This window comes from Amycolatopsis sp. NPDC054798 (assembly GCF_053611505.1).
Genome location: NZ_JBSHAM010000048.1, coordinates 1 through 56,538 on the forward strand (window position 1 = coordinate 1; position 56,538 = coordinate 56,538).

At 70.1% G+C, this 56,538-nt stretch carries 59 protein-coding genes (1 of these 59 only partly in view); 47 read left to right on the forward strand and 12 right to left on the reverse strand.

Features of this window, described 5'->3' with window-relative positions:
* Positions 1-364: 364 nt before the first annotated feature.
* The 7 genes from ACWGIC_RS26615 (at position 365) to ACWGIC_RS26645 (ending at position 7,517) form a co-directional block, all read left to right on the forward strand.
* Positions 365-1,420, forward strand: coding sequence for a UDP-N-acetylmuramate dehydrogenase (locus ACWGIC_RS26615; RefSeq protein ID WP_452078647.1), 1,056 nt, complete (start codon positions 365-367; stop codon positions 1,418-1,420).
* A gap of 176 nt (positions 1,421-1,596) precedes the next feature.
* Positions 1,597-2,784 (forward strand): L,D-transpeptidase, encoded by a 1,188-nt coding sequence (locus ACWGIC_RS26620; protein WP_452078648.1) that lies wholly within the window; start codon positions 1,597-1,599, stop codon positions 2,782-2,784.
* A 29-nt stretch (positions 2,785-2,813) separates the two neighbouring features.
* Complete coding sequence (locus tag ACWGIC_RS26625; RefSeq protein ID WP_452078649.1) at positions 2,814-3,635, forward strand: alpha/beta fold hydrolase; 822 nt, start codon at positions 2,814-2,816, stop codon at positions 3,633-3,635.
* A gap of 13 nt (positions 3,636-3,648) precedes the next feature.
* Positions 3,649-4,947: a D-inositol-3-phosphate glycosyltransferase gene (mshA, locus tag ACWGIC_RS26630; RefSeq protein ID WP_452078650.1), complete on the forward strand. Its 1,299-nt coding sequence runs from the start codon at positions 3,649-3,651 to the stop codon at positions 4,945-4,947.
* Positions 4,944-5,456 carry a YbjN domain-containing protein gene (locus ACWGIC_RS26635; RefSeq protein WP_452078651.1) on the forward strand — a complete coding sequence of 171 codons (513 nt, stop codon included), beginning with the start codon at positions 4,944-4,946 and terminating at the stop codon, positions 5,454-5,456. Before mshA ends, ACWGIC_RS26635 begins: the two co-directional genes overlap by 4 nt.
* A 66-nt stretch (positions 5,457-5,522) precedes the next feature.
* Positions 5,523-6,347 (forward strand): DUF4349 domain-containing protein, encoded by an 825-nt coding sequence (locus ACWGIC_RS26640; RefSeq protein ID WP_452078652.1) that lies wholly within the window; start codon positions 5,523-5,525, stop codon positions 6,345-6,347.
* Positions 6,348-6,767: 420 nt separating this feature from the next.
* A complete protein-coding gene (locus ACWGIC_RS26645; RefSeq protein WP_452078653.1) occupies positions 6,768-7,517 on the forward strand; it encodes a phosphoglyceromutase in 750 nt (249 codons plus the stop codon).
* 135 nt (positions 7,518-7,652) lie between these two features.
* Here ACWGIC_RS26645 and ACWGIC_RS26650 read toward each other — a convergent pair whose 3' ends face one another.
* Both ACWGIC_RS26650 and ACWGIC_RS26655 read right to left on the reverse strand, forming a co-directional pair.
* Positions 7,653-8,564 (reverse strand): hypothetical protein, encoded by a 912-nt coding sequence (locus ACWGIC_RS26650; protein WP_452078654.1) that lies wholly within the window; start codon positions 8,562-8,564, stop codon positions 7,653-7,655.
* Positions 8,561-9,187, reverse strand: coding sequence for a DNA-binding response regulator (locus tag ACWGIC_RS26655; protein ID WP_452078655.1), 627 nt, complete (start codon positions 9,185-9,187; stop codon positions 8,561-8,563). Before ACWGIC_RS26655 ends, ACWGIC_RS26650 begins: the two co-directional genes overlap by 4 nt.
* Positions 9,188-9,262: 75 nt before the next feature.
* On the opposite strand from ACWGIC_RS26655, the gene ACWGIC_RS26660 reads away from it, so the two are divergent.
* The 12 genes from ACWGIC_RS26660 (at position 9,263) to ACWGIC_RS26715 (ending at position 21,356) form a co-directional block, all read left to right on the forward strand.
* On the forward strand, positions 9,263-10,135 hold the full coding sequence (locus ACWGIC_RS26660) for an aldo/keto reductase (protein ID WP_452078656.1): 873 nt from the start codon (positions 9,263-9,265) through the stop codon (positions 10,133-10,135).
* A 150-nt stretch (positions 10,136-10,285) separates the two neighbouring features.
* A complete protein-coding gene (locus tag ACWGIC_RS26665; protein WP_452078657.1) occupies positions 10,286-11,524 on the forward strand; it encodes a sensor histidine kinase in 1,239 nt (412 codons plus the stop codon).
* Positions 11,521-12,210: a response regulator transcription factor gene (locus tag ACWGIC_RS26670; protein ID WP_009071942.1), complete on the forward strand. Its 690-nt coding sequence runs from the start codon at positions 11,521-11,523 to the stop codon at positions 12,208-12,210. The genes ACWGIC_RS26665 and ACWGIC_RS26670 overlap by 4 nt, the downstream gene beginning before the upstream one ends.
* A 219-nt stretch (positions 12,211-12,429) precedes the next feature.
* Positions 12,430-13,413, forward strand: a complete 984-nt coding sequence (locus ACWGIC_RS26675; RefSeq protein ID WP_452078658.1) for a Ppx/GppA phosphatase family protein — start codon at positions 12,430-12,432, stop codon at positions 13,411-13,413.
* 148 nt (positions 13,414-13,561) lie between these two features.
* On the forward strand, positions 13,562-15,295 hold the full coding sequence (locus ACWGIC_RS26680) for a hypothetical protein (protein WP_452078659.1): 1,734 nt from the start codon (positions 13,562-13,564) through the stop codon (positions 15,293-15,295).
* Positions 15,296-15,329: 34 nt separating this feature from the next.
* Complete coding sequence (locus tag ACWGIC_RS26685) at positions 15,330-16,133, forward strand: sugar phosphate isomerase/epimerase family protein (RefSeq protein WP_452078660.1); 804 nt, start codon at positions 15,330-15,332, stop codon at positions 16,131-16,133.
* 162 nt (positions 16,134-16,295) lie between these two features.
* Positions 16,296-17,126 carry a thioesterase family protein gene (locus ACWGIC_RS26690; RefSeq protein WP_452078661.1) on the forward strand — a complete coding sequence of 277 codons (831 nt, stop codon included), beginning with the start codon at positions 16,296-16,298 and terminating at the stop codon, positions 17,124-17,126.
* A 110-nt stretch (positions 17,127-17,236) separates the two neighbouring features.
* On the forward strand, positions 17,237-18,049 hold the full coding sequence (proC, locus tag ACWGIC_RS26695; protein ID WP_452078662.1) for a pyrroline-5-carboxylate reductase: 813 nt from the start codon (positions 17,237-17,239) through the stop codon (positions 18,047-18,049).
* 468 nt (positions 18,050-18,517) lie between these two features.
* Positions 18,518-18,733, forward strand: coding sequence for a helix-turn-helix domain-containing protein (locus tag ACWGIC_RS26700; protein ID WP_037353555.1), 216 nt, complete (start codon positions 18,518-18,520; stop codon positions 18,731-18,733).
* Positions 18,734-18,921: 188 nt separating this feature from the next.
* A complete protein-coding gene (locus ACWGIC_RS26705; RefSeq protein WP_007030867.1) occupies positions 18,922-19,023 on the forward strand; it encodes a 30S ribosomal protein bS22 in 102 nt (33 codons plus the stop codon).
* A gap of 261 nt (positions 19,024-19,284) precedes the next feature.
* Positions 19,285-20,331, forward strand: a complete 1,047-nt coding sequence (locus tag ACWGIC_RS26710; RefSeq protein WP_452078663.1) for an NAD-dependent epimerase/dehydratase family protein — start codon at positions 19,285-19,287, stop codon at positions 20,329-20,331.
* The gene (locus ACWGIC_RS26715) at positions 20,328-21,356 is read left to right on the forward strand and encodes a lysophospholipid acyltransferase family protein (RefSeq protein WP_452078664.1); all 1,029 of its coding nucleotides are present in this window, start codon (positions 20,328-20,330) and stop codon (positions 21,354-21,356) included. Before ACWGIC_RS26710 ends, ACWGIC_RS26715 begins: the two co-directional genes overlap by 4 nt.
* A 6-nt stretch (positions 21,357-21,362) precedes the next feature.
* On the opposite strand, the gene ACWGIC_RS26720 is transcribed toward ACWGIC_RS26715, so the two are convergent.
* Positions 21,363-21,974 carry a TetR/AcrR family transcriptional regulator gene (locus tag ACWGIC_RS26720; RefSeq protein WP_452078665.1) on the reverse strand — a complete coding sequence of 204 codons (612 nt, stop codon included), beginning with the start codon at positions 21,972-21,974 and terminating at the stop codon, positions 21,363-21,365.
* Positions 21,975-22,044: 70 nt separating this feature from the next.
* Here ACWGIC_RS26720 and ACWGIC_RS26725 point away from each other — a divergent pair, with 70 nt between their 5' ends.
* Entirely contained in the window at positions 22,045-22,452 is a 408-nt protein-coding gene (locus tag ACWGIC_RS26725) for a RidA family protein (RefSeq protein WP_452078666.1), read from the forward strand.
* Positions 22,453-22,459: 7 nt separating this feature from the next.
* Here the strand turns inward: ACWGIC_RS26725 and ACWGIC_RS26730 are convergent, their stop codons facing one another.
* The 3 genes from ACWGIC_RS26730 to ACWGIC_RS26740 all read right to left on the reverse strand — a co-directional run bounded on the left by ACWGIC_RS26730 (position 22,460) and on the right by ACWGIC_RS26740 (position 25,425).
* Positions 22,460-23,368 carry an HAD family hydrolase gene (locus ACWGIC_RS26730; RefSeq protein ID WP_452078710.1) on the reverse strand — a complete coding sequence of 303 codons (909 nt, stop codon included), beginning with the start codon at positions 23,366-23,368 and terminating at the stop codon, positions 22,460-22,462.
* A 160-nt stretch (positions 23,369-23,528) separates the two neighbouring features.
* Entirely contained in the window at positions 23,529-24,617 is a 1,089-nt protein-coding gene (locus ACWGIC_RS26735) for a DUF5667 domain-containing protein (protein WP_452078667.1), read from the reverse strand.
* Positions 24,618-24,714: 97 nt separating this feature from the next.
* The gene (locus ACWGIC_RS26740; RefSeq protein WP_452078668.1) at positions 24,715-25,425 is read right to left on the reverse strand and encodes a sigma-70 family RNA polymerase sigma factor; all 711 of its coding nucleotides are present in this window, start codon (positions 25,423-25,425) and stop codon (positions 24,715-24,717) included.
* Between the two features lie 281 nt (positions 25,426-25,706).
* On the opposite strand from ACWGIC_RS26740, the gene ACWGIC_RS26745 reads away from it, so the two are divergent.
* From ACWGIC_RS26745 to ACWGIC_RS26815, 15 genes are all read left to right on the forward strand, one after another.
* Positions 25,707-27,212, forward strand: a complete 1,506-nt coding sequence (locus tag ACWGIC_RS26745) for an AMP-binding protein (protein WP_452078669.1) — start codon at positions 25,707-25,709, stop codon at positions 27,210-27,212.
* Positions 27,213-27,234: 22 nt separating this feature from the next.
* A complete protein-coding gene (locus ACWGIC_RS26750) occupies positions 27,235-27,450 on the forward strand; it encodes a glutaredoxin family protein (protein WP_452078711.1) in 216 nt (71 codons plus the stop codon).
* Positions 27,451-27,507: 57 nt separating this feature from the next.
* Entirely contained in the window at positions 27,508-29,064 is a 1,557-nt protein-coding gene (locus tag ACWGIC_RS26755; RefSeq protein ID WP_452078670.1) for a molybdopterin-dependent oxidoreductase, read from the forward strand.
* 970 nt (positions 29,065-30,034) lie between these two features.
* Positions 30,035-30,841: a redox-sensing transcriptional repressor Rex gene (locus ACWGIC_RS26760; protein WP_452078712.1), complete on the forward strand. Its 807-nt coding sequence runs from the start codon at positions 30,035-30,037 to the stop codon at positions 30,839-30,841.
* A complete protein-coding gene (locus ACWGIC_RS26765) occupies positions 30,842-32,155 on the forward strand; it encodes a glutamyl-tRNA reductase (protein WP_452078671.1) in 1,314 nt (437 codons plus the stop codon).
* Positions 32,156-33,103, forward strand: a complete 948-nt coding sequence (hemC, locus tag ACWGIC_RS26770; protein ID WP_452078672.1) for a hydroxymethylbilane synthase — start codon at positions 32,156-32,158, stop codon at positions 33,101-33,103. It begins immediately after the preceding gene.
* A gap of 82 nt (positions 33,104-33,185) precedes the next feature.
* Positions 33,186-34,718 (forward strand): uroporphyrinogen-III synthase, encoded by a 1,533-nt coding sequence (locus ACWGIC_RS26775; RefSeq protein WP_452078673.1) that lies wholly within the window; start codon positions 33,186-33,188, stop codon positions 34,716-34,718.
* Between the two features lie 151 nt (positions 34,719-34,869).
* Entirely contained in the window at positions 34,870-35,841 is a 972-nt protein-coding gene (gene hemB, locus ACWGIC_RS26780; protein ID WP_452078674.1) for a porphobilinogen synthase, read from the forward strand.
* Between the two features lie 20 nt (positions 35,842-35,861).
* On the forward strand, positions 35,862-36,434 hold the full coding sequence (locus tag ACWGIC_RS26785; protein ID WP_452078675.1) for a hypothetical protein: 573 nt from the start codon (positions 35,862-35,864) through the stop codon (positions 36,432-36,434).
* Positions 36,434-36,919 carry a hypothetical protein gene (locus ACWGIC_RS26790; RefSeq protein WP_452078676.1) on the forward strand — a complete coding sequence of 162 codons (486 nt, stop codon included), beginning with the start codon at positions 36,434-36,436 and terminating at the stop codon, positions 36,917-36,919. The genes ACWGIC_RS26785 and ACWGIC_RS26790 overlap by 1 nt, the downstream gene beginning before the upstream one ends.
* Before the next feature lie 49 nt (positions 36,920-36,968).
* The gene (locus ACWGIC_RS26795; protein WP_452078677.1) at positions 36,969-37,307 is read left to right on the forward strand and encodes a hypothetical protein; all 339 of its coding nucleotides are present in this window, start codon (positions 36,969-36,971) and stop codon (positions 37,305-37,307) included.
* Between the two features lie 64 nt (positions 37,308-37,371).
* Positions 37,372-38,616: an efflux RND transporter periplasmic adaptor subunit gene (locus ACWGIC_RS26800; protein WP_452078678.1), complete on the forward strand. Its 1,245-nt coding sequence runs from the start codon at positions 37,372-37,374 to the stop codon at positions 38,614-38,616.
* Positions 38,613-39,311: an ABC transporter ATP-binding protein gene (locus ACWGIC_RS26805; protein WP_452078679.1), complete on the forward strand. Its 699-nt coding sequence runs from the start codon at positions 38,613-38,615 to the stop codon at positions 39,309-39,311. The genes ACWGIC_RS26800 and ACWGIC_RS26805 overlap by 4 nt, the downstream gene beginning before the upstream one ends.
* Positions 39,308-40,510 carry an ABC transporter permease gene (locus tag ACWGIC_RS26810; RefSeq protein WP_452078680.1) on the forward strand — a complete coding sequence of 401 codons (1,203 nt, stop codon included), beginning with the start codon at positions 39,308-39,310 and terminating at the stop codon, positions 40,508-40,510. The genes ACWGIC_RS26805 and ACWGIC_RS26810 overlap by 4 nt, the downstream gene beginning before the upstream one ends.
* Before the next feature lie 7 nt (positions 40,511-40,517).
* Complete coding sequence (locus ACWGIC_RS26815) at positions 40,518-41,042, forward strand: DUF5666 domain-containing protein (protein ID WP_452078681.1); 525 nt, start codon at positions 40,518-40,520, stop codon at positions 41,040-41,042.
* Here the strand turns inward: ACWGIC_RS26815 and ACWGIC_RS26820 are convergent.
* The gene (locus tag ACWGIC_RS26820) at positions 41,039-41,524 is read right to left on the reverse strand and encodes a TspO/MBR family protein (RefSeq protein ID WP_452078682.1); all 486 of its coding nucleotides are present in this window, start codon (positions 41,522-41,524) and stop codon (positions 41,039-41,041) included. The genes ACWGIC_RS26815 and ACWGIC_RS26820 overlap by 4 nt on opposite strands.
* Before the next feature lie 130 nt (positions 41,525-41,654).
* Here ACWGIC_RS26820 and hemL point away from each other — a divergent pair, with 130 nt between their 5' ends.
* The 7 genes from hemL (at position 41,655) to ACWGIC_RS26855 (ending at position 49,171) form a co-directional block, all read left to right on the forward strand.
* A complete protein-coding gene (gene hemL / locus ACWGIC_RS26825; protein ID WP_452078683.1) occupies positions 41,655-42,959 on the forward strand; it encodes a glutamate-1-semialdehyde 2,1-aminomutase in 1,305 nt (434 codons plus the stop codon).
* Positions 42,956-43,582: a histidine phosphatase family protein gene (locus ACWGIC_RS26830; protein ID WP_452078684.1), complete on the forward strand. Its 627-nt coding sequence runs from the start codon at positions 42,956-42,958 to the stop codon at positions 43,580-43,582. Before hemL ends, ACWGIC_RS26830 begins: the two co-directional genes overlap by 4 nt.
* Positions 43,579-44,160, forward strand: coding sequence for a TlpA family protein disulfide reductase (locus tag ACWGIC_RS26835; protein ID WP_452078685.1), 582 nt, complete (start codon positions 43,579-43,581; stop codon positions 44,158-44,160). Before ACWGIC_RS26830 ends, ACWGIC_RS26835 begins: the two co-directional genes overlap by 4 nt.
* 250 nt (positions 44,161-44,410) lie before the next feature.
* Positions 44,411-45,184, forward strand: a complete 774-nt coding sequence (locus ACWGIC_RS26840) for a cytochrome c biogenesis CcdA family protein (protein WP_452078686.1) — start codon at positions 44,411-44,413, stop codon at positions 45,182-45,184.
* On the forward strand, positions 45,181-46,785 hold the full coding sequence (gene resB / locus ACWGIC_RS26845; protein WP_452078687.1) for a cytochrome c biogenesis protein ResB: 1,605 nt from the start codon (positions 45,181-45,183) through the stop codon (positions 46,783-46,785). Before ACWGIC_RS26840 ends, resB begins: the two co-directional genes overlap by 4 nt.
* 3 nt (positions 46,786-46,788) lie before the next feature.
* Entirely contained in the window at positions 46,789-47,784 is a 996-nt protein-coding gene (gene ccsB / locus ACWGIC_RS26850) for a c-type cytochrome biogenesis protein CcsB (protein WP_452078688.1), read from the forward strand.
* An 85-nt stretch (positions 47,785-47,869) separates the two neighbouring features.
* Entirely contained in the window at positions 47,870-49,171 is a 1,302-nt protein-coding gene (locus tag ACWGIC_RS26855) for a nucleotide-binding protein (protein WP_452078689.1), read from the forward strand.
* A 176-nt stretch (positions 49,172-49,347) separates the two neighbouring features.
* Here the strand turns inward: ACWGIC_RS26855 and ACWGIC_RS26860 are convergent, their stop codons facing one another.
* Positions 49,348-49,527, reverse strand: coding sequence for a hypothetical protein (locus ACWGIC_RS26860; RefSeq protein WP_452078690.1), 180 nt, complete (start codon positions 49,525-49,527; stop codon positions 49,348-49,350).
* 176 nt (positions 49,528-49,703) lie between these two features.
* Positions 49,704-49,916 carry a BldC family transcriptional regulator gene (locus ACWGIC_RS26865; RefSeq protein WP_009072010.1) on the reverse strand — a complete coding sequence of 71 codons (213 nt, stop codon included), beginning with the start codon at positions 49,914-49,916 and terminating at the stop codon, positions 49,704-49,706.
* A gap of 362 nt (positions 49,917-50,278) precedes the next feature.
* Here ACWGIC_RS26865 and ACWGIC_RS26870 point away from each other — a divergent pair, with 362 nt between their 5' ends.
* The 3 genes from ACWGIC_RS26870 to ACWGIC_RS26880 are packed head-to-tail and all read left to right on the forward strand — an operon-like array spanning position 50,279 to position 52,127.
* Positions 50,279-50,752 (forward strand): Lrp/AsnC family transcriptional regulator, encoded by a 474-nt coding sequence (locus tag ACWGIC_RS26870; RefSeq protein ID WP_009072012.1) that lies wholly within the window; start codon positions 50,279-50,281, stop codon positions 50,750-50,752.
* A gap of 11 nt (positions 50,753-50,763) precedes the next feature.
* Positions 50,764-51,054 carry a DUF4229 domain-containing protein gene (locus ACWGIC_RS26875; RefSeq protein ID WP_037818858.1) on the forward strand — a complete coding sequence of 97 codons (291 nt, stop codon included), beginning with the start codon at positions 50,764-50,766 and terminating at the stop codon, positions 51,052-51,054.
* Entirely contained in the window at positions 51,051-52,127 is a 1,077-nt protein-coding gene (locus tag ACWGIC_RS26880) for a PLP-dependent cysteine synthase family protein (protein WP_452078691.1), read from the forward strand. Before ACWGIC_RS26875 ends, ACWGIC_RS26880 begins: the two co-directional genes overlap by 4 nt.
* Here ACWGIC_RS26880 and ACWGIC_RS26885 read toward each other — a convergent pair.
* Entirely contained in the window at positions 52,105-52,755 is a 651-nt protein-coding gene (locus ACWGIC_RS26885; RefSeq protein WP_452078692.1) for a TetR family transcriptional regulator, read from the reverse strand. The two genes, ACWGIC_RS26880 and ACWGIC_RS26885, sit on opposite strands and share 23 nt — an antisense overlap.
* 106 nt (positions 52,756-52,861) lie before the next feature.
* Here ACWGIC_RS26885 and ACWGIC_RS26890 point away from each other — a divergent pair, with 106 nt between their 5' ends.
* Entirely contained in the window at positions 52,862-54,301 is a 1,440-nt protein-coding gene (locus ACWGIC_RS26890; RefSeq protein ID WP_452078693.1) for an aldehyde dehydrogenase, read from the forward strand.
* Positions 54,302-54,380: 79 nt separating this feature from the next.
* Here the strand turns inward: ACWGIC_RS26890 and ACWGIC_RS26895 are convergent, their stop codons facing one another.
* Positions 54,381-55,049, reverse strand: coding sequence for an alpha/beta fold hydrolase (locus ACWGIC_RS26895; protein ID WP_452078694.1), 669 nt, complete (start codon positions 55,047-55,049; stop codon positions 54,381-54,383).
* An 87-nt stretch (positions 55,050-55,136) separates the two neighbouring features.
* Between ACWGIC_RS26895 and ACWGIC_RS26900 the strand changes: the two genes are divergently transcribed.
* Positions 55,137-55,913, forward strand: a complete 777-nt coding sequence (locus ACWGIC_RS26900) for an AraC family transcriptional regulator (RefSeq protein WP_452078695.1) — start codon at positions 55,137-55,139, stop codon at positions 55,911-55,913.
* Here the strand turns inward: ACWGIC_RS26900 and ACWGIC_RS26905 are convergent.
* Positions 55,910-56,538: the 3' portion of a 1,4-dihydroxy-2-naphthoate polyprenyltransferase gene (locus ACWGIC_RS26905; RefSeq protein WP_452078696.1), read on the reverse strand. 241 nt of this gene lie beyond the right edge of the window; only the last 629 of its 870 coding nucleotides appear in the window; its start codon lies beyond the right edge, outside the window — the gene reads right to left on this strand; its stop codon occupies positions 55,910-55,912. The genes ACWGIC_RS26900 and ACWGIC_RS26905 overlap by 4 nt on opposite strands.

The window sequence follows — 56,538 nt, forward strand, 5'->3', positions numbered from 1 at the left end:
AAACGCATCGGCCACATCACCCAAGCAGCCCTCGTCCTCACCCACCACGAACACCACGGACGCTACTGAGAAAACCTCAATGTGGCATTGGGTGCGTGGGACGCACCGAACGCCACATTGGGTGCATCTGACGCACCCAATGCCACATTGGGGGCAGTCGTGCGGTGAAGGGGGGCGGGCCGTGAAGGGCCCCTTGAGGGAATCTAAGTCCGTGAAGGAGTCCCTCACGGACGGCGGCGCGTCGTGAGGGGGACCCTGAAGGAATCAGCGTCTGTGAGGGTTCCCTCACGGACGGGTCGAGGGGCTGGGAGTGCGGGCGAGGGGTCGGGAGTGCGGGCGGGGCGGCGCAGTACCGTCAATCTCCGTGGACACCGCTGAAACGCCTGGTCTGGTTCGTCTCGCCGACTTCACGACCCTCCGCCTCGGTGGACCGGTGCGCCGGTTCGTCACCGCGACTACCGCTGCCGACCTTGTCGCTGCGGTGCGCGATGCGGACGAGTCCGGAGAGCCGGTTCTTCTGCTTGGCGGCGGATCGAACCTCGTCGTCGGCGACGAAGGCTTCGCGGGCACCCTCGTGCGGATCGCCAGCACCGGCTGGACTCGCGACGGCGACATCGTCGACGTGGCTGCCGGGCAGGAGTGGGACGCGTTCGTCGCGGCGCTGGTCGGCAACGGTCTCGGCGGGCTCGAATGCCTCTCCGGCATCCCGGGTTCGGTCGGTGCGACGCCGATCCAGAACGTCGGCGCGTACGGCGGCGAGGTGGCTGAGTCGATCGTCTCCGTCGAGTTGTACGACCGGGCCGCCAAGGAGGTGCGCACGGTCAAGGCCGACGAACTCGGCTTCGCCTATCGCACCAGCGTTCTCAAGGGCACGGACCGTGGGGTTGTGCTGAGTGTGCGGTTCCGGATCGACCCGAGTGGGCAGTCCGCGCCTGTTCGGTACGCGGAGCTGGCGCGCACGCTGGGTGTCGAAATCGGCGCGAAAGTCCCCGTCGCGCAGGCGCGCGAAGCGGTGCTCGGGTTGCGGCGCGGCAAGGGCATGGTGCTCGACCCCGCCGATCACGACACCTGGAGCGCGGGCTCGTTCTTCACCAACCCGATCGTTCCCGAACAAGAAGCGTCCGCGGTGCTCACCAGGATCGCGGAGTCGACCGAGGGCAAGATCCCGCAGTACCCGGCCGACGGCGGGGTGAAGCTGTCCGCCGCGTGGCTCATCGAGCGGGCCGGTTTCGGCAAGGGTTACCCCGGGCCTGGCGGCCGGGTTTCGTTGTCCGCCAAGCACACTCTCGCGCTTACCAACCGTGGTGGGGCCAGTACCCAAGACCTGCTCGCGCTGGCCCGCGAGGTCCGCGACGGCGTCGAAGCCCGGTTCGGCGTGCGGCTGCGTCCCGAACCGCTGTTGATCAACTGTTCGCTCTGACGCGCACGGGGTAACCCGGGTGAGCCAGCCGACAGCAAACCGGCAGCAACCGGACAGCGGGGTGAAACGTCTTGCGGGCAGGAGAGGAATTTCCGGTTCGCAGGTAACGTCGAATCGCTCACCGGCGCTGATGTGCGTGGGAGATGCCGGTGCGGGGGACAAGTGGAGGTAAGACCGTGATCGAGCGCCGTACGGTGTTCAAGGCCGTTCTCGCGACCGGCGCGGCGGCGCTGGCCGCCGCGTGCTCGGGCGGAAGCAACGACGGCACCGCGGTGCCGCAGGGCGGAAGCGGCGACAACGGCGGCAAGCCGGTCGCCCCGGTGGCGAAGCTCACCGCGACCCCGGCCGTCGGGGCCAAGGACGTGAGCGTGCGCGAGCCGGTGGTGGTGAAGGTCACCGAAGGCAAGCTGACCGAGGTCAAGCTGACCAACGAGGGCGGCGACGAGATCAAGGGCGAAATCGCGCCCGACGGCCTGTCCTGGACCAGTTCCGAACCGCTCGGCTACGGCAAGACCTACAACTACGCGGCCAAGGCGACCGGCACCGACCAGCGGCCCGCTGAGCTGAAGGGGTCGTTCGCGACGCTCAGCCCGGCCAAGACCGTGCGGGCCACGCTGAACCCCGGCGACAACGCCGAGGTCGGTGTCGCGATGCCGATCAGCGTGAAGTTCAACGGGGCCGCTCCGAAGGACCGGGCCGCGGTCGAGAAGGCGCTGAAGGTCAAGACCAGCACGGACGTCCAGGGCTCGTGGGCCTGGCTGTCGGCGAACCAGGTGGACTGGCGGCCCAAGGAGTACTGGCCGGCCAACACGACCGTCGAGGTCGAGGCGAACCTGTACGGCATCGACCTCGGCGGGGGCGTCTACGTGAAATCGGACGTCAGCACCAAGTTCAAGATCGGCCGCAACCAGGTGGTCAAGATCCACACGCCGGACCATGTGATGAAGGTCTACCGCGGCGGTGCGGAGAGCGCGAGCTACCCGTGCTCCAACGGGCTCGACTCGGACGTCGAACGCAACACCCCGAACGGCACCTTCATCATCATGTCGAAGGAGCCGCACGCGGTGTTCGACAACGCCCGCTACGGCTACACCAACGTCAACAAGAAGTGGGCCTGCCGGTTCTCCAACCACGGCGAGTTCATCCACGAAAACCAGGACAACGCGGCCGCGATCGGCAAGACGAACAACTCGCACGGCTGCGTCAACCTGCTCGAGGCGGACGCCAAGAAGTTCTTCGACTCGGCGATGATCGGCGACCCGGTCGAGGTCACCGGCTCGAGGCTGGGCAGCCCGACCAACTCCGACGTCAAGGACTGGTTCTACGACTGGCCGACCTGGAAGTCACTCTCGGCCGCGAAGTGACCTAAGAACCGTCTGCTACGAAGTAGGACGTGAACACCGAAGTAACCGGGGCCGGCGGCGTGCGGATCGCACTGCGCGTCGAGGGCCTGGACAACGCGCGTCCGATCGTCTTCGTGCACGGCTGGGCCCAGTCCGCCGCGGCCTGGTCCGCTCAGCTGGCCGACCCGTCGCTGAGCGGGCGGTTCCGGCTCGTCGCGATGGACCTGCGCGGGCACGGCGGCTCCGACGTCCCCGCGGCCGGTTACGACGATCCGGCGCAGTGGGCGGGCGACCTCGCCGCGGTGCTCGACTTCGCCGGTCCGGACGCGATCGTCGTCGGCTGGTCCTACGGCGGGCTGGTGATCACGGATTACCTGCGCGAGCACGGCACCGCACGGCTCGGCGGCATTGTGCTGGTGGGTGCGATCACCGAGATCGGCCGCAAACGCGAGGGCGGCGCGACCGGGCCGATCATGCGGGCCGCGCTGCCCGCGGCGCTCTCGGACGACGCAGAGGTGGCCATTCCCGCGTTGGTCGAGTTCACCCGGGCCCAGACCAGCCCAAAGGTGCCTGGTGCGTACGCGCAGGCGATGCTCGGCAGTTCGCTTTCGGTGCCGCCCGCGGTGCGCGGCGCGCTGTTCCGGCGGGACATCGGCAGTGGTGAGGTGCTTGCCGCGGTCGACAAACCGACGCTCGTGGTGCACGGCTCGGCGGACGGCGTCGTGGATCCTTCGGCGGCAGAGTATTCGGCCGGGAAGATTCCGGGGGCAGTCCTGCGTTGGTTCGTTGAGGCCGGGCATCTGCCGTTCGTCGAGGAGCCGGAGGACTTCAACTCCGTGCTGCGGCGGTTCGCCGGGGACGCAGCCGAGTAGCAGGAGTGACCAGGTGACCCTCAAGGGATTCATCGCTGAGCCGCGCCGGATCGCGGTCTTGTCCGTGCACACCTCCCCGCTCGAGCAACCGGGCACCGGCGACGCCGGGGGGATGAACGTGTACGTCAGCCAGACCGCGCAGGAGATGGCGCGGCGCGGCATCGAGGTCGAGGTCTTCACCAGGGCGACCTCGTCGGAACAGCCGCCGCTGGCCGAACTGGCTCCCGGCGTCACCGTGCGGCACGTGCCCGCCGGGCCGTTCGAACCGCTGGCGCGCGACGAACTGCCCGCGCAGCTGTGCGCCTTCACCTCGGGCGTGCTGCGCGCGGAAGCGTTTCACGAGCCGGGCTACTACGACCTGATCCATTCGCACTACTGGCTGTCCGGTCAGGTCGGCTGGCTTGCCAGGGACCGCTGGGGCGTGCCGCTCGTGCACACCGCGCACACGCTGGCCAAGGTCAAGAACGCACTGCTCGCCGAAGGCGACAAGCCGGAGCCGCGGACGCGCGTGATGGGCGAGGAGCAGGTGGTCGCCGAGGCGGATTGTCTCGTCGCGAACACCCAGGTCGAAGCCCGGCAGCTGGTCGATCTCTACGGGGCTGCCGCGTCCGCGGTGCACGCTGTGCCGCCGGGGGTCGACCTCGAACGGTTCACGCCCGGTTCGCAGCTGGACGCGCGGCGCGAGCTGAACCTGTCCCCGGACGCTGTCGTGCTTGCCTTTGCCGGACGGATCCAGCCGCTCAAGGCACCGGACGTCTTGCTGCACGCGGCGGCGGAAATGTTGCAGCGGCGGCCGGAATTAGCGTCGCGGCTGGTGGTTTTGGTGGTCGGCGGACCGTCCGGGACCGGGTTGGAACAGCCGCAGGCGTTGCGCGAACTGGCGGTGTCGCTGGGCATCGCCGAACAGGTGCGCTTCCTTCCGCCGCAGACCGGGCTGAAGCTGCGCACGGTGTTCCGCGCGGCCGATGTCGTCGCGGTGCCGAGCTACAACGAATCCTTCGGTTTGGTCGCGCTCGAAGCGCAGGCGTGCGGTACGCCGGTGGTGGCGGCCGAGGTCGGCGGGCTGCCGGTCGCGGTGCCGCACGGGGTGTCCGGGCTGCTGGTTCCGTCGCACGGCGCGGCGGAATGGGCCGACGCCCTTGCCGCGGTGGCGCTGCGGCCGGACCGGCGCGCCGAACTCGCGGCCAACGCGGTACAGCACGCGCAGCGGTTTTCCTGGCGGCGCACCACTGATTCCTTGCTGGACATCTATGCTCAAGCGACCAGAGCGTTCCGGCAGGCGCTGGAACTGCGGGCGGAGGTGGCAGTGTGAGCCTTGACGCGACTATCAAGTCCACTTTGGACTCAAGTGGGCTCAAGTACGACCGTCGCGGCGAAGGCCGTTATTTCGTGACGTTGCCGGGAACCAAGAAGCTGCAGACCAACTGCTGGCTCGTGGACGGCGACCACGCGTTCTCGGTGGAGGCGTTCGTCTGCCGCCGTCCGGACGAGCGGCACGAGGACGTGTACCGATTCCTGTTGCAGCGCAACGCCCGGCTCTACGGCGTGCACTACACAGTGGACAGTCTTGGCGACATCTACCTGGTCGGCCGCTTCGGCAAGGAGACGGTGACCGAGGCCGAACTGGACAAGATCCTCGGCCAGGTGCTCGAGGCCGCCGACGGCGATTTCAACATCCTGCTGGAAATCGGGTTCGCGACGTCGATCAAGCGCGAATGGGACTGGCGGGTCTCGCGCGGCGAATCGCTGGCGAACCTCCAGGCGTTCAAGCACCTCGCGGAGCCGGCCGGCGGCCACGAACCGGGGTTGACCGAGTCGTAACCGATTCCGTGCAACGGGTCCGCCCCGCCGCTTCGTCTCACCGCCAACGACTGGAGGGAGACGGGGATGCGGACCCGATGGAGATGCGTGCTCGCGGGTGCCGCGCTGGTGCTGCTGGCCGGATGCAGCGGCAACAGCGCGGACTCGGCGAGGTCGGCGGTCGCGCCCGCGCAGCAGGAGGGGGCAGCGCCGAGGCAGGGCAACGCGCAAGCGTCAGTGCCCGAGCCGGGCGCGACTGATCGCAAGCTGGCGCGCAGCGCGCGGCTGGAGCTGACCACGCCGAAGACCGATGACGTCGTGTCGCGCGCCAAGGCGATCGCGACCGGTGCGGGCGGCTATCCCGGGCAGGAGAGCGCGACGGACGATTCCGCGTCGCTGACCTTGTCGGTGCCCGCGGACAAACTCGACGGCGTGCTCGACCAGCTCGGCGGGCTCGGCCAGGTGAAGCGGCGGGAAATCAGCGCACAGGACGTCACCGCGCAGGTGGTCGACGTGGACGCGCGGCTGGCCACCCAGCGGGCGAGCGTCGAGCGGATCCGCGCGCTGCTGGCGAAGGCGCAGTCGGTGTCCGAGATCGCGTCCGTCGAAAGCGAGCTGACCAGCAGGCAGGCCACGCTGGAGTCGCTGGAGCGGCAGCAGGCGTCGCTGGCCGGCCGGGTCGCGATGGCGACCGTGTCGCTGTCGGTGACGAAGCAGGAGGCCGCGGCGGCGGAAACCGGCGGTTTCCTCGCCGGGCTGTCCGGGGGCTGGGACGCCTTCGTCACCTTCTGCGGCGGGCTCGTGCGGGTGCTCGGCGCGCTGCTGCCGTTCGCGATCGCGTTCGGGATCCCGGCGGGCGCGGTCTTCTGGTGGCTGCGGCGGCGGCGCAAAACGGCCAGGCCAGCGGAGTGAGGGGCTGGCGGAACGGCTCGAGGGAGGGGGGAGTCGCGATCTCGAGCCGTCCCGCTGCAGGTCCCGCCTGCTGGACCCGGTGACGAGGGGGATGCCAACGGGGCCGGCGGGCCGCGGCTCGGCAGGGGGGAGACGAGCCGCGGTCACTGCCCGTGATCAGCCGGGAGTGCGTGGAATCCGGCTGAGCGGGACATGCCCAACCTGTCAGATGTCGACCAGTAATCACAAGACTACTGGTTACCCCATTCGAGTGAAATTTGCTGACGGGGATAACAGTGTGCAGCACCTTGCACTCTTTGGCCGGGTTGTCGGCAACCCGGCTGCGGGTCGGGTGAAACTGTTACTCCCGGGTAACGCACTCTGGGTAGAGGGGTGGACGCACTACTGGCAGCGCTGGCGCGTTCTGGCAGGCTGATGGCCATGGCCGAACTTGGGACCCTGGTGCTGCTGCGGCACGGACAGAGCACGTGGAACGCGGAAAACCTGTTCACCGGCTGGGTGGACGTGCCCCTTTCGGAGACCGGCGAGCGCGAAGCCCGCCAGGGCGGGCAGCTGCTCGCCGAGTCGGGGCTGCTGCCGGACGTGGTGCACACGTCGCTGCTGCGCCGCGCGATCAGCACGGCGAACATCGCCCTCGACGCCGCCGACCGGCACTGGATCCCGGTCAAGCGCGACTGGCGGCTCAACGAGCGGCACTACGGCGCGCTGCAGGGCAAGAACAAGAAGCAGACGCTCGACGAGTTCGGCGAGGAGCAGTTCATGCTCTGGCGCCGTTCGTACGACACGCCGCCTCCGGCCATCGACCCCAAGGACGAGTTCAGCCAGTCCGGCGACGCGCGCTACGCCGACCTCGGCGACCAGGCCCCGCTCACGGAATGTCTGAAGGACGTCGTGGCCCGGCTGCTGCCGTACTGGGAGTCGGCGATCGTCCCCGACCTGCGGGCCGGCCGCACGGTGCTCGTGGCCGCGCACGGCAACTCGCTGCGCGCGCTGGTCAAGCACCTCGACGGGATCTCCGACGACGCCATCGCCGCGCTGAACATCCCGACCGGCATCCCTCTGCGCTACGACCTGACCGCCGACCTCAAGCCGGTCAAGGCGGGCGGCGAATACCTGGACCCGGAGGCGGCGAAGGAAGCCGCCGCCGCGGTGGCGAACCAGGGCCGCTGAGCCCTCCGCTGCTGGCTCGGCTCGTGAGTGTTTGCGCCGGTTCTAACCGGCACAAACACTCACGACGTGGCGGCGCGAGGGGGCAGTGGTTGGGTTGTCGTGAGTGGCGGCGCCGGTTCTAACCGGCATCGCCGCTCACGACCCCCCAGCGGTAATCGCCTTCATCCCGGACACCTTCCATTCGGTGCCCTGCCGGACGAGGTCGAGGTGCACCGGCAGCCGGTTTTCGCCCGGGTTCTGGCCGCCGCTCGTCGTCAGCAGCGCGGCCAGCAGCGCCGAAGCGCGGGTGCCGTCCGGGCTGATTTCGGTCAGCGCGGCGGTCGACTCCGGGCCGTACGTCGACTTCTTCCCGGTCTTGCGGATGCTGTCCACGGTCTCCTGGCGGCTCGACTTGAACTGCGACAGCAGCGGCTCGGCGGCCACGTTCTCCCAGGCCGCGTAGTTCCCGTCGATGTTCTGCGGGTCGACGGTCATCAGGACCCCGCCGTCCCGGCGAGCCGCCTCGACGGCGGAATCCCTAGTCGCGGCAAGGCCTTTCGCCGGGGCGGAGGCCGACGTCAGCGGACCGCGCGGGTCGAAGTTCAGGTCCTGCAGCTGCCAATGCCCGTTCGCCCGGACCGCGGTGACCAGCATCAGCGCGCCCGCCTGATTCGTCGCTCCGTCGGGGCGTTTGCTGTGCTGCGTGGCCGCGATCAGCATCCGAGCGTGGTCCGGGGTCAGCTCGGCCAGCCCGGTTTCCATCACCTGCGTCTGCGTGGTCACCGACTCGGTCCGGACCTCGGCGAACGTCTTGTCGAACTGCTCGCGGGCCGCGCCGGTGAGGTACTCCTGCTCGGTTTTCGCGACCTCGTCCGGTTTCGCGGTGTCGTAGCTGAACGCGGTCTCCACGGCCTTTTTGACGCCGGACACCGCGTCGCTGGTCGCTTTGGCGTCCACATAGGCCACGTTCGCGGGTGCGGGCGGCGGCGCGGGCGGAGCGGGCTGTCCGGACACAGCTCCGCTGCAACCGGCGGTGAGCAAGGCCGCGGCGAGAACAGCGCGCCTCACAGCAGGCCCGCCTCCCGCGCGAGAGCACCCGCTTGGAACCGCGACGTCGCACCCAGTACATCCATCAATTCGGCCACCCGCCGACGGTACGTCCGCAGCCCGACGCCCATCGCCCGGGCCGCCTTTTCGTCCGTGGAGCCGGAAGACAGCAGGTCCAGCAGCTGCGGCGTGTACTGCCGCAGTTCGGCGAACCGCGCCTCGTACGCCTCCAGCGCGGTCGACGAGCGCCAGGCGGCCTCGTACAGCGACGAGATGCCGCGCACCAGGTCCGGTTTGGTCACGACGCTGTAGCCGGGACCGGCGGCGAGGATGGCGATGCGGCCGTCGAGCAGGATCGTCTCGTTGATCTCGTGGTCGCTGATCCGGATTTCCGCGCCGAGCCGGTGCAGCGTCCGCAGGTGCTCGGAGCTGTCCGGGTCGAGCAGCACGCGCGAGAGGTAGAGCTTGCGGACCCGCAGCTTCCGCCGTTTCGGCAGCTCCTGCGCGAATTTCTGCATCGCCGACCAGGTGCGCGGGTCGTTCGCGGCGCAGGCGAATTCGTCCGCGCCGGCGAGCAGGTGCCCGGCGCGTTCGACCAGTTCGTACTCGTCGCGCACGTTCGCGACGTCCTCGGCTCGGGGCACGTCGTCCAGTGTTCCCGCGGTGGCAGCTTGCTGCCAAACCCGCCGCCGGGACCGGCTGGAAAGCACGCTGAGGACATGACCGGAACGACCCTTCCCGCCGCTGCCGCGGGCACCTGGCAGCTCGGCTCCCGCACCGTCAACCGGCTCGGCTTCGGCTCGATGCGGCTCGGCGGTTCGCTCGACCCGGCCGCGCCGATCGACGCCGGCCGCGCGATTTCGGTGCTGCGCCGGGCCGTTGAGCTGGGGGTGAACCACTTCGACACCGCGGCGTTCTACTTCGGAGCCGCCTGGTCGGCCAACGCCTTGATCAAGACCGCGCTCGCGCCGTACGGCGACGATCTCGTGCTGACCACGAAGGTCGGCCCGTCGCGCGACGAATCCGGCCAGTTCCGGCCGTTCGCCCGCCCCGGCGAACTGCGCGGCCAGGTCGAGCAGAATCTGCGCGAACTCGGCCGCGACCGCCTCGACGTCGTCAACCTGCGCATCGGCACCGGTCTCGACCGCGGCACCGGCTCGCTCGCCGAGCACTTCGGCGCACTGGCCGAGCTGCGCACCGAAGGGCTGATCGGCGAGCTGGGGATTTCCAACGTCGGCGTCGAACACCTCGCCGAGGCGCAGGCGATCGCGCCGGTGGTGTGCGTGCAGAACCAGTACGGCCTCTCCGCCCGCCGCGAGGACGACGAATTGCTGCGGCTGTGCGGCGAGCAGGGCGTCGCGTTCGTGCCCTTTTTCGCCGTCGCGAGTGGACAGTCCGACGAGCGGGTCGCCGAGGTCGCGCGCCGCCATGACGTTTCGGACGCTCAGGTGCGGCTGGCGTGGACTCTCGCGCAGGGTCCGCACGTGCTGGCGATCCCGGGCACGAGTGACCCGGCGCACCTGGAGCAGAACGTCGCCGCGGCGGCGCTCAAGCTGACCGATACGGACCTCAAGACCCTCGACGGACACTGAATCCGCAGCGTGTCGTTTTGGCCGGAACATCTCGATCGGGTGAACGGGGCCTGACCCCGAGGCGAATATGTCCCCCTCAGGTGTCACTCGCCTCACGACAGGGCTTCCAGGACTAGGCCGGAAGGCTACCGGGATGCTTACGATTCCCCCGTGACCACGCCTGTTGTCCTGCTGACGGCCATCGGCGCTCTTGTCGTCGGCGCGGTCGCCGGTTTCCTCGCGGCCCGGGTGCGAGCCCGGCGCGAGGCGGCCCGGCCCACCGGCCCGACCGTCGCGGAGCTCCTCGAACGGCTGATCCGCTCTTCCAACAACGGCGTCATCGTGCTCAACCGGTTCGGCGACCTCGTGCTGCACAACCCGCGGGCGTACGAACTCGGCCTGGTGCGCGTCAACCAGGCCGATCCGCGGGCGCGCAAGGCCGCCGAGCAGGTGGTCGAGACCGACGAGCCGATGGAGGTCGACCTCTCGCCGCTGGAGAACCGCGGCCGCCGCCAGCCCGAGGCGGTGCTCGGGGAGGTCCGGCCGCTCGGCGACGGGTTCACCGTCGTCGAGGCCGTCGACCACTCCGAGGCGATCCGGCTGGAGGCGGTCCGCCGCGACTTCGTCGCCAACGTCAGCCACGAGCTGAAGACCCCGGTCGGCGCGATCGCGCTGCTCACCGAGGCCGTGCTGGACGCCGCCGAGGACGTCGAGGAGGTCCGCCGCTTCGGCGGCAAGATCCTGCGCGAATCCACCCGGCTCGGCCAGCTCGTCACCGAGCTGATCGCGCTGTCCCGCCTCCAGGGAGCCGAACGGCTGCCCGACCTGAACGTGGTCGAGGTCGACGCCGTCGTGCGCGAGGCGCTCGGGCGCACCACGCTGTCCGCGGAATCCGCCGACATCACCATCACCACCGACGCGGCGAGCGGCCTGCTCATCGAGGGCGACCGGACGCTGCTGGTCACCGCGCTGTCGAACCTGCTGGAGAACGCTGTCGCGTACTCGTCGGCGGGCAGCCCGGTGTCGATCTCGCGGCGGCTCGCCGACGGCATGGTCGAGATCGCGGTGACCGACCGCGGCATCGGCATCGCCGAGGACGAACAGCAGCGCGTGTTCGAGCGCTTCTACCGCGCGGACAAGGCGCGTTCGCGCGCCACCGGCGGCACCGGCCTCGGACTGGCGATCGTGAAACACGTCGCGGCCAACCACGGCGGTTCGGTCGGCCTGTGGAGCCGTCCCGGCACCGGGTCGACGTTCACCCTGCGCATCCCCGCGCACGTGCGCACCGAACCCGCTGACACCGCACGCAAGGCCGCTCCCGCGCGGCCGGACAAGACCCCCGAGCGGACACCCCGGCTCGTGGCAACCGGGCAGGAAGTCTCCAGCCCAGACCATGGAGGAAACCTGTGACGAGGGTTCTCATAGTCGAGGACGAAGAGTCCTTCGCCGACCCGCTCGCTTTCTTGCTGCGCAAGGAAGGCTTCACCGCCGCGGTGGCGGTTACCGGCCAGCAGGCGCTCGAGGAGTTCGACCGCAACGGCGCCGACATCGTGCTGCTCGACCTGATGCTGCCCGGAATGAGCGGCACCGACGTCTGCAAGCAGCTGCGGCAGCGCTCCGCGGTGCCGGTGATCATGGTGACCGCGCGCGACAGCGAGATCGACAAGGTCGTCGGGCTGGAACTCGGCGCCGACGACTACGTGACCAAGCCGTACTCCGCGCGCGAGCTGATCGCGCGGGTGCGCGCGGTGCTGCGCCGCGGCGGAGAACCGGGCAGCGACGGCGAACTCGCGCCGCTGGTGCTGTCGGCCGGACCGGTGCGAATGGACGTCGAACGGCACGTGGTGACCGTGGACGGCGGCGAGGTTTCGTTGCCGCTCAAGGAATTCGACCTCCTGGAGTACCTGCTGCGCAACGTCGGCCGGGTGCTCACCCGCGGCCAGCTGATCGACCGGGTGTGGGGCGCGGACTACGTCGGCGACACGAAGACGCTGGACGTCCACGTGAAGCGGCTTCGTTCGAAGATCGAACCCGACCCGGGTTCGCCGCGGCACCTGGTGACCGTGCGCGGGCTCGGCTACAAGTTCGAAACCTGAGCGGTCTCCCCGGCGGATTGAGGGGTCCGCCGGGTTGTCGGGGCACCGATCCGTGAAGGGCTCCTTGAGGGAATCAGATTCCCTCAAGGAGCCCTTCACGGCTTTTGTCCGGGTTTCAGCGCATACCGTGCCGGATCGCGCACGCTGAGTTGATGTAGATCCGAGTGGAGTTGGTTACAGTTTCGAGACCTGGCACTGGGACCGGTACGCTGAATCCTCGTGCGCCTAGGGGTACTCGACGTCGGTTCCAACACCGTCCACTTGCTCGTGGTCGACGCCCACCGTGGCGCCCACCCGACCCCGATGCACTCCGAAAAAACGATGCTGCGGCTGGCCGAACAGCTCACCGCGTCCGGTGAACTGAGCCGCCCGGGCGAGGACGGCCTGGTCCGGGCGGTCGAATCGGCCAAGGCCGCGGCCGCGCGGCTCGGTTGCGAGGACGTCATGGCGTTCGCGACGTCCGCGGTGCGCGAGGCGAAGAACTCGGCGAAGGTGCTGGCCAGGGTGACCGCCGAGACCGGCGTCAACCTGCGCGTGCTGTCCGGCGAGGACGAGGCGCGGCTCACCTTTCTCGCGGTGCGCCGCTGGTACGGCTGGTCGGCGGGGAAACTGCTGGTGCTGGACATCGGCGGCGGTTCGTTCGAGGTCGCGATGGGCCGGGACGAGGAGCCCGAACTCGCCGAGTCGCTCCCGCTCGGAGCCGGCCGCACCACCCGCACCCGCTTCCGCCACGATCCGCCCACCCGCTCCGAGGTCGTCGCGACCTCCGCCTGGCTCGAGGACCAGCTCGCCGGGCTCGCGAAAAAGGTCGCCGGGCAGGGATTGCCGGACCGGGTCGTGGCCACCTCCAAGACGTTCCGCTCGCTCGCCCGGCTGACCGGGGCGGCCCCCTCGGCGGCGGGTCCCCGAGTGCGCCGTACGCTCACTGACACTGCCCTTCGCCAGCTCATCGCCTTCATTTCGCGGATGACCGCCGCGGATCTGGCCCAGCTGGAAGGCGTCAGCGGGAGCCGGTCGCACCAGCTCGTGGCGGGTGCGCTGGTGGCGCAGGCCGCGATGCGGGCGCTCTCCCTGACCGAACTGGAGATTTGCCCCTGGGCGCTGCGAGAGGGTGTCATCCTGCGGCGGTTGGACCACGCCAACGGGTCGGACGAAACTGGAACCGCGATCTCCGGCGTTTCGGCGAGCGGGGAGGACCGGTGACAGCAGCGGACTGGACTTGGCCGACGAAGACCAGGCACGGTGAAGAGGTGACGGACATGCACTGCACGGTGTCGATTGCGCGCGGCTCCGGAGGCAGGTGTGCCCGAGTGACCACAACCAACCCCGAGCGCGCTTTGGACAGCACGGTATGACGGACCAGACCGGCGGCGACCAGCCCCAGAAGACCGTGGCCGAACTGCTCGCCCAGCACGGGCAGCAGGTCGACGGCGCACGGCGACGCAGGCGCAGGGCGGCCGATGACGAGGACGAGGCCGCCCCGCGGCGCTCGGGCCTCACCGACACCGGACCGCAGGCGATCATCGACCGGGTGGCCGCCGAGGGCGGAACCCCGCCGCCCCCTTCGCGTCCCCCGGGCGGCGGCCGCCGCCGTCCGGACGCGGCCCCGCGTCCCGCTCCGCAGGAGCCGGGCCCGTACCCGCGTCCCGGACAGCAGCCTTCGGGGCAGTACCCCGCTCCGCAGGAAGCCGGGCCGCCGCCGATGAACGGCCAGCCCTCCGGGCAGTACCCGGCTCCGCAGGCGAACGGCCAGCAGGACTCGGCTTACGTGCGTCCCCCGGCTCCGCCGCAGGAGTCCGGGCAGTACCCGCGTCCGGCCAACGGCCAGCAGGACTCGGCCTACGTGCGCCCGCCCGCGCCGCCGCAGGAGTCGGGCCAGTTCGCCCGTCCCGCGCCGCCCGCGGCCGGTCCGCAGGGCACCGGCTACCTGCGTCCCGCCGCGCCGCAGGACTCCGGTTACGTGCGTCCGCCCGCGCCGCCGCAGGAATCCGGGCAGATGCCGGTGCCGCCGCGCGCCCGCCCGCCGCGTCCGCCCGCCGCCGACGAGGAGACCCGCGGCGCAGTGCCGCCGGTCCGCCGTCGTCCGGCCCCGCAGACCCCGCCGCCGCCTCCGCCTGCGCCTGACGGCGGCCTGGCCGCCCGGCTCGACGGCCTCGACGGCGACACCCCGGAACCGCCCGCGACGCCGATGGCGAGCGGCGCGTTCCCGGCTCCCGGCGCTCCGGCAGCTCCCAACCGGCCGCGGCGGGCTCCGGCTCGTCGCCCGGCTCCGAAGCAGGAACCGCACACCGAGCAGTTCGACGCGATCGACGGCCCGCCCGCCGAGGGCGTCGTCGCCGAGGACGCGCCGCCCGCGGGTCTCTCCGGCTGGCGGCAGCGCCGGCAGGCAGAGCAGCTGGAGGACACCGAGGTCGGCATGATGCCGGCCGTGCCGCCCGCTGGCGCGGAGCCGGAACCGGCCGAGGGATACGCCGAGGACGACTACGTCGACGACGGCTACGAGGACGAGTACCCGCCCGCCGCCGCGGATTACGACGCGGGCCCGCCGACCCAGGGCTACCCGGCTCCGATGCCGTTCGCGCCCGGCGGCAAGGACCCGGTCGACGACGAACTGGCCGAGTACGAGCGCGAGTTCGCCGAGCCGTCGGGCTACCCCGAGGGCCAGCCGGACTTCGAGGGCGACGACAGCTACGGGTACGAGCAGGCCGAGGGCTACGAGCACGCCGACGGCTACGTCGAAGGCGACGAGTACGACGACTACCCCGAGGAAGCCGTCGCCGAGGACGTGCCGGAGGCCGAAGCCGAGCCGGAACCCGCGGTGTCCGCGGGCAAGCAGTGGCTGACGCTCGCCGGACAGCTGGCGCTGGGCGTCGTCGGCGGGGCCGCGGTGTGGCTCGGCTTCAACTGGCTGTGGGTCAACCTCGCGCCCGCCGCGCTCGTGGGCGCGTTGCTGGTGATCGTCGCGCTGGTGTGGATCGTGCGGAAGATCCGCCGCGCCGAGGATCTGCAGACGACGCTGCTGGCGATTCTCGTCGGGCTGGTGGTGACGGTGTCGCCCGCGGCGCTGTTGCTGGTGGCCAAGTAGCCCGCCGCCAAGGACCCTGGGGCAGGATGGGCGCGTGAGTGAGAGCGCGCCCGTCCCCGTGGGTCTGAGCACTGCCTCGGTGTGGCCGCTGCGCGCGGGCGCGGCGTTCGAACTGGCCGCCGATCTCGGCTACGACGGCGTCGAGGTCATGGTGTGGGCCGATCCGATCAGCCAGGACGTCGCGGCGATCCGGCGCTGGTCGCGGCGCACCGGGATGCCGGTGCTGTCGGTGCATTCGCCGTCGCTGCTGATCACGCAGCGGATCTGGTCGCCGGACCCCGAGGTGCGGCTGCGCCGGTCCGTGGACGCCGCGCTGGAACTCGGCGCGCGCACGGTCGTGGTGCATCCGCCGTTTCGCTGGCAGCGCCGCTACGGCGACGCGTTCGGCGATCTGGTCGACGAACTGGAGGACGCCAGCGGCGTCGACGTCGCGGTGGAGAACATGTTCAAGGTCCGTCCGCCGGGCGGTTCGCGCGACGCGCGAGTGTCGGCGTTCCGGCCTTCGATCGACCCCACCGACGTCGGATTCCGGCACTACACCCTGGATCTGTCGCATTCGGCCGCGGCGCGGATGGACGCGCTCGCGCTCGCCGACCGGATGGGCGCGGGGCTGAGCCACGTCCATCTGGCGGACGGCACCGGCATCCCGAAGGACGAACACCTGATTCCCGGGCACGGCGGGCAGCCGTGCGCAGAACTGCTGGAAAAACTGGTCAGCGACGGCTTCTCCGGGCAGGTCGTGCTGGAGGTCAACACCCGGCACGCGACCGGGGCGGCGGCGCGGGCCCGGGCACTGGCGGAGGCACTGCTGTTCGCCCGGCTGCACCTCGGGCAGTGATCCGCGGGTGATCTTGCTCGGCTGTCCGGGCGGTCCCTGCCCGGCTCCGCTGGCAAAGGCGGCCGGGCACCGTAAAGTGCCGGGCGTGACCTCGCTGCCATCGCCGTCTCCAGTTTTCGCCGGACCCGGTCCCACGCGCCGTATCGCCGTGGCCGGTCGTCCGTGAGCGCGGCCGACGACACCGCGACCGCCTTCGACTCGGCCATCGCAGTCCGGTCGCTCGGGGACGGCACGTTCACCGCGACGTTGCGCTCGGAATGGGCGATCGCCGCCCATCCGCACGGCGGGTTTCTGGTGGCATTACTGGCAAAAACCGCCGCCGCGGCGTTGCACGAACGCGGCGACGCGACGGTCGAACCGCTCGCGGTGAGCACCGAATTCCTGCACGCGCCCGCCCTCGGCCCGGTGTTGCTGCGCGCCGATGTGCGCAAGGTCGGCCGTCGCGTTTCGGTGATCGCGGTTTCGCTCGAACAGCGCGGCCGCGCTTGCGTCGAGGCGAGGGTCACGGTCGGCCGGTTGCCGATGCGCCGTTCCGAATGGACCGACCTGCCGCAGATGCCGGCCGAACCGCCGTCCACCGCGCTGCAGCTCGGCAAGGACACGCCGGAAGGCCCGTTCCACCTGTCCGCGGCCTGCGACGTGCGACTGGACCCGGCCACGGCGGGATTCCTGTCCGGACGCGCGGGCGACCCGCCCCGGCTGCGGATGTGGGCGCGCCCGCGCGCCGGCCAGCCCGACGTGTACTTCTCGCTACTGGCAGGCGACCTCAATCCGCCGGTGGTGGCGAACCTCGGCAGGTACGGCTGGGCCCCGACGGTCCAGATGACCTCGCTCGTACGGACCCGTCCGGCCCCGGGCTGGCTGCGGATCGTCGTCGAGGCGCGGTCGGTGCACGAGCCATGGTTCGACTCGGACGCGACGGTCGTGGACGCACAGGGCCGTCTCGTCGCGCAGGTGCGGCAGCTGGCGCTCGCCCCGGCACTGGGCGGCTGAGGGGCGTTTGGCACGCTGAAGCGCATGAGCGCAGCTTGCAAGCGAATCATAGTTATTCATGGCGTCGCCTCCATGGAAAACAGCGCGAAGCTCCTCACGGAGGCGACGGCATGAGTGTGATCGCGGTTCTGGGTGCGGGAAAGATCGGCGAAGCCCTGCTGTCGGGCCTGCTCAACGGCGGCCACGAACCAGGCGACCTGCTCTTCACCGAACGGTACGAGGAGCGGGCGCGCGAGCTGGAGACGCGTTATCCGGGGATGCACGCGGCGACCGTCGCGGACGCGGCCCGGCGCGCGGACATCCTCGTGGTCGCGGTGAAGCCGCAGGACATCGAGCCGGTGCTGGACGAGCTGGCCCCGCTGCTCGGGACGTCGTCGCTGGTCGTTTCCCTGTGCGCGGGCCTGCCGACCGCGCTGTACGAACGCCGTCTCGCCGACGGGGTCCCGGTCGTCCGCGTGATGCCGAACACTCCGATGCTGGTCGGCGAGGCGATGAGTGCGATCTCACCCGGAAAGCACGCGACGCCCGCGCATCTGGCGACGGTCAAGGAGCTGCTGTCGCACGTCGGCAAGGTCGTCGAGGTGCCGGAACGGCAGCAGGACGCCGTCACCGCACTGTCCGGCTCCGGTCCGGCGTACTTCTTCTACCTGGTCGAGGCCATGATCGACGCGGGCATCCTGCTCGGGCTGCCGCGTGCGCTCGCCGGGCAGCTGATCATCCAGTCGGCGGTCGGCGCGGCGAAGATGCTCGCCGAGGGCCAGGACCACCCGGTGCTGCTGCGCGAGGCGGTGACGTCCCCGGCGGGGACGACCATCAACGCGATCCGCGAGCTGGAGAAGCATGGGGTGCGTGCGGCGTTGCTCGACGCGATCGAGGCTGCCCGCGACCGGTCGGAGGAGCTGGGCCGCGCTCACGAGAACTGACCCGGCTGCTCTCGCCCCGCCCAGACCGCCCCAATGCCACATTGGGTGCATCTAGCGCACCCAATGTGGCATTGGGTGCATCCCATATGGCGTTCGGTGCGTCTGGCGCACCCGATGTGGCGTTGGGGGAGGGTTCGCGGTCGCGATGCCCGCTGGGCAATGCGGAGCGCTGTCCGGACGGAGAGAAAAGCCCGCGTATCGGTCGATGCTGCCCTCTGTTGACGCGCCCGCTGTGGCGTTCGGCGCAAGCCCCGCCCCCGATGCCGCAGTGGAAGCGGTTGGCCGATCCCGGCAAACCGGACAGTGCTGGGCCGTCCGGGCTAAGCGAAGCCCCAGGTGAGGGCCCATCCTGGTGACAGGCGTCGCACGAGTCCCACCTGTCCCGCTACCCTCGGAAGAGCACGTGCGTGTCGATACCACAGGTGGGGAAGCCTCGTGGCGCGACACGTGTCGAAGGACGCGGTAAACATGTCGCCGAACAAGAAGGAGGATTTGCCCGCGGTAGGGCAGGTCCAGTTTTTGACAGTCGCCGAAGTGGCCACGCTGATGCGGGTCTCGAAGATGACCGTGTACCGCCTGGTGCATTCGGGCGAACTTCCCGCGGTCAGAGTCGGGAAGTCCTTCCGGGTGCCGGAAAAAGCGGTGCACGAGTATCTGCAGGGTGCTTACTTCGACGTGGGCTGACCGGTCCGCCGCTCCGCCGCGCAATGCTGGCGGAGCGGGGTCCGCACGGTCGCCGGGCATGCGTCAGACCATGCCCGCCGACCGGCCCGCGCCGGGACGCTAGTAACCTGGTAAACCGCTCGTGCCTGTGCGCTCCACCCGTTGGACGCTGCGCCGGGCAGCGTGACCGACGACCAAGAGGAGCGCCCATGGGTTCCGTGATCAAGAAGCGCCGCAAGCGCATGTCGAAGAAGAAGCACCGCAAGCTGCTGCGCCGTACGCGCGTGCAGCGGCGCAAGGCCGGCAAGTGAGCCGTCCGCGCGGCTAGTGTTTCGTGGCCCGTCCAGTCTCTGGACGGGCCACACTCATGTTCGGACCCTCCTACGCCCGATCGAGTGAGGCGCGCATCGCAATCCGGACGTCCCTCGTAAATACGAGGTAAGCCCTGGTCAGCAGGGTGTCCGTGGCCGGTAACATGGCAGGCGCATCAGCGCGATGCTTCCAGCGAGTGCAGGTTCGCGCACCCCGAGTGATCACTCCGTCTTGCACACTGCTGCCGATCAGGGAGTTCCATGGCCTCGAACATCGTGCTCGTCACCGGGGTCGCCGGCGACCTTGGCGGGAAGCTGCTCGCCCGGCTCGGCGCCCACCCGGATCTCGAGCGGGTGATCGGCGTCGACACCGCCCCGCCCGCCAAGGACGTCCAGCAGCGGATGGGCCGTGCCGAGTTCGTCCGCGCCGACATCCGCAATCCGCTGATCGCGAAGGTGATCAGCAGCGCCGAGGTGGACACCGTCGTGCACACCTCGTGCACCGCGCATCCGGCCGGGCCGAGCCGCCGGGCGGCGGTCAAGGAAGTCAACGTCATCGGCACGATGCGGCTGCTCGCGGCATGCCAGCGCGCGCCGAAGGTGCGCAAGCTCGTGGTGAAGTCCAGTGCCGCGGTGTACGGCGCGGGCGCGCGTTCGCAGGCGGTGTTCACCGAGGATTCGGAGCTGATCCCGCCGTCTTCGAGCGGCTACGCGAAGGACGCGGTCGAGATGGAGGGCTACGTGCGCGGCCTCGCCCGCCGCCGCCCGGACCTGACCGTCACGCTCCTGCGGTTCGCGAACATCATCGGCCCCGAGGTCGACACCGTGCTGGCCCGGTACTTCTCGCTGCCGGTCGTGCCGACCGTTTTCGGGTACGACTCCCGGCTGCAGCTCCTGCACGGTTCAGACGCGCTGTCAGTGCTGGAAATGGCGACGGTGGAAGACCGGCCGGGCGTGTTCAACGTCGCCTCCGAGGGCGTGCTCACGCTGTCGCAGGCGATCCGCCGGGCCGGCCGGGTCGGGCTGCCGATGCCGCGCGGCGTCATGCCGTCGGTCGGGAAGCTGCTGCGCGGAGCCCGGGTGGTCGATTTCTCCGCCGACCAGGTGCGGCTGCTGAACTTCGGCCGCGCGGTCGACATCACGAAGCTCAAGAAGGAATTCGGGTACACGCCCCGCTGGACCACCCGCGAGGCGTTCGACGATTACGTGGCGGGCCGCGGCCTGCGCCCGGTGCTCGACGGCGGCGCGCTGGCCGGGCTGGCCGGCAAGGTGCTCGAGGCCGCCGCCACCGGGCAGGCGCGCCGATGAACCACGCGACGAGGGCCGGAAGTGAGGCGAATCCCGTGAATGGTGCTGAGGCACAGGTCATCCCGCTGCATGGTCCCGGCCGGGAGAAACCGGCCGGGATCCCGGAGCAGGCGCAGGAGCGGGTGGACGCGCCGGTCGTCGAGTTCCCGGCGCAGCCGTCCGGTCCGGTGCGCGAGCCCGAGGCCGATCCGCTGTCGGAACCGGTGCGGAACGCGCTGACCTTCCTGCGCCACCGGCTCACCGGCGACTACGCGGTGGACGAGTTCGGATTCGACGCCGAGCTCACCGAAACGCTCGTGCTGCCGCCGCTGCGCGCGCTGTACGAGAAGTGGTTCCGCGTCGACACCTTCGGCGTCGAGAACCTGCCGAAGGCGGGCGGCGCGCTGCTGGTGTCCAACCATTCCGGCACCTTGCCGCTCGACGCGCTGATGACCGCGGTCGCGGTGCACGACGAGACCGGCGGACGGCACCTGCGCGGCCTCGGCGCGGACCTGGTGTTCAAGCTGCCGCTGGTGGGGTCGTTCGCGCGCAAGTCCGGGCAGACGCTCGCCTGCTCCGCCGACGCCGAACGCCTGCTGACCAACGGCGAACTGGTCGGGGTGTGGCCGGAAGGGTTCAAGGGAGTCGGGAAGCCGTTCTCCGCGCGGTACAAGCTGCAGCGCTTCGGCCGCGGCGGTTTCGTGTCCGCGGCGATGCGCGCGGGCGTGCCGATCATTCCGGTGTCGGTGGTCGGGGCCGAGGAGACGTATCCGAAGATCGGCGAACTCAAGGTGCTGGCGCGGCTGTTCGGGTTGCCGTATTTCCCGGTCACGCCGTTCTTCCCGCTGCTGGGCCCGCTCGGCGCGGTGCCGCTGCCGACGAAGTGGACCATCGAGTTCGGCGAGCCCATCCGCACCGACGACTACGGCCCGGACGCGGTCGACGATCCGATGCTGGTGTTCACCCTCACCGACCAGGTGCGAGAGTCGATCCAGCACGCGCTGTACCGCCGGCTTTCCCAGCGGCGCAACGTTTTCCGCGGCTGAGCGGGTTCATTCGGCGAGATGCCAGCCGCGGCGTACTGAGCGTTCGCAGCGCCGCGGCTCGTCGCCGACGCTGACGAAAAGCGCGGTCAGCAGGGGCGCGCCGTGGTCCAGCGTGCTGCGTGGCAAGGGACCGTTGGCGACCAGCGAGACCAGGCCGTGCGCGATCGCCCAGCTTTGCGTGGCGAGATCGAGGGCGTCGAGGCCTTCGCGGTAACGCCCGGTGTCGCGGCCTCGGGCGGCGGCTTGCACCAGGTATTCGAGGGTGTCGTCGGCGGCTTGGGCGTCTTCCAGCTCGAAGTTGGCGTCGAACATCACGCGGTACAGGTCGGGATGGTCGAGCGCGTTGCCGAGGTAGGCGGAGATGAGCGCGGCGTGGTCGCGCACCGGATCGGCGGACGGGCGGACCTCGGCCATCCGATGCGCCAGCCGGGTGAAACCCTCCTGGCGCAAGGCTTTCCACAGCCCGTCCATGCCGGCGAAGTGGGTGTAGACGGCCATCGTCGACACCCCGGCCCCGGCGACGAGCGAGCGCAGGGTGATCGGTTCGCGGGTGCGGAGCATCTGCGCTGCCCGTTCGAGCAGCAAGGTGCGCACTGCCGGATCTTTCGCCCTCGCCATGGCGGCATTCTATAGCATTGCAATGCTATGTTTTAAGGATCGAGGATCTTGCCCGGTTTCAGGAGGAAACATGGCCGTCACCCTGGTCAACCCGGACGCGCTGCCGCAGGTCGGCCTCTACCGCCAGGTCGCCGTCGCGACCGGCTCCCGGACGGTATACGTCGCCGGGCAGGTGGCGCGGACCGCTGACGGCGGGCACGTCGGGGAGGGGGATCTGGCCGCGCAGGTCGAGCAGGCCTACCTGAATGTCGCGGCGGCGCTGGCTGAGGTGGGTGCCACGTTCGCCGACGTCACCCGGCTGACGGTGTACTTCGTCGAATGGTCGCCGGAGAAAATGGGCGAGTTCGTCGAGGGCGTGCAGCGGGCGGAGAAGAAGCTGGGCATCGACATCCAGGCCCCGTTGACCGGGATCGGCGTGGCGTTCCTTGCGGAGCCGGACCTGCTGGTGGAGGTCGAGGCCACCGCAGTGCTGGACTGACCCGGTTTCAGCGGCGGCGGTACGCCATCCCCGCCGCCACCGCTCCCGCGACCGCGCCCGCGCCGAGCACCGACGGGACGCCGATGCGGGCGGCTTTACGGCCGGTGCGGAAGTCGCGGATCTCCCAGCCGCGCGCGCGAGCGACGTCGCGCAGGCCGCTGTCCGGGTTCACCGCCACCGCGGTGCCGACGACCGACAGCATCGGGACGTCGTTCTGCGAATCCGAATAAGCCGTGCAGCGCTTGAGGTTTAGGCCTTCCCGCGACGCGAGCGCGCGGACCGCGTGTGCCTTCGCGCGGCCGTGCAGCATGTCGCCGACCAGGCGTCCGGTGTAGACCCCGTCCTTGGTTTCCGCGACGGTGCCGAGCGCGCCGGTGAGGCCGAGCCGGCGCGAGATGATCGCGGCGAGTTCGATCGGCGTCGCCGTGACGAGCCACACGCGCTGGCCCGCGTCGAGGTGCATCTGCGCGAGCGCGCGGGTGCCGGACCAGATCTTGTCCGCCATCAGCTCGTCGTAGATTTCCTCGCTCATCGTGGTGAGCTCCTCGACCGTGCGACCGGCCACAAAGGACAGCGCGCGTTCGCGGTGGGTCTTGATGTCGGCCTTGTTCTCGCGGCCGCCGACGCGGAACTTGATCTGGTCCCACACGAAACCGGCGAGGTCGGCGGAGGTGAAGAACTTGCGCGCGGCCAGCCCTCGCGCGAAATAGAAGATCGACGCGCCCATCATCATCGTGTTGTCCACGTCGAAGAAGGCGCCCGCGGTGAGGTCCGGCGGGGCGGGCGGAACCGTCGTCGCCAGCTGCGCCGAGGAAGCCGCGGCCTCCGCCGACGCTTCTCCGGCGAGCGTGGCGAGCCGCTCCAGTTCCTGACTCTTATCCTTGCCACGCCAAGCTGACACGCACACCGCCTCCAGGTTCGGGCACGTCCCGGCGGACGACGCCGACCGGGTCCTGCAGCACAGGGTAGCGACCGCGCGACTCACCCGTTGGAGATGTGGCCGGGACCTCGGATAGGGGTTGCCCGGTTCTCCTGATCATGGCGCGGGGGAGTGGCGAAAGTCGCGTCGGCGAGCGTCAGCCGATGACGATCGGCGGGAGTCCCGGCAGCAGCGGCGGGATCGAGACGACCGGCGGCGGCGCCGGCCGGGTCGGGATCCGGGGCGGGGTGGGCGCGGTGATCGGCGGCGGGACGTTCGGCGGGGTCGCGGTGTGCGGCGCCTCCGTGGACGTCGGCGTCGGGGTCGGCAGGTTCGGGCTGCTGAGGGTCGGCGAGGACACCGAACGCACCGGCAGCGGCGAGTCCGACGGCGGGACGGTCGACTCCGGAGCCGGAGGCGGGCTGCTCGGCGTGGAACCGCCGGGGGACAGCGGTTGCTGCGTGCACGCGCCGGGTGCGGGGAGCAGGCCCAGTTCGTCGGTGGTGCCGGTGGTGATCTGGTAGCAGCTCAGCCGCGAGCCGAGCGCGCTCGTCCGCTGCCGCACCCGGTCGAGGAGGCCGCGAGCCCGCTGGAAGTCCACTCGGGCGGACGCCGGGACGTCGGTCTGTTCCGATTCCAGCTGCCGCGACTGGCTCTGCGCCCACGACTCCAGCGCCGTCAGCCGCGTGCGGTTGCCGCTCGTGGTCGCCAGCTCGGTGAGTTCGGCCACGCCCTCGCGGACGTCGCTGCTGAAATCATGCAGCGCGGTTTGGTACGCCGACGGGGCGGCGTCGTTCATCCGGCCCAGTTCGGCAACCCGGTTCGCGGCGAACTTCAGGTGTTTCTCGGCTTTGGCTTCGTCGCCGAAGGTCAAGCCGAGCGACGTGACTTCGCCCGCTCGCTTGACGCTGTACAGCGCGTCTCCGGGCAAGGCGTCCCGCGAAAGCAGCAGCGTGAGCCCGCCGAGGCCGAGGATCAGCGCGATCCCGGCGGCGGCGAGGTCGGCCATCCGCGGCCGCCACCGCCGGCGCGGGAGAGGTTCGCCGATGCGGCCTTCGATCTCGGCGCGGATGCGGGCCCGGGTGGCGGGGTCGGGGTCGCCGGCCCGGCCCAGTTCGTGCAGGGCTCCGACGACGGCCAGCTCCTCGGCGAACTCGTCCGGCCGCTGTCCGGGGGAAGCATTGATCGCGTCGTCGAACCGCTCGCTCTCGGTCCGACCACGCGAAAACCACCCGGGCACGCCCACGGTGCTGCTCCGTCTCCACCCAACGCCCGGCCCTGACCGCCGGTCTGGGTGAGAAACGATTAAGAAGCCGAAAAAGTTACGGTTGATCGTTGAACGATCAACGCAGGCCGGTGGGCAGCAGCTGCGCGAGCCGCCGGACGGCGCGGTGCTGGAGCGCCTTCACCGCGCCTTCGTTGCGGTCCATGATCTGGGCGGTCTCAGCGACCGACAGCCCCTGCAGGAACCGCAGCACGATGCATTCGCGCTGGTCGTCGCCAAGCTCGGCGACACAGCGAAGCAGCTCCGCGCGGGTCGCGCCCGCGATCGCCTGCTGTTCGGGCCCGGCCTGCGCGACCGGGCCGACCGGTCCGCCGGGCACGCCGCCCGGTTCGGCGACCTCGTCGGTGACGACCTCGAGCCGGAACCGGCTCGACTTCACGTGGTCGAGGATCAGGTTGCGGGCGATGGTGACGAACCACGCGCCGACGTCGCGGCCCTGGTAGCTCACCGAGGTGATCCGGCGCAGCGCGCGCAGGAAGGTCTCGCTGGTGACGTCCTCGGCCAGGTCGCGGTCGCCGAGGCGGAAGAGCGCGTAGCGGTAGACGACGTCGACGTACCGGTCATACAGCTGACCGAACGCCGAGGAGTCGCCGGCCTGCGCGGCCCGCACCAGTTCCCACGCCTCGGCCTTGGCGACCTCGGCGGCGTCCGGTTCGGGATCGGCCTTGGGCAGCGGCACAGCGGCCGCGGACGAGCCGAACACGCGGTCGGCGAACATCGCGACCGGACCGCGGTGCGCGGCGGCGGACAGGGTGATCGAACGGGTCATCGAGCGGCACCTCCGACTGTCCCTGGTGCTGCCGGGTGTGGTCCCGAGGGCGTGCAGGCGTGCCGCGGCGCGTGATCCACACCCTCGTGGAGCGGCAGGTTCGGCACGACGACTCCCTTGCTCGGGTCACCCGGTAGTGATCAACGCCACCCGGCGACGCAGTGCAGCATACGTGTTGTTACCGCGAAGTAGGTAGTGTCCCGGTCAGGCAGAGGTGCGACGATCGCGCGGCATCCCCATTACGGGTGACAAGATGACGAATCCGCAACGGAACGAGAGGGGTGGGGGTGGACCGGATCAGCACCGCCCACGGCGTCGCCGGCCTGCTCGCCGCTGCGGCCAGCCGCTGGCCGGAACGCACGGCGATCACCGAGACGGGCACGGGCAGCACGCTGACCTGGCGACAGCTCGACGAAGCGGCGCACGCGCAAGCACGCCGGCTGGTGTCCTCCGGCGTCGCGCCGGGCGACCCCGTGGTGCTGCGGCTCCCGACGTCGGCTGACTTCGCGGTCGCCCTGTTCGCCGTGCTGCGCGCGGGCGGAATCGCCGTGCCGTTGTCGCCGCAAGCCCCCGTGCCCGAACTGGAGCGGCTGCTGGAGCACTGCGGCGCGAAACGCGTGGTGCAGCGCGACGACGCCGAGCTGCCCGAAGGCGTCACCGGCCTGCCGCCGCGCGGCGACGAGGCGGGCGAGCCGGTCGATCTCGGCCGCTCCGGCGAGGACATCGCGGTCATTTCGTACACCTCCGGCACGACCGGCCCGCCGCGCGGAGTACTGCTGTCGCACCGGGCGCTGCTGGCGAACCTCGATCAACTGTCCCAAGTGGACGGAGTGACCGAGCACGACGACCGGGTGCTGGTGTCGATCCCGCTCTTCCATGTCTACGGCCTCGGCCCTGGCCTGCTCATGGCGACCGCGGTCGGCGCGACGCTCGTGCTGTCCGAACGCTTCGAAGCCCGGCGGACGTTGCAGGACTGCGCCGAACATCGCGTCACGGCGATCACCGGCGTGCCCGCGATGTACAACGAATTCGCCTCACTCGAACCCGAAGAACTGGCCGCCGGGCTGGCGACGGTGAAACGGCTGACCTCCGGAGCCGCGCCGTTGCATCCGAAGGTGCTCGCGGCGATCCGCGAGGCCGCCGGGCTGGACGTGTACGAGGGCTACGGGCTCACCGAATGCGCGCCGGTGGTGACGTCGACGCTGGTCACCGGCTATCCGAAGCCCGGATCGGTCGGGCGGCCGCTGCCCGGGATCGAGCTGCGGCTGGTGGAGTCCGACGGATCTGCCGACGACCTGCCGCTCGACCCGGAGGAGCCGGACGACGTCTTCGAGGCTGGCGGCAGTACCGGGCTGGTGTCGGTGCGCGGGGCGAACCTGTTCTCCGGGTACTGGCCGGACGGCGCGCACGGACCGGACGCCGAGGGCTGGTTCCGTACCGGCGACGTCGGTTATCTCGATTCCGACGGCGATCTGCACCTGGTCGACCGGGCCAACGATTTGATCATCGTCAACGGCTTCAACGTCTTTCCGCATGAAGTCGAGGAAGTGATCTCGCAGCTGCCCGGGGTGGTCGAGGCCGCCGTCGTGGGCGTGGTGGACGAACGCAGCGGCGAGGCGGTGAAGGCAGTCGTGGTGCCTGCTGAAGGCGCCGCGTTGTCGGAGCAGCAGGTGGTGGACCAGTGCACCGCGCATTTGGCGGGGTACAAGGTTCCGCACACCGTCGAGTTCGCTGAGACGCTGCCGCATTCGGCTACCGGGAAGCTGCGACGGCTGAAGCTACGCTGACTCTGTGCACAAAGTGACCGTGATGAGCCGCGAAGGGTGCCACCTGTGCGACGTCGCCGAGGCGGACGTCGCGCGGATCTGCGGCGAGCTGGGCGTGCCGTGGGAGACCGCGGACGTCGACAGCGACCCGGAATGGCAGGCCGAGTACGGCGACCAGGTGCCGGTGATCCTGATCGACGGGGTCGAGCACGGGTACTGGCGCGTCGAGGAAGACCGGCTGCGCGCGGCACTGCGGTAAGCAACCCGTAAGCGCTTGAACGGGCCCGTTGGGGCCGGACCCGCCGAAGATGGTGGGGTGAGTGCGTTGAAAGAAGCTTCGCCGGCCGTCCGGCCGCGCCTGTCGCTGGGGATCGCGACGTTCATCGGGCTGGTTTCGCTGGCTGTCGCGCTGGGCGTGGGACATCTGGTCGCCGGGTTCGTCGGGTACAACGCGTCGCCGTTCGTCGCGGTCGCGGACTTCGTCATCGCGCACAGTCCGCACGCCGTCGTGGTGTGGGCGGAGCAGACGATCGGGACCGCCGACAAAACCGTGCTCAAGATCGGTCTGGCCGTGGTGCTGCTGGGGTTCGCGATGCTCGCCGGACAGCTTTCGCGGAGCCGTCCGTTGCCGGGCCAGTTGCTGGTGATCGTGGTCGGCGCGTTCGGGATCTACGCGGTGTTCGAGCGCACGGACGTCGGACAGCTCGCGTTGCTGTCTCCGGTGCTGGCGCTGGGCGCTGCGTTGCTGGTGTTCAGCTGGCTGCACAAACGCGCGCTGCCGCCGGAAACCGAACTGCGGCAAGGACTCAGCCGTCGCCAGGTCCTCCAGCGCGGCGCGGGAATCGCGGCCGGCACCGGGGTGGCGGCGGTCGTCGGCGAGGTCGTGTCCACCACCGGAAGCGCGGCTGGCTCGCGAGCGTCGATCGGGCCGCTGGTGGCCGCCCGGAAGGCTCCGCCGCTGCCGCCGGACGCGGATTTCCACAAGCTCGGCTCTCCGCCGTTCATCACGCCGAACGGGAGCTTCTACCGGATCGACACCGCGTTCGTCGTGCCGCAGGTGCGGGCCGAGGACTGGACTCTGAAGATCCACGGCATGGTCGACCGCGAGGTGAGCTTCTCCTACGCGGACATCCGGAACCGGCCGCTGGTGGAACGGACCGTGACGCTCACCTGTGTCTCCAACGAGGTCGGCGGCGAGCTGATCTCCACCGCCAACTTCATCGGCGTCGACCTGGTCGATCTGCTGGACGCGGCAGGCGTGCAGACGGGCGCGCAGCAGATGTACGCGACCAGCGTCGACGGATTCACCTGCGGCACTCCGGCGAACGTGGCGCTGGACCCGGCGCGCGGCGCGATGCTCGCGATCGGCATGAACGGCGAAGCCCTGCCGGTAGAGCACGGGTTCCCGGCGCGGATCGTGATCCCCGGGCTGTACGGGTACGTCTCGGCGACGAAATGGGTCACCGACCTGGAGTTCACGACCTGGGACGCGCGGCAGGCGTACTGGCTGCGGCGCGGATGGGCGGAACAGGCCCCGATCAAGACCGAATCCCGGATCGACGCACCGACCGGCGGCGCATCCGTGCGCGCGGGCCGGCTCCGGGTGACGGGGACGGCGTGGGCGCAGCACGTCGGGATCGCGAAGGTAGAAGTGCGGGTGGACCAGGGCCCGTGGACCCCGGCGACGCTCTCGGCCGAGGTCAACAAGGACACCTGGCGGATGTGGTGGGCCGAGGTGCCGGTGGCGGCGGGCAGCCACACGGTCACGGTCCGGGCGACCGATCAGTCCGGCTACACGCAGACCGACCGCCCCGCGGACCCGGTCCCGGACGGCGCGACCGGGTGGCACACGGTGCCGTTCACCGCGGCCTGAACGCAGTCGCTCTTCTCCGGGCCGGGGACCCCGGACAAGAGCGACGTTGTGCTTCTGGTCATGCGGGTGACCAGTGACTTTGTGCATGCGTTCACAAGTGGACTACCGTAGTAACCCGTCCCCGCGAGGACCGGCATCGAACCGGACGGAAGCCGTGGGGTCAAGGGTTGGTTTTCCACTGCCGGCAAGGCAGATGGGGGACAGCGCGGGCACGAAGCCGGATTGAGGAGAAGTCAGCGTGGTGACACAGCGGGGTGGGCGCAGCGGTGCCGAACCGCCGGCCACGCCTCCCCGCGACGAGTCCGACGCCGCCGAGTCCGCCCCGCCGGCCGCGCGCCGTGCTGGCGGACGGCACGCCGCGGGCAGCCGCCGTCGAGCCACCGTGAGCGAGAACGGCTTGGCACGCAACGGGAATTCGGCGGACGCCAGTCACGCGAGCGGCTCGGAGAACGGACGGGCGGCTGGCCACGATCAGGTCGCTGGCGGTGGCGAGCACGCTGCTGGGAACGGGCGTGGGAGTCAGGCGGCTGAGCGGGATCGAGTCGCTGGTGGCGAACACGCCGCTGGGAATGGCCGGGCGACATCCGGCCGCGCTAGCCGGGCGGCTGGGCAGGGCCAGGTCGCCGGTGGCGAACACGCCGCTGGGAACGGCCGTGGGGGCCAGGCGGCTGGGCAGGACCGAGTCGCCGGTGGCGAACACGCCGCTGGGAACGGCCGGGCAGCGTCCGGCCGGGCAAGCCGGGCAGCCGAACAAGACCAGGTCGCCGCCACCGGCGAACACGCCGCAGCCGACGGTCGCGCCGAAGGAAACAGCCGCGCAGCCTCCGGCAACGGCCGCCCCACCCGGGCGGCCGCCCGGGCCGCCGCGCAAGCCGAAACCCCCGCTGAGGACGACCCTAAACCCCGCACCCGCCGCGCCGCCCGGGCCTCCCGCCCCGCGCCGGACGCCGACAACGCCCCGACCGCCGAGATGCCCGCCGTCTCCGACACCGAAGACACCGCGGTCCGCGCAAAGCAGATCCCCGAGGCCGCTGTCGCCCGGCTGGCCGTCTACCTGCGGATTCTGTCCGGATTGGCCGAACAGGGCGCGACCACCGTCTCCAGCGAGGAACTCTCCGCCGCGGCGGGCGTGAACTCCGCCAAACTCCGCAAAGACCTCTCCTACCTGGGCTCCTACGGCACCCGCGGCGTCGGCTACGAGGTGCAGGTGCTCGTCAGCCAGATCGAGCGCATCCTCGGCCTCACCCGCCAGCACCGGGTCGCCGTGGTCGGCATCGGCAACCTCGGCCACGCGCTCGCCAACTACGGCGGCTTCCCCGGCCGCGGGTTCCCCGTCGAAGCGCTCTTCGACCTCGACCCCGATTTGATCGGCGTTCCCGTAGGGGGTCTGCCGGTCTCGCACATGGACGACATTCCTCGCGTTTGCTCCGAACGGGAGATTTCCGTGGGGATCATCGCCACACCTCCTACCGCCGCGCAGTCGGTGTGCGACAGGCTGGTGGCAGGCGGCGTCCAGTGCATCCTCAACTTCGCGCCGGTAGTGCTCCAGGTGCCGGCACACGTCGAGGTCCGCAAGGTCGACCTGGCTGTCGAGCTGCAGATCCTCTCGTTCCACGTGGCTCGCCGCGCGGACAGCGCGGCCAGTGTTGGTGCCGCCGGGGAAAACCAGGGAAATACCGGGTTACCCGGCACCGGCCGGTCCGCCGACAATGGCAGCACGGGCGGCGGACGAAACGGCGCCGGAACGGACGGCGGTCTCGGAATGGTGGTGCGCTGAATGAGCGTGTTGGCGGTCGGGCTCTCCCATCGCAGTGCGGATCTCGGCACGCTCGAGCGTGCGGCGATCCCCGCGGACGAGCTGACCAAGGTCCTGCACGACCTGCAACAGGCCGAGCACATCAGCGAGGTCATGCTCGTCTCGACGTGCAACCGCATCGAGGTCTACGCCGTGGTGGAGACGTTCCACGGCGGCGTCAACGACGTCTCGGAGGTGCTCTCCCGCAAGGCCGGGATGGAGCCCACCGAGCTGTACGACAGCCTGTACGTGCACTACGCGGGCGCGGCCGTCGAGCATCTGTTCTCGGTCACCTCGGGCCTCGACTCGATGGTGGTCGGCGAGACGCAGATCCTCGGCCAGATCCGGTCCGCGTACGCGACCGCGCGCGACGCCGGCACGGTCGGCCGCACACTGCACGAGCTGATCCAGACCACGCTGCGCGTCGGCAAGCGCGTGCACTCCGAGACCGGGCTCGACCAGCTCGGCGCGTCCGTCGTGTCCGAGGCGCTGGCCGCCGCGGGCGACATCGCGGGCAAGCACGCGCTGGTTGTCGGCGCCGGTTCGATGGGCGCGCTCACCGCGTCGCAGCTGCGCAAGGCCGGGATCGCCGAGATCACCGTGGCCAACCGCACCGAAGCCAACGCCGCCCGGCTGGCCGAAAAGGTCGCCGCCGAGGGGATCCCGGCCCGGTCGGTGCCGCTGTCCGACCTCGCCGGAGCGGTCGAGCTGGCCGACCTCGTCGTGGCGTGCACCGGGGCGCAGGACGCGGTGTTCCTCGCCGGACACGTGCCCGCGCGGGCGGGTCGTCCGCTGGTCGTCTGCGACCTCGGGCTGCCCAAGGACGTCCACCCCGAGGTCGCCGAACTCGCCGACGTCGCCGTGGTCGACCTGGAGACGATCCAGCGCCGCATGCGCGACGCGGGAGCCCCGACCACCGAGCGGCAGACCGCCAAAGCCAACGGCATCGTGCTCGACGAGGTGCGCGAGTACCTCGCCGGACAGCGCAGTGCCGAGGTCACGCCCACGGTCACCGCGCTGCGCAGGCGCGCGGCCGAGGTGGTGGACGCGGAGCTGCTCCGCCTGGACAACCGGCTGCCGGAACTCGACAGCCAGGTTCGCGAAGAGGTCGGCCGCACGGTTCGCCGGGTGGTCGACAAGCTGCTGCACGCGCCGACGGTGCGGGTCAAGCAGCTGGCCGCCGAGACGGCCGACACCGACTACGCCAACGCGTTGCGGGAACTGTTCTGCCTCGACCCGCAGGCTCCTGCGGCCGTGGCGAGCCCGACAGCGCCGGAATCCGAGAAGAAGCGGTAAGTGACCAGAGTCATTCGCATCGGCACGCGGGGCAGCAAACTCGCCCTCGCGCAGACCGGCATCGTCGCCGACACCCTCCGCGCCACCGGGGCGGAGGTGGAGATCGTCACCGTCACCACGCCTGGCGACCTCTCCAGCGCCCCGATCTCGCAGATCGGGGTCGGCGTGTTCACCTCGGCGCTGCGGGAAGCGTTGCTGCGCAACGAGATCGACGTCGCCGTGCACTCGTACAAGGACCTGCCCACCGCGCCCGAACCCGAGCTGGTGCTGGCCGCGGTGCCGCCGCGCGAGGACCCGCGCGACGCGCTGATCGCGCGCGACGGGCTCACTCTCGGCGAGCTTCCGCCGGGCTCGCGGGTCGGCACCGGCGCGGCGCGGCGCATGGCTCAGCTGCGCGCGCTGGGTCTCGGTTTGGAAATCGTGCCGATCCGAGGCAATATCGATACCCGCATGCGCAAGGTGACCGACGGTGAGCTGGATGCCGTGGTGCTCGCGCGTGCCGGACTGGCCAGGGTCGGCCGGGTGGACGAGATCACCGAAACCCTCGACCCGATCCAGATGCTGCCCGCCCCCGCGCAGGGGGCGCTGGCGCTGGAGTGCCGGGCCGCCGACGTGGACGTCGAGCACCTGCTCGCGTCCGCGGCGGACGACGAGAGCACGCGGGTCGCGGTGACGGCCGAACGGGCTCTGCTCGCCGCGCTCGAAGCCGGGTGCAGCGCGCCGGTGGGCGCGCTCGCCGAGATCGTCGAGGACCTCGACGACGAGGGCGCGGTGGTGGAACGGATCTCGCTGCGCGGCACCGCTGCCGTCGAAGGCGAGAACGGCGGCGTCGACATGGTGCGGGCCTCCGCGATCGCCGGGATCGGCGAGGCGGAGAAGCTCGGCCGGGAACTGGCCGCCGAACTGCTTGACCTGGGAGCCGGGGCGCTGCTCGGCCCCGCACTGTGACGCCAGCCGTCACCGACCCGCACGACCTGCCCGACAGCAGCGGCCGGGGCACCGGCCGCCCAAGAGGAGAAGAACACCAACGATGACCCCTGCTCGCAAGACCGCCGGGCGCGTCGCCTTCGTGGGCTCGGGCCCCGGGGACGCCGGGCTGCTCACCGTCCGCGCCCAGGAACTCCTGGCCAAGGCCGAGGTCGTGGTGACCGATCCGGACGTGCCCGCGAGCGTGCTCGCGTCCGCGGCTCCGACCGCCGAGGTCCGCCCCGCCGTCGGCGAACCGTCCGACGTCGCGAAGGACCTGACCGCCGAGGCCAAGGCAGGCCGGCTCGCGCTGCGGCTGGTCTCCGGCGACCCGCTGACCAGCCCGGCCGTCGTGGCCGAGGTCCAGGCCGTCGCTCGCACCTCTGCCGTGTTCGACGTCATCCCCGGCGTCGCGCCGGGCACCGCGGTGCCGGCGTACGCGGGTGTCGCGCTCGGCGGCACCTACACCGAGGCGGACGTCCGCGGCGAGGTCGACTGGGGCGCGCTGGCCGCGGTCCCCGGCCCGATCGTGCTGCACGCGACCTCGGCGCACCTGGCCGAGGCGGCGAGCCAGCTCACCGAGAAGGGGCTGCCCGCCACCACCCCGGTCGCGGTCACCGCGAACGGCACCATCAACACCCAGCGCACGCTGGACACCACCCTCGCCTCGGTCGCGAACGACGCGGGCGAGCTGGTCGGCCCGCTGGTCGTGACGGTCGGGCAGGCCGCCGGGCAGCGGTCGAAGCTGTCCTGGTGGGAGTCGCGGGCGCTGTACGGCTGGAAGGTCCTGGTGCCGCGCACCAAGGAGCAGGCGGGCGAGATGGCCGAGCGGCTGCGCGGCCACGGCGCGACCTCGCACGAGGTGCCGACGATCTCCGTCGAGCCGCCGCGCAGCCCGGCGCAGATGGAGCGGTCGGTCAAGGGCCTGGTCGACGGCCGGTACCAGTGGATCGTCTTCACCTCCACCAACGCAGTGCGCGCGGTGTGGGAGAAGTTCGAGGAGTTCGGCCTGGACGCGCGGGCGTTCTCCGGCGTGAAGATCGCCTGCGTCGGCGAATCGACCGCGGCGAAGGTGCGTTCGTTCGGGATCATCCCGGAGCTGGTGCCGACGGGCGAGCAGTCGTCCGAGGGCCTGCTGGCCGAGTTCCCGCCGTACGACGACGTGCTGGACCCGGTGAACCGCGTCCTGCTGCCGCGCGCGGACATCGCCACCGAGATCCTGTCGGCCGGTCTGGTCGATCGCGGCTGGGAAGTGGACGACGTCACCGCCTACCGGACCGTCCGGGCCGCCCCGCCGCCAGCCGAGACCCGCGAGATGATCAAGACCGGCGGGTTCGACGCGGTCTGCTTCACCTCGTCGTCGACCGTGCGGAACCTGGTGGGCATCGCCGGGAAGCCGCACACGCGCACGCTGGTCGCGTGCATCGGGCCGAAGACCGCCGAGACCGCGGTGGAATTCGGTCTGCGGGTGGACGTCCAGCCGGAGAAGGCCGACGTGCCGCATCTGGTGGACGCGCTCGCCGAGCACGCCGCGCGGCTTCGCGCGGAGGGTGCGCTGCCGCCGCCGCGCAAGGCCAAGCGGACCCGGCGCAGCTGAGGTTCTTTGTCCGTGAAGGGCTCCTTGAGGGAATCTGATTCCCTCAAGGAGCCCTTCACGGCTTTTGGGAGCAGGGGAGCCCAGCGGCAGGCCGCCGCGGGCGAGCGCCCTCGCCGAAGAGATTGTCTGAGCGCGGGAGTACCTTGAATGTGTGTTCCCTGAGCAGCGACCCCGCAGGCTTCGTACTACTCCGGCTATGCGCAGGATGGTCAGTGAGACCACGTTGCGGCCTCGGCAGCTGATCCTGCCGATGTTCGTGGGCGAGGGCCTCGACGCACCGCGTCCGATCGCCAGCATGCCGGGCGTCGTCCAGCACACTCGCGACACGCTTCGCAAGGCCGCTGTCGAGGCGGTCAACGCCGGGGTCGGCGGGCTCATGCTCTTCGGCATTCCGGAGAAGCGGGACGCGCAGGGTTCCGGCGCGGTCGACGAGAACGGCATCCTCAACGTCGCGCTGCGGGATCTGCGCAGCGAACTCGGCGACTCTACCGTGCTGATGGCCGACACCTGCCTGGACGAGTTCACCGACCACGGGCACTGCGGCGTCCTCGACGCGGACGGGGTGGTCGACAACGACGCCACGCTCCGGTTGTACGCCGAAATGGGCGTCGCGCAGGCGGAAGCCGGGGCGCACGTGCTCGGGCCGAGCGGGATGATGGACGGCCAGGTCGGCGTGATCCGCCGGGCGCTCGACGAGGTCGGGCACAGCGAGACCGCGATCCTCGCCTACTCCGTGAAGTACGCCAGCGCGTTCTACGGGCCCTTCCGCGAGGCGGTCGACTCGCAGCTCAAGGGCGACCGCAAGACCTACCAGCAGGACCTCGGCAACGCGCGCGAGGCGATGCGCGAACTCGAACTCGACCTCGCCGAGGGCGCGGACATGGTCATGGTCAAGCCCGCTCTGTCCTATTTGGACATCATCAAGGCGGCGGCCGACATTTCGCCCGTTCCCGTTGCGGCGTACAACATTTCCGGCGAGTACGCGATGGTCGAGGCGGCCGCGGCGAACGGCTGGATCGACCGGGAGCGCACCGTGCTCGAGGTGCTCACCTCCATCCGCCGCGCGGGCGCGGACGTCATCCTGACCTACTGGGCGGCCGAGGCCGCGGCCTGGCTGGACTGAGCCCGGGTAGGGTCTTTCGGGTGGCCGAGAAGGACGAGAACACCCCGAAGCCAGCCAGCGTGACCTCGGACGATCTTTCCGGGCTCACCGACGACGAGCGCCGCAAGCGCGGGCGCGCGCCGGATCCGGTGCTGCCGGGGGAGACCGCGCCGAAGGCCAAGCTGCCGACGCCGGTGCACGTCGCGTTCGTGCTCGCCATCGTGGCGGCGGTCATCGTCGTCGCCGGGCAGGTCGTCACCGTCCTGCTCAAACAGCAGCTGGTCGACCGGGCGATCGAGCAGGTGCAGAAGAGCGGCCAGAAGGTCGACGTCGCGCAGGTGCAGGCCAACGCGAACACGCTCGTGTGGGCCATGCTGATCGGCGCGCTGTGCTTCGGCGGACTGCTCGTGCTGTTCGCCTGGAAGGCCCGCGAGGGCACCCGGTCGGCGCGCAGCATCGCGACGCTGCTGGCGGTGCTCGGCATCGTGTTCGAACTCGGCGTGATCCGCAGCATTTTCGCGCTCGCGTCGTCGCTGGCCCTGGTCGTCATGCTGATCCTGCTGTACCTGCCGAAGGTCGCGGACTACTTCCCGAAGGTCGGCAAGAAGCTGTAATGACGGCCAGGACGCTGTACTCCGAGCCCGGCGTCGGCTGGTCGGCGCTGGTCTGGGGCCCGCTGTTCGCGCTGCTGGGCGCGCTCGCGGAACTGGCCACCGGCGGCCCGACGCACGTCGTCGGCTGGGTGCTGATCGGTGCCGCGCTGTGCGGGCTGACGCTGCCGTGGGTGTACGCCCGGCGCCGGTTCCTTTCGCTCGAGGTCACCACCGAGGGGCTGCGGCAGGGCAGGGAAACCCTGGCCGCCGAGCGGATCGCCTCGGTGACCGACGTCGGCTCGCCGGTCGGGACGCGCGTGCTCGGCGGGGGCTGGTCGGTGCCGCGGAAGTACGACGAGTTGCCAGTGGAGCTGGACGACGGCACGGTGGTGCTCGCCTGGGCCCGCGACGTCGAAGCGCTGAAGACCGCGCTCGGCGAGTTGGCCGCGAAGAACCGGCCCGAGGACGAGACCGCCGAGGAGCAGCCCGATGACTCCCGGAACTGAACCCGCACGAGGGACGCGCGACGACGGCGAACCTGAAAGGCTGGACCCCGTGATCGACCTACCCCAGCCGACCGGAGCCGGGCTTTGGCCGCCGGAGGAAACCCGGCCGCAGGCGAAGCTCAACCAGCCGTGGCGCGCCTTGGTCGCGCTCGGCGAGGTCGTGGTGGCCGGATTGGTGCTGTGGGCGGCGTTCGCGCTGTGGCACGCCGGGGTCGTCACGGTCGTCACCACGGCCGGCGACGGCACTCGGTTGGTCTCGCAGCGGTACTTCGGCGGGCACATCGCCGGGGCGCTCGGTTTGGGCACGCTGTCGGCGGTGTTAGTGGTGGACGCGGTCCGGCAGTTGCTTCTTGCGGTGCGGGCTAAGCACAAAAAGAAGAAGGACTGATTACACAGCTGTCCCACAGGGAACCAACAGCTGACTGCTAAGCGGGCCCCGCAGTCTTGCGCCCATGACGCGGCTGCGCACACGAACCTGGGTGGTCAACGGAGTCCTTGTCGTGCTGCTCGGCGGCGCGGGTTTCGGGATTTACCAGGCCTTTTCGCCCGCTAGCTCCACCGCGCAGGCACAGACCCGGACGACACCGGTCCGTCGCGCGAACGTCTCGCAGACCGTTTCGGCGGCGGGCACGATCGCGAGCACGTACACCGGCACCGCGAACTTCACGACGTCCGGCAAGGTCACGAGCATCGACGTGAAGGTCGGCGACGTCGTGAGCGCCGGGCAGAAGCTGGCCACGATCGACTCTTCCCAGGCGAGCAAACAGCTTCAGGTCGCCAAGGCCAACCTCGCGGTCGCCGAAGACAACCTCACGACGGCTGAGGACAACCCGCCGGCGAACCAGACCTCGGCTCAGGCACAGAGCAGCACCGCGTCGCTGCAGGCCAAAGTGGATCAAGCGCAGCTGGACGTCGACAACGCGCAAGCGGCGCTCACGGCGACGACGTTGACCGCGCCGGGGGCGGGAACGGTCACCGCGATCAACGGGACGGTCGGGCAGCAAACCGGCAGCGGAGCCAGTTCCGGCACCAGTTCGGCGGGCGCGTCTTCGTCCGGTTCCGGGTCCGGCGGCCAGTCCGGGCAACAGTCGTCGTCCAGCGCCAGCAGTAACAACAGCAGCAGTGGCTTCATCGTCATCACTGACCTGAGCAACCTCGTCGTCAACACCTCGGTGGCGGAAATTGACGTGAGCAAGGTGAAAACCGGTCAGAAAGCCACGGTAACGTTGAACGCGACGCCCGATCAACCGTTGTCGGCGACCGTTTCCAGCATCGACCTCACGCCGACCACGAGCAGCAATGTCGTTAGTTACGGCGCGAAACTGGCGTTGTCGAATCCGCCGTCGGGGCTGCGGCCCGGACAGTCGGCGAGCGTCGTGATCACTGTTGCGGAAGCCGATGGCGTCCTTAGTGTTCCGGCCGCAGCGGTGCGGACCAGCGGGACGACGAACGTAGTCACGGTGGAGCAGAACGGGCAGCCGGTGTCACGGCAGGTTGAGGTCGGGGTGCGCGGAGAGTCCACTGTGGAGATCAAGTCCGGGCTCGAAGAGGGCGACAGCGTGGTGCTGACGGCCGCGTCGCCGACGACGTCGAGTGGTTCGGGGCAGCAGCGCACCGGCGGTACTGGCGGCACTGGTGGTCTCGGCGGATTCGGTGGCGGACGTCAGGGCGGCATCGGCGGCGGGGGCCGGGGATGAAGCCGGTGATCGCAGTTTCCGGACTGCGCAAGACTTATGGCAGCGGGGAAACCGCGGTGCACGCGCTGCGCGGGGTCGATCTGCAGGTGCGGCAGGGCGAGTACGTGGCGATCATGGGCGCTTCCGGATCTGGAAAGTCGACCCTGCTGAACATGCTCGGCTGCCTCGACACGCCTACCTCGGGCCGGTACCTGCTGGACGGATTCTCGGTCGCCGACCTCAACGAACGACAGCTTGCCTTGCTGCGCAACCGAAAGATCGGTTTCATCTTCCAGTCGTTCAATCTCGTTCCGCGCACCAGTGCGTTGTCCAATGTGGAATTGCCGATGGTCTACAGCGGACTCAAGCGGGGCGACCGGCGACGCCGGGCGCTCGCCGCGCTGGAGATGGTCGGCCTGACCGACCGGGCCAAGCATCTGCCGAACGAACTGTCCGGCGGACAGCAGCAGCGCGTCGCGGTGGCACGGGCGCTCGTCGGCGGCCCGGCGTTGCTGCTCGCCGACGAACCGACCGGAAACCTCGACCACGCAAGCACTGTCGACGTCCTAGGGGTCTTCGACCGGCTCAACGCGCTCGGTCGCACAGTCGTGGTGATTACCCACGAGGATGAGGTCGCGCGCCACGCACACCGCGTCGTCCGGGTCAGCGACGGACGGATCGTGTCGGACGAGGTTCGCGCCGGGGTGGGCGCGTGAACTTCGTCGAGATCATGCGGTTCGCGGTGCGCGGCCTCGCCTCGAACAAACTGCGTTCGGTCCTCACCACGCTCGGCATCACCATCGGCGTCGCGTCGGTGATCTTGTTGGTAGCAGTGGGAAACGGTGCTTCGGCGGCGATCACCGCGAGCATCCAGGGGCTGGGCACCGACGTGGTCAACGTGTCGCCGGTCCGCGGCGGCGGGCAGAGCAGCCAGGTCCGGCCGCTCACCGTGCAGGACGCGCATGCGCTGGTCGATCCGGTGGGCGCGCCGGACGTCAAGGCGGCGGCCCCGGTGGTGAACACCAGCGCGACCGCGACGTACGGACAGACTTCCTACGACATGTCGAGCGTGGTCGGCACCGAACCCAGCTACTTCACCACCACGAATCGTCAGATCGCCGACGGCCAGCTGTTCAGCGCCGAGGACGTGACGCAGGCGCGCAAGGTCGTGGTGCTGGGGCCGACGACAGCGCAGTCGATCTTCGGCACGGATGAACCGGTTGGGAAGAACGTGCTGGTCAACAGCATCCAGTTCACCGTGATCGGCGTGCTGCAGACTAAGGGCAGCACTGGGCTGCAGAACGCGGACGACGTCGCGATCGCCCCGATCAGCGCGGTGCAGAACTCGCTCGCCGGCTACGGCGGACTGAACCAGATCGCCGTGCAGGCGACCTCGGCTGACTCGATCGGGCTGGCGCAGGCTGAGGTCACCGCGATCCTCGACGCCCGGCACGGCATTTCGGCGTCGGCCAATCCGGACTTCCAGATCCAGAATTCCGCGCAGCTGTTGCAGACCCGCACGTCGGCGATCCAGACGTTCACCGTGCTGCTCGGCGCGGTCGCCGCGATCTCGTTGCTGGTCGGCGGGATCGGCGTCACGAACATCATGCTCGTCACGGTCACCGAGCGGATCCGCGAGATCGGCATCCGCAAGGCGATCGGCGCGCCGCGTTCGGCGATCCTCGGCCAGTTTCTCGCCGAGGCGACCATGCTGAGCCTGTTCGGCGGACTGCTCGGCGTGCTGATCGGGGTGGTCGGGAGCCGATTCAGCATCGCGGGCATCCAGCCGGTCGTGGTGCCGTCGTCGATCGCGCTCGCGTTCGCGGTTTCCGCACTGATCGGCCTTTTCTTCGGCAGTTTCCCGGCGAACCGGGCTTCGCGGCTGCGGCCGATCGACGCCCTCCGGCACGAGTAGGAGCGACATGTCCTCGTCGACCACCCAGCCGATCCCGACCCCGCCGGAGGAACCCGCCGCCCGGTCCCCGGAAGATCTCATCGCCGAACCCGCCGTCCAGGGCGATCTCACCGCTGAGCTGAAGCAGGTCGCGCGGCCGTTCGGCAAGCTGACGCTCGTGCTCGCCGGATTGCTCGTGCTGGCGCTTGCCTTCGCTGGCGGCGCGTGGACGCACGCCGCGTTCGGCCCGTCGAGCGGTGCTTCCGGTGCCCGTCCCGCGACCCCTGCTGGACAACCGGGCGCTGGCGGGCGAGCGGCAGGCGGTCGCGGCACGGTCGGCACCGTGGAGAAGGTCGACGGCAGTACGGTCACGGTGAAGACCATGCAGGGCAGTGAAGTAACAGTGTCCACTTCGGACAGCACGACGGTCGGCGTGACCCAGCCGGGCAAGCTCAGCGACCTCAAACCAGGGCAGACGGTGACGGTTCAGGGGCGCACCGGATCGGACGGTTCGGTGACCGCGCAGGCGATCGTGGCGCAGCCGGGCCGCTAGGGCACGTCGTTGAGCGCGATGATCGCGACGTTCAGCGCGGTCGTGTAGAGCAGCCACGCCAGATACGGCACGAGCAGCAGCGCGGCGACGCGGGAGCGGCGGTAGAAGAGCGCGATCGTCACGATCACGGTGAAATCGAGCAGCACGATGTCCACGCACGCGACCTGCGTCGAACCGCCCGCGAAGAACAGCGAGATCCACATCAGGTTGAACAGCAGGCCGATGCCGTACGCGGCGAAACCCTGGTTCTCGCCGTCAGTGCGCCAATAACTCCAGCCGGAAAAGGCGAGCACGACGTACAGGACTGTCCACACCGGACTGAACAGGGACGAGGGCGGGGCCCACTCCGGCAGCACGTACCGGTTGTAGGCGTCCGGCGCGGTCGTCGCGGCCAGCGCGCCCACCAGCGCGATGACGCCGACCAGCCCGAAGAACACCGCGAGCATCAGCCACGGATTCCGGTGATGTGTGGGCGCCGTCACGTTTCCTCCATGGCTGGCCCCGTCCATGTGCGCCCATCTTAGGAGCGGTCGGGCCGGTGCGCCGGGTGGCAAACGGGTGGCAGCTTGGGCGCCGCCGACACCCGGATGGAGGATTTGCAAGACTGGGACGGTGAGCACTGGCACCGAGCAGTCCAAAGCATGGTTCGCACGCGCCAAGGCGGCCGTTCCGGGCGGGGTGAACTCGCCGGTGCGCGCCTTCAACTCGGTCGGCGGCACGCCGCGGTTCATGGTCCGCGGCGAGGGCCCGTATCTGTGGGACGCCGACGGCAACCGCTACGTCGACCTCGTCTCCTCGTGGGGCCCGATGATTCTCGGGCACGCGCACCCGAAGGTGGTGGCCGCCGCTCGCGCGGCCGCGGAGCACGGGCTTTCCTTCGGCACGCCGACCATCGGCGAGGTCGAACTGGCCGAGGAGATCATCGGCCGGGTCGGCCCGGTCGAGCAGGTCCGCTTGGTCAACTCCGGCACCGAAGCCACGATGAGCGCCATCCGGCTGGCTCGCGGATTCACCGGCCGCGCCAAGATCGTGAAGTTCGCCGGTTGTTACCACGGCCATGTCGACGCGCTGCTCGCCGAAGCCGGCTCCGGCGTCGCGACGCTCGGCCTGCCGACTTCGCCGGGTGTCACCGGCGCGCAGGCCGCGGACACGATTGTGTTGCCGTACAACGATCTTGACGCGCTGCGGAGGTCTTTCGCGGAGAACGAGGGCCAGATCGCCGCGGTGATCACCGAAGCGGCCGCGGGCAACATGGGTGCGGTGCCGCCGGACCCCGGCTTCAACGCCGCGCTGCGTGACCTCGCGCACGAAAACGGCGCGCTGCTGATCATGGACGAGGTGATGACCGGCTTCCGCGTTTCGCGCGCTGGCTGGTTCGGCCTCGAAGGTGTCGCGGGCGACGTCTACACGTTCGGCAAAGTCATGTCCGGCGGCCTGCCCGCGGCGGCGTTCGGCGGTCGCGCGGACATCATGGCGAAGCTCGCGCCCGGCGGTCCCGTCTATCAGGCTGGCACGCTGTCCGGGAACCCGGTCGCGGTCGCCGCCGGTCTCACCGCGCTGCGCGAAGCCGACGACGCTGTGTACGCGAAGCTCGACGCCAACGCGAAGCGTCTCGGCGGCCTTTTCGAGAAGGCACTGAGCGAAGCGGGCGTCACGCACACTGTGCAGTTCGCGGGCAACCTGGTGAGCGTCTTCTTCACCGACAAGCCTGTACGCAACTACGCGGACGCGCAGGCCACCGAGACGTGGCGCTTCCCGGCGTTCTTCCACGCGCTGCTCGAAGCAGGCGTGTACCCGCCGCCGAGCGCGTACGAAGCGTGGTTCGTGAACGCAGCGATGGACGACGAAGCGTTCGCCGTCATCGAAGCCGCGCTGCCGGCGGCGGCGCGCGCGGCGGCTGAGGCGGTTCGCCCGTGACCACCGTCGTCCACATGCTGCGGCATGGCGAGGTCCACAACCCGGAGAAGATCCTCTACGGGCGGCTGCCGAACTTCCGGCTGTCGGAGCGCGGACAGCGGCAGGCGCTCACCGTCGCCGAGGCCGTGGCCGGACACGACCTGGCGTACGTCGTCGCTTCGCCGCTTCAGCGTGCGCAGGAAACCGCAGCACCCATCGCGGGCGCGCACCGGCTCGACATCGCCACTGACGACGGTCTCATCGAAGCCGCGAACGTCTTCGAGGGTCAGCGCGTGGCAGTAGGCGACGGCGCGCTGCGACAGCCGAAAGCGTGGCCGCACCTGGTGAATCCGTTCAAGCCGTCGTGGGGCGAGCCGTACGTCGAGATCGCGCACCGCATGCTCGGCGCGGTCCACCGTGCGCGCGTAAAGGCCGAAGGCCGCGAAGCGCTGTGCGTTTCGCACCAGCTGCCGATCTGGACGCTTCGCCGGTTCCTCGAAGCGAAGCGGCTGTGGCACGACCCGAGGCAGCGGCAGTGCTCGCTCGCGTCGCTCACCAGCCTGGTGTTCGACGGCGAGCAGCTGCTGGAGATCGTCTACAGCGAACCCGCGGGCACGACCGACCCCAAGGTGACCGGCGCATGAAACGGCGGCTGCTCGGGGTGCTGCTGGCCGCCGCGCTGGCCGTGACGGGCTGCTCGACCGGCAAGGACGCGGTCGTCTCGGGCGGCACCTTCACCTTCGTCTCGCCCGGCGGCAAGGTCGACATCACCTACCCGGTCAACGAGCGGCAGAAGGCCCCGGCGCTGGCCGGCGACGACCTGATGCACGAGGGCAAACAGCTCTCCATCGAGGACTTCCCCGGCAAGGCGCTGGTGATCAACCTGTGGGGCCAGTGGTGCGGCCCGTGCCGCGCCGAAGCGCCCGAGCTGGAGACCGCGAGCAAGCAGATCGCCCCGCTCGGCGCCAAGGTCATCGGACTCGACGTGCGCGACCCGGCACGCGACGTGGCGCAGGACTTCGTGCGCGATCGCGGCCTGACGTACCCGTCGATCTGGGACCCGTCCGGGCGCGTGCTGCTGCAGCTGGCCGGGTATCCGCGCAACATCATCCCGTCGACGCTGGTGCTGGACAAACAGCACCGGGTGGCCGCGGTGTTCCTGCGGCAGGTGCTGGCGTCGGACCTGGTTCCGGTGGTGCAGCGGCTCAGCGCGGAGAAATAGCCTCGGCCCCGCCGGACCCCGCGCTTCGCTCTGCCCGCCTTGCTCCGCCTCGCCCGTCCCAGCTTCGCCCCAATGCCACATTGGGTGCGTGGGATGCACCGAATGTGGCGTTGGGTGCGTGGGACGCACCCAAAGTGGCATTGGGGCGGCACGACCGGCACAGGACCAAGGTCCCGGCCCCGCTGTGGCGTAGGTCCTGCGAGCGGGCCCCGCCCGCCTCACGTCCAGCTCACTGCCTACTCTCAAGTGCGTGAACTCCGTGTCCGAGCTGGCGCTCTCCGGGCCGCTGCTGCTCGCCGCGGGTGTCGCGCTGGTGGCCGGGGCCATCTCGTTCGCGTCGCCGTGCGTGGTGCCGCTCGTGCCCGGGTACCTCGCCTACCTCGCGGCTCTCGTCGGCGCAGACGCCCCGGCGGTGCGCGACGGCGAGGAGCGCAAGAAGGGCCGCTACGCCGTCCTCGGCGCGGCGGGGCTGTTCGTGCTCGGGTTCACCGTGGTGTTCGTCGCGACCATGGGCACGCTGGTCTGGCTCGCGAACTCCTTGCTGGTCAACCAGGATCTGCTGCAGCGCATCGGCGGCATCCTCACCATTCTCATGTCGCTGGTCTTCCTCGGCTGGATTCCCGGGCTGCAGCGCGAGGTCCGCTCGCACCGCGTGCCCGGCGGCGGCCTGTGGGGCGCGCCGGTGCTCGGCGCGGTGTTCGGGCTCGGCTGGACGCCGTGCATCGGGCCGACGCTCTCGGCCGTCACCAGTCTCGCCAGTGCTACTGGCGGGGCCGCGGTCCGCGGGTACGTGCTGGTGCTCGTTTACTGCCTCGGCCTCGGCGTCCCGTTCCTGCTGATCGCGCTCGGTGCCCGCTGGGCCGTGCGCGCCACCGACTGGCTCCGCCGCAACGGCCGCCGCGTGCAGATTTTCGGCGGGGCGCTGCTGATGGTGGTCGGCATCCTGCTGGTCACCGGGCTCTGGGGAGAAGTCATGGGCTGGCTCCGCAACTCCGTCGCCTCCGATCTCGAGCTGCCGTTGTGACCACTACCGAAGCGCCCCCGGAGAACCCGAAGCCGTACCGGCCGTCCGCGGCCAAGCAGTTCCTGGCTTTCCTGCGCAACACCTGGCGCGGCCTGACGTCCATGCGCACCGCGCTGGTGCTGCTGTTCCTGCTGGCGCTCGCCGCGCTGCCCGGCGCGCTGCTGCCGCAGCGGCGGCTGAACGCGCCGAAGGTCGACGAGTACATCAGCGCGCACGGCTGGTGGGGTTCGCTGCTCGACAAGCTGGAGTTCTACGACGTCTACTCCAGCGTCTGGTTTTCCGCGATCTACCTGCTGCTGATGATCTCGCTGGTCGGCTGCCTCACGCCGCGCAGCTTCGAGTACATCAAGCAGATGAGGGCGAAGCCGGTGCTGACGCCGCGCAATCTCTCGCGCATGCCGCACCACCGGATCGCCCGGACCGCGCGCACGCCGGAGACGATCCGCGAGGACGTGCGCAAGCAGCTGTCCGGCTGGCGGCGCGTGGAGCGCGAGGAGGACGGCGGCGGGTTCAGCGTCTCGGCCGAGCGCGGCTACCTGCGCGAGACCGGCAACCTGCTTTTCCACTTCGGCATGCTCGGCCTGATCATTTTCTTCGCCCTCGGCAAGCTCTACAGCTACGAGGGCCAGGTCATCGTGCAGGCCAACGGCGGCCAGTTCTGCAACTCGGGCATCTACAACTACGACTCGTTCGAGGCCGGACTGCGCGTCGACGGCACCGACCTCGACCCGTTCTGCGTGAAGGTCAACGACTTCACCGCCCGCTACACCGCCACCAACCAGGCCGACTACTACCACTCGCACATCGAGTACCAGTCCGGCGAGGACCTGCAGACCGGCGCGTGGAAGCCGTACGACCTCGAGGTCAACGAGCCGCTGCGGACCGTCGGCGACCGGGTTTACCTGCTGGGCAACGGCTATTCGCCGCAGTTCACGGTGACCTTCCCGAACGGCGAGAAGCGCACCCAGAACACCCAGTGGATGTTCAGCAACCCGGCGACGATGCTGTCCGAGGGCGCGACGAAGTTCGACCAGCCGGGCGTCACCGACGAGGTTCAGCGGCGCACCAAGCAGCTCGCGATCACCGGCCTGTTCGCGCCGTCGTCGTTCATCCACGGCGGCGTGCTCACCTCGACCGCGCCGCAGCTGAACAACCCGATGGTCGCGGTCGACGTGCTGCGCGGCGACCTCGGTCTCGACGCGGGCCGCGGCCAGTCGGTGTTCTCGGTCGACCAGTCCCGCGTCCAGGACGGCAGGCTCAAGCGGGTCGCCCGCAAGAACCTCGCGGTCGGCCAGGAACTGACGCTCGACGACGGCACCAAGGTCCGCTTCGACGGCGTCAACAAATGGGTCAACCTGCAGATCTCGCACGATCCGACGCAGGGCTACGTGCTCGGCTTCGCGATCGTGATGTTCGCCGGGCTCGGGGCATCGCTGCTGGTCAAGCGGCGTCGCGTGTGGGTGCGGGTGCGGCCGGGCAAGGACGAGGGCGCGAGTACCGTGATCGAGGTCGCGGGGCTCGCGCGCACGGATCAAGCCGGATACGGCGAGGAATTCCAGCGGATCAGCGAACGGCTGGTCACGGGCCGGAAGGGCAGCTGAGGCATGGAAATCAACGAGACTCTCTCGCAGTACAGCGACCTGCTGTACACGACGACAGTGGCGATTTACGTGCTGGCGCTGCTGTTCACGCTCTTCGAGCAGGCGTTCGGGGCCAAGGGCCGCCTCGCCGCGGAGCGCAGCCGCCAGCGCGTGCTGGTCGGCGCGGGCGGGCCGGACTCCGACGATTCCGCCGGCATCGAGGACGGCGACGCGCCGGCCGAGCCCGAAGCCCCGCGCGCGGTCGGCCGCGCCGAGCGGATCGGCCGGATGGGCGCGGCGCTGCTCGTGCTGGGCGCGCTGCTGCAGCTGTCGGCGATCGTGCTGCGCGGACTCGCGGTGCACCGCGCGCCGTGGGGCAACATGTACGAGTACGGCATGGCGGTCACCTTCATCACCGTCGTCGCCTGGCTCGTGGTGATCAAGAAGTTCCCGGTCCGGCACCTCACCGGCTTCCTGCTGCTGCCCGTCGTGATCCTGATGTTCGTCAACGGCACGATGCTGTACACGGTGGCCGCGCCGGTCGTGCCCGCGCTGCAGTCGTACTGGCTCGTGATCCACGTGTCCGCCGCGATCGTCGGCTCCGGCGTCTTCCTGGTGCCGGGCGTGGCGAGCGTGCTGTACCTCTTCCGCACCGCCCACGACCGCAACCCGGCCAAGTTCGCCGGTTTCGGCCCGAAGCTGCCCGCCGCCGACGTGCTCGACCGGATCGCCTACCGGGCCACGATCGTGGCTTTCCCGATCTTCACCTTCGGCGTGCTGTGCGGCGCGGTGTGGGCCGAGGCCGCGTGGGGCCGGTTCTGGGGCTGGGACCCGAAGGAGACCGTCGCGTTCATCGCGTGGGTCATCTACGCGGCCTATCTGCACTCCCGCGCCACCGCGGGCTGGCGCGGCACCCGCGCGGCGGTGATCAACATCGTCGGGTTCGCCGCGACGATCTTCAACCTGTTCTTCGTCAACCTGGTGACCGTCGGACTGCATTCCTACGCCGGAGTGAGCTGAGCCGGGGGTCCGCCACCCGGACCGGGCCCCGGGCGACTACCGTCGTCGTCAGGGGCCCTTCGACGTACCCGGGAGGTTGGCAACGGTGACCGGACCCAGTGAAGAGACTGCCGGCGAACAGCAGTCCGAGCAGGCCCAGGAACCGGCTGCCATGTTCTCCGAAGAACGCACCGATTCGACGCCGCACCCCGGCACCGGGCCGTACGACGCGCAGCCGACGCAGGTCGTCGACCCGCCGCCGCAGGGGGCGTACCAGCCGCTGCCGCAGCCGGGCGGCTACCAGCCGCACTACGACCAGAATCTGCCCCCGTTGCAGCCGCCCGCGCACCAGCCGCAGCACGCCGCGCCGGGCGGGTACCAGCAGCCGCCTGGCGCTCCTCCGGCTGGAACTCCGGTGCCTTCTCCCGGTGCCGTTCCCCTGCCGGGTGCTCCGGGCGCGGCTCAGGGTCTTCCGCAGCCAGCGTCCGGCGCGGACGAACTGGCCACCGCCCACCTGGTGAAACAGCAGAAACGGGCACCGCAGTCGGGCTGGCGCAAGGCGGTGTACCTGGGCAGCGGCAAGCTGATCAACCCGGGGGAGAGCCCCGCGGACACCCGGCGGCGCGAGCTGATCGCGCGGGTCAACCAGCCGCTGCGCGGGTGCTACAAGATCGCGATGCTGAGTCTCAAGGGTGGCGTCGGCAAAACCACGACCACGACCACGCTCGGCGCGACCTTCGCGTCGCTGCGCGGCGACCGCGTGGTGGCGGTGGACGCGAACCCGGACCGCGGGACTCTGTCGCAGAAGATCGCCATCGAAACCACCGCGACCGTGCGGCACCTGCTGCGGGACGCGGACAAGATCACCCGCTACAGCGACGTCCGGTCCTACACCTCGCAGGGGTCGAGCCGGCTGGAAATCCTGGCCAGCGAACAGGACCCGGCGGTGTCGGAGGCGTTCTCCGAGAACGACTACCGGCGCACGGTGAACCTGCTGGAACACTTCTACAACATCGTGCTCACCGACTGCGGCACCGGATTGATGCACTCAGCGATGAAGGGCGTCCTGGACGTCGCCGATTCGCTGGTGGTGGTCTCGTCCGGTTCAGTCGACGGGGCCCGCAGCGCCTCCGCGACGCTGGACTGGCTGGAGGCCCACGGCTACGGCGACCTGGTGAAACGCTCGGTCGTGGTAATCAACTCGGTGCGCCCGAAGGGCAGTTCAGTCGACCTGGACAAACTGGCCGCGCACTTCGGCGCGAAAGTCCGGTCGGTATGCCGAATCCCGTTCGACGCCCACCTGGAAGAAGGCGCGGAGATCGAACTGGAACGCCTAGGCGGAGACACCCGGCTAGCCCTACTGGAACTGGCCGCAACCGTGGCAGACGGCTTCAGCGGCCGGGTCTGATCACCGAAGCTAACTACCCCAGCAGTCTTTGATCGCCCCTCAGACTCCGCCACCCAAGACCCGAGATCGCGCTGGTTTCTGGACTGAGCGATTTCGACGGCCCCCCGGGCCGGCGAAATCGGGAGGGAAGAAACCAGCTTCCCGGCGATCTCGGCGCCCCGGCGAAGCCGGGGCAATCAAACAGAGTCGTCTGGGCGCTCGCGCTGCTGTTCAGCGAGTTTGCGCAGGAATTCGGGGTCGTCGTCGGGGGCGACGGCCGGGCGGCGCTGCGGGACGCTGATGCGTTGCGCACCGAGTGCTCGCCACAACAGAACGGCGATGGTGATCGCGCCCACCGCTGCCAGCAAAGGAATCATGCCCGGGTCCTTCCGTGTTGATGGCGCCGGCGCGATCTCGCAGCGTGGTCGTGCGGCATCGTTGTGGAGAACTTTACTTGACCTGGGCGCAACGCGGCGAAGGGTCGTGACCGGCAAGCGATGCGGGAGGCACCCCTTGCCAGTCACGACCCTTCGGCGTGTGCGTGACCCTCGGCTCAGATCTTGCGGGTCGGTTCGCTGGCGTCCGTGGTGAGTTCGGCCAGCAGGTCGTTCACCTCGGATTCGCGGAACCGGCGGTGTCCGCCCGGCGTCCGGATCGAGCCGATGCGACCCGCGGTGGCCCAGCGGGTCACGGTCTTCGGGTCCACCCGGAACAGAGCGGCCACCTCACCCGGGGTGAGCAACCGTCCGCCCATGGTTGCGGTCATTTTCCGCCTCCTTAACGCCCAACTTGCTAAACCGGGGGCATCGGGCGATTTCGCCCGTCGCGCCCGGGTGGCCAACGCGGCAATCGTGGCACTTCACCCGTCGGGTACTCGAACGGTTGTCCTTGGGTAAAGAGCCCTTAAAGTGCAAAAGGGACATAACTCAGCAGATTCTCAGGATCGCTCAGCGCCCGTTCGCGCCCCGCTGACCAGGCATTTTCTGACAGACCGCGCCGGGATCCGGGTAAAGGTTGGGCAAAGGCCGAGTCTGGGCGGCGGCGGGCGCTGAGGTTGCTGTGACGCAGGAGACAATCCGGGGCCTACCGGGATGAGCCGGTCGCGCGGGCGCGCCGCATAATGAGCCGGTGGATCAGCTGGACCGGAAGATCATCGCCGAGCTGCGGGCCAACGGCCGGGCTACCTACGCCGACCTCGGCCGGACGGTGGGGCTCTCCGCGTCGTCGGTGCACGAACGCGTCGGGAAGCTCGAAGCGGCGGGCGTGATCACCGGGTACCACGCGATGGTCGACCCGAACACGGTCGGCCTCGGCGTCACCGCACTGGTCGGCATCCATCCCACCGACACCGCCACCGACGAGGACGTCGCCGCTTCGCTCGGCGAACTGCCCGAGGTGGAGAGCTGTTACGCGGTCGCGGGCGACGAGGCCTTCGTGGTCAAGGTGCGGGTTTCGACGGTGGACGAGCTGGAGCTGACCCTCGGCAGGCTGCGCCGCATCCCCGGCGTCGGCCGCACCAATACGACAGTGGTGCTCTCCACCCGGTTCGAGGGCCGCCCCAACAACGCGGGCCTGGACGAAGACCCGGCAAGCGGGGCGTAGCCTGTTTCGGTGTGAGCGAGACACCGGACCACCTTCCCCGTGACCTGACGGTGTACTTGATCGCGCGGTTCGCGCTCGTCGCGGTGGTCGCGGTCGTGCTTTCGCTGGTCGGCGTGCCGCTGCTGGTCTCTTTGCTGATCGGGCTCGTCGTCGGCCTTCCGCTCGGGCTGCTGCTCTTGCGCGGGCTGAACCAGCGCGTGACGGCTGGCTTGGCCAAGCGCAACGAATCCCGCGCGCGTGCTCGTGCCCAGCTGCGTTCGCAGCTGCGCGGCGAGACCTCGGCCGACGACTCCGCGGCATGAGCAAACCGCACAGCCGGGCCTGGGTCCGCGAAGCCGTCCGCATCATCGAGGCCGACGCCAACCGCAGCGCCGACACTCACCTGCATGTCTTCCCGCTGCCTCCGGAGTGGGGCATCGACCTTTACCTGAAGGACGAGTCGGTGCATCCGACCGGCTCGCTCAAGCACCGGCTCGCGCGTTCGCTGATCCTGTACGGCCTGGTCAACGGGCACATCGGCCCGGACACCGTGCTGGTCGAGGCGTCCAGCGGGTCGACCGCGGTGTCCGAGGCGTACTTCGCGCGGATGCTCGGCCTGCGGTTCGTGACCGTCGTGCCGCGGCGGACCAGCAAGGAAAAGATCGCGCTCATCGAGTTCTACGGCGGCGAATGCCATTACGTCGACGCGGCCCCGGCGATGTACCCGGAGGCCGAGCGGCTGGCCGCCGAGTGCAACGGGCATTACCTCGACCAGTTCACCTACGCCGAGCGCGCGACGGACTGGCGCGGCAACAACAACATCGCCGAATCGGTGTTCGCGCAGATGCGTGCCGAACGCCATCCGGTGCCGTCGTGGATCGTCGTCGGCGCGGGCACCGGCGGGACGAGCGCGACGTTCGGCCGCTACGTCCGGTACAAGCGGCACACCACGAAGATCTGCGTGGTGGACCCGGAAAACTCGTCCTTCTACGGCGCGTGGGAAACCGGTGCGCTGGACTACGCGACCGGGATGCCGTCGCGGATCGAGGGCATCGGGCGGCCGCGCTGCGAACCGTCGTTCGTGCCCGGCGTGATCGACGAGATGTTCCAGGTGCCCGACGCCGGCTCCCTGGCGGCGATCCGGTTGCTGCGGGAGCGCACCGGGCACTGGGCGGGCGGTTCAACCGGGACCAACCTGTACGGCGCGTTCCAGCTGATCTCGCGGATGCTGGCGGAAGGCCAGGCGGGTTCGGTGGTGACGCTGCTGTGCGACGGCGGCGAGCGGTACGCGAACACGTACTACTCGGACGATTGGCTCAACGAGCAGGGGATCGATCTCGCGCCGTACCGGGCGCGGTTCGACGAGTTCCTGCTCACCGGCCGGTTCGACGGCTAGCGTCCGCCTGGTATCCCAGCACCAGCACGACGATCAGCCGGCGCAACCGGTCCTCGAAGTCGAGGCGGGAGCCGGACAGGCGCGGGTCCTTGATGGCTTCCCGGACGGCTTCGTTCGGGTGCGCCAGCGGCCACATTCCCGCGGTGAACATGAAGATCGCGGAAGACAGTTCTTGCGCGGTTTCCGCGGAAAGGCCCGGCAGCGCGGCGCGCAGCAGGTCGGCGGTGCGGGCGTTGTGCTTCGCCGACCGCAGCTTGTAATCCCGCGCGATCTCCGTCGAGACGTTCCGCTCCAGCACGTTCGCCAGCACGCTGATCAGTTCGCACAGCACCGGTCGCGTCGCCAGCGAACGGGCGAGGGCCGCGGCGACCTCCGGCAGTTCGCCGTCGAGGGCGAGCGAGTCGAGCCACGCGCCGCGAGCGCGGTCGAGCACCTCCAGGTAAACGGCTTCCCGGGTGGGGAAGTAGCGCGCGACGTTCGAGGCCGACAGTCCTACCCGGCGGGCCAGTTCGCGCATGCTGATCTCGCCGACGGACGACTCCGTCATCAGCTCCTCGGCCACGTCGAGAATCGCCTCGCGGCGGGCTTCCACCTGCTCGGGACTGCGGGCGCGCTGGAACTCTGACACGTCTCGAAGTGTAACAGGACACTGCTCTCTTGCTAAGAGAACAGTGTCCTGTTAGCTTCGAAGGATAAGAGAGCAGTGTTCTGTTAAATCCGGCAAGGAGATCCCGATGCGTACTTACGACCAGCTCTTCCTCGGCGGCCGCTGGACCGAGCCCGCCACGACCGACACCTTCGAAATCCGTTCGCCGCACGACCGGACGCTGGTGGGCCGCGCACCGAAGGCTTCAGCGGCCGACGTCGATCGCGCGGTGGCGGCGGCCAGGCGTGCGCTCGAACCGTGGGGGAGAACTTCGCTGGACGAACGGCTGCGCCTGGTCGAGCGGTTCAACGAACTGCACGCCGCCCGCGCGGACGAAATCGCCGAGCTGATCACCTCGGAGAACGGCTCGCCGAGCTGGTTCACCAGCTGGACCCAGCACAACCTCCCGGAGCGGACGGCCGCGTGGCTCAAGACGGCGCGAGAGTTCTCCTGGGAGGAAACGCTGACCGACGAGGCGGGCAACCGGACCATCGTGCGTGCCGCGCCGATCGGGGTGGTGGCGGCGGTGATCCCGTGGAACTCGCCGCATTCGGCCGCGCTGGTGAAGCTGATCCCGGCGTTGCTGGCGGGCAATCCCGTACTGCTGAAGGCCGCGCCGGAAACCGCGCTCGACGCGATGCTGCTGGCGGAGATCTTCGAGGAGGCCGGTTTCCCCGAGGGCGTGGTGAGCGTGTTCGCGGCCGACCGCGACGTGAGCGAGCACCTGGTGACGCACCTCGGCGTGGACAAGATCGCGTTCACCGGCTCGACGGCGGCCGGGCGGCGGATCGCGTCGCTCGCCGGACAGCAGCTCAAGCGCGTGGGACTGGAACTCGGCGGCAAGTCCGCGGCGATCGTGCTCGCGGACGCGGAGCCGAAAACCGTCGCCGAGGGGATCCGGAGCGCGACGTTCGCCAACAACGGCGAGATGTGCGTGGCCCACACGCGGATCTACGCGGCGCGCGAGCGGTACGCCGAGATCGTGGCCGCGCTCGCGGAAATGGCCGACGGGCTCGTGGTCGGCGACCCGGCTAAGCCGGACACGTTCGTCGGGCCGATCGTGCGCCAGGACCAGTACGAGCGCGTGCTGTCGTACCTGCGGCTAGGCGTCGAGGAGGGCGCGCGGATCGCGGCGGGAGGGCCGGAACCGCTCGCGAATCCTGAACTGGCGAACGGGTTCTACGTGCGCCCGACGGTGTTCGCCGACGCCACGAACGACATGCGGATCGCGCGGGAGGAGATCTTCGGGCCGGTGCTCGTGGTGATCCCGTTCGACACCGAAGAGGAGGCGATCCGGCTCGCGAACGACTCCGACTACGGCCTCAGCGGCGGCGTGTGGACGGCCGACGCGGCGCGCGGCGTCGAGATCGCGCGGGCCGTGCGCACGGGCACCTTCCACGTCAACGGTGCGCCGCGGCATGGGAGCGCGCCGTTTGGCGGGTTCAAGGCCAGCGGGGTCGGCCGCGAGTACGGCTCGCACGGGCTGGCGGAGTTCGTGGAGTGGCAGGCGATCGCGGTGGGCCGCTAGAGCGCCAGCGCGGCACTTCCGACCTCGCGCCGCCTCGGGCGTGGTTCGCCGAGGTCCTGCTCACCGGCGGGTTCACCGGTTAGCTGTCCAGCAGTTTGGCGACGGCTTCGGGATCTTCGGTCATCGCGTTGTGGCGGGTCGGGAGCACGTGGACCTGCCACCCCGGGTCGGCTTCGAGCCGGGTGCGGAGTTCGGTGAAGGGCGTGGCTTCCCATCCGGAGCAGTAGACGAACTCACGCCGGGGGACCTTGGCGAACGCTCCGGTGAGCCGAACCGTCTGGAGCAGCGAAGCGAGCGGATGGGGACGGCGGCGAGAATCCCGCCCGTCGCGCTCGGGCGGGCGGACGGCGTAGCCGGTGTCCGCGGCACCGGCCACGAATGCCTGCCGGTACGCCTCGCTGGTCGAGGACCAGCACGAATCACCGTCGCTGGGCACGTAGGCGTCGAGGTGCACGACCCGGGAAACCCGGCCGTCGGCCCGGTCGGCAGCGGCGGCGATCACCAGCCCGCCGTAGCTGTGGCCGACGAGTGTCGCGTCGGTGATGCCGGCGCGATCGAGGAGTGCCAGTACGTCGTCGGCGTGGGTGTCGAGGTTGGCGCCGGCGACCGTCGCGGCGTCGTCGTCCGGCCGCAGACCGGTCAGGGTCAAGGCGTGCACGGTGTGCCCGGAACGCTCCAGCAGCGGCACCACCGCCTCGAAGACCCAGCCGCCATGCCAAGCACCGGGGACGAGAACGAACGTCGACATGCGTTTCTCCCTTAAGCCGCAACAGCCTGTTCGAGAGAAAGCCTTTCAAGAAATCCGGGTGGCTCGTTAACGCTACAATGCCAGTTGATGCCCGTTCCCCGCCAACCCAGTGCGGAATCGTACCTGTGGCCCTCCGGCGGCAGGCACCTCTGGCCGTCCGGCGAAACCAGCGAGCTGCAATCGCATGAACGGGGACACCTCGTCTACGCGGCCCGAGGCGTTCTTGTCGTGCAGACCGAGCACGGCACGTCGCTCGCGCCCGCCAACCGAGTCGCCTGGACACCCGCCGGGTTCCCGCATTTCCACCGCGTCCACGGCGACACCGACCTCCGGATCGTGTTTCTCGAGCCGTCGCTGGCCCGGCTTGTCTCGGATCGGCCAGCGGTGTTCCGGACTTCCGGCCTCGCTCGCGAGGTCCTGCTCGCGCTGACCGGGCCACGCAATTACGAAGGCTCCGGCTACCGCCCCTCCGCGCGTGCCCGTCTCCACCGGGTCCTCGTCGACGAACTTCGCGAAGCACCCGACCCGCCCCTGCAACTGCCCGCGCCACGAGACGACCGGCTGCGGGCGATCGCGGAGAGGCTGCACGAGAATCCAGCGGACAACGCCACTCTGGCCGAACTCGGGAAGTCGATCGGAGCCAGCGCGCGCACCCTCAGCAGGCTGTTCCACGACGAACTCGGCATGACCTTCTACGAGTGGCGCACCCAGCTCCGCATCTACCACGCGCTAGTGCTCCTCGCGGACGGTCACGACACTGTCCGCACCGCCTACGCCTGTGGCTGGGCCAATCCCAGCGGCTTCATTGCGGCGTTCACCGCCGTCATCGGGACCACGCCGGGGCGCTACCGAAGCGGCCGCTAGATCGCCAAGGCGACCGCGCTGAGCACGGCCCAGGCCAGCATCGCCATGCCGGTGTCGCGCAGGGCCGGGATCAGCTCCCGGCCCTTGCCGCCACCGCCGACGGCCTTGACCGGCTTGAGCAGCAGCGGCGCGGTCGCGAACGTGATGAACAGCAGCGGGTGCCAGATCCCCATCAGCACGGTGAGCGCGTACGGCACCGTCACCAGCGTCAGGTAAAGCTTGCGCGTGCCGCCGTCGCCCAAGCGGGTCGCCAGGGTGCGCTTGCCGGATTCGAGGTCGGTGGGGATGTCGCGGAGGTTGTTCGCGACCAGCACGGCCGTCGAGAACGAGCCGACGGCCACCGCGCAGCCCAGCGCGTCCCAGCTGACCCGGCCCGCCTGCACGTAAACCGTGCCGAGGACGCCGGCCAGCCCGAAGAACACGAAGACCGCGATCTCGCCCAAACCGTAGTAGCCGTAAGGCTTTTTGCCGCCGGTGTAGAACCACGCGCCGAGGATGCACAGCGCGCCCATCGCGAGCAGCCACCAATATCCGCTCAGCGCGACGAGCGTCAGTCCCAGCACCCCGGCGAGACCCAGCGAGGTCAACGCGGCGCGCAGCACGGCCTTCGGGTTCGCCGCGCCGG

Coding starts and splice junctions, on each gene's coding strand:
- ACWGIC_RS26640 (WP_452078652.1), top strand. CDS start 5,523: ATGCGGACCCGATGGAGATGCGTGCTCGCGGGTGCCGCGCTGGTGCTG.
- ACWGIC_RS26645 (WP_452078653.1), top strand. CDS start 6,768: ATGGCCGAACTTGGGACCCTGGTGCTGCTGCGGCACGGACAGAGCACG.
- ACWGIC_RS26660 (WP_452078656.1), top strand. CDS start 9,263: ATGACCGGAACGACCCTTCCCGCCGCTGCCGCGGGCACCTGGCAGCTC.
- ACWGIC_RS26680 (WP_452078659.1), top strand. CDS start 13,562: ATGACGGACCAGACCGGCGGCGACCAGCCCCAGAAGACCGTGGCCGAA.
- proC (WP_452078662.1), top strand. CDS start 17,237: ATGAGTGTGATCGCGGTTCTGGGTGCGGGAAAGATCGGCGAAGCCCTG.
- ACWGIC_RS26700 (WP_037353555.1), top strand. CDS start 18,518: ATGTCGCCGAACAAGAAGGAGGATTTGCCCGCGGTAGGGCAGGTCCAG.
- ACWGIC_RS26705 (WP_007030867.1), top strand. CDS start 18,922: ATGGGTTCCGTGATCAAGAAGCGCCGCAAGCGCATGTCGAAGAAGAAG.
- ACWGIC_RS26710 (WP_452078663.1), top strand. CDS start 19,285: ATGGCCTCGAACATCGTGCTCGTCACCGGGGTCGCCGGCGACCTTGGC.
- ACWGIC_RS26715 (WP_452078664.1), top strand. CDS start 20,328: ATGAACCACGCGACGAGGGCCGGAAGTGAGGCGAATCCCGTGAATGGT.
- ACWGIC_RS26720 (WP_452078665.1), bottom strand. CDS start 21,974: ATGGCGAGGGCGAAAGATCCGGCAGTGCGCACCTTGCTGCTCGAACGG.
- ACWGIC_RS26725 (WP_452078666.1), top strand. CDS start 22,045: ATGGCCGTCACCCTGGTCAACCCGGACGCGCTGCCGCAGGTCGGCCTC.
- ACWGIC_RS26740 (WP_452078668.1), bottom strand. CDS start 25,425: ATGACCCGTTCGATCACCCTGTCCGCCGCCGCGCACCGCGGTCCGGTC.
- ACWGIC_RS26750 (WP_452078711.1), top strand. CDS start 27,235: ATGAGCCGCGAAGGGTGCCACCTGTGCGACGTCGCCGAGGCGGACGTC.
- ACWGIC_RS26760 (WP_452078712.1), top strand. CDS start 30,035: ATGCCCGCCGTCTCCGACACCGAAGACACCGCGGTCCGCGCAAAGCAG.
- ACWGIC_RS26765 (WP_452078671.1), top strand. CDS start 30,842: ATGAGCGTGTTGGCGGTCGGGCTCTCCCATCGCAGTGCGGATCTCGGC.
- ACWGIC_RS26775 (WP_452078673.1), top strand. CDS start 33,186: ATGACCCCTGCTCGCAAGACCGCCGGGCGCGTCGCCTTCGTGGGCTCG.
- ACWGIC_RS26790 (WP_452078676.1), top strand. CDS start 36,434: ATGACGGCCAGGACGCTGTACTCCGAGCCCGGCGTCGGCTGGTCGGCG.
- ACWGIC_RS26800 (WP_452078678.1), top strand. CDS start 37,372: ATGACGCGGCTGCGCACACGAACCTGGGTGGTCAACGGAGTCCTTGTC.
- ACWGIC_RS26805 (WP_452078679.1), top strand. CDS start 38,613: ATGAAGCCGGTGATCGCAGTTTCCGGACTGCGCAAGACTTATGGCAGC.
- ACWGIC_RS26815 (WP_452078681.1), top strand. CDS start 40,518: ATGTCCTCGTCGACCACCCAGCCGATCCCGACCCCGCCGGAGGAACCC.
- ACWGIC_RS26835 (WP_452078685.1), top strand. CDS start 43,579: ATGAAACGGCGGCTGCTCGGGGTGCTGCTGGCCGCCGCGCTGGCCGTG.
- ccsB (WP_452078688.1), top strand. CDS start 46,789: ATGGAAATCAACGAGACTCTCTCGCAGTACAGCGACCTGCTGTACACG.
- ACWGIC_RS26860 (WP_452078690.1), bottom strand. CDS start 49,527: ATGATTCCTTTGCTGGCAGCGGTGGGCGCGATCACCATCGCCGTTCTG.
- ACWGIC_RS26865 (WP_009072010.1), bottom strand. CDS start 49,916: ATGACCGCAACCATGGGCGGACGGTTGCTCACCCCGGGTGAGGTGGCC.
- ACWGIC_RS26880 (WP_452078691.1), top strand. CDS start 51,051: ATGAGCAAACCGCACAGCCGGGCCTGGGTCCGCGAAGCCGTCCGCATC.
- ACWGIC_RS26890 (WP_452078693.1), top strand. CDS start 52,862: ATGCGTACTTACGACCAGCTCTTCCTCGGCGGCCGCTGGACCGAGCCC.
- ACWGIC_RS26895 (WP_452078694.1), bottom strand. CDS start 55,049: ATGTCGACGTTCGTTCTCGTCCCCGGTGCTTGGCATGGCGGCTGGGTC.
- ACWGIC_RS26900 (WP_452078695.1), top strand. CDS start 55,137: ATGCCCGTTCCCCGCCAACCCAGTGCGGAATCGTACCTGTGGCCCTCC.